The 57,290-nt window shown below is 66.1% G+C and carries 48 protein-coding genes and 1 riboswitch (2 of these 49 running past the window's edge); of the genes, 13 read left to right on the top strand and 35 right to left on the bottom strand.

From position 1 onward, the window contains the following. On the top strand, positions 1-1,451 hold the 3' portion of the coding sequence (locus ACNFBT_RS13330; RefSeq protein WP_416749999.1) for an EAL domain-containing protein. Its footprint begins 622 nt before the window's first position; only the last 1,451 of its 2,073 coding nucleotides appear in the window; its start codon lies beyond the left edge, outside the window; the stop codon is at positions 1,449-1,451. Between the two features lie 67 nt (positions 1,452-1,518). Here ACNFBT_RS13330 and serB read toward each other — a convergent pair whose 3' ends face one another. Continuing rightward, positions 1,519-2,739 carry a phosphoserine phosphatase SerB gene (gene serB / locus ACNFBT_RS13335; RefSeq protein WP_416750001.1) on the bottom strand — a complete coding sequence of 407 codons (1,221 nt, stop codon included), beginning with the start codon at positions 2,737-2,739 and terminating at the stop codon, positions 1,519-1,521. Positions 2,740-2,951: 212 nt separating this feature from the next. On the opposite strand from serB, the gene ACNFBT_RS13340 reads away from it, so the two are divergent. Together ACNFBT_RS13340 and ACNFBT_RS13345 are read left to right on the top strand one after the other, a co-directional pair. Further along, on the top strand, positions 2,952-4,514 hold the full coding sequence (locus ACNFBT_RS13340; protein ID WP_416750003.1) for an AhpA/YtjB family protein: 1,563 nt from the start codon (positions 2,952-2,954) through the stop codon (positions 4,512-4,514). 36 nt (positions 4,515-4,550) lie between these two features. After that, a complete protein-coding gene (locus ACNFBT_RS13345) occupies positions 4,551-5,087 on the top strand; it encodes a metal-dependent hydrolase (protein WP_416750004.1) in 537 nt (178 codons plus the stop codon). Here ACNFBT_RS13345 and ACNFBT_RS13350 read toward each other — a convergent pair. From ACNFBT_RS13350 to ACNFBT_RS13400, 11 genes are all read right to left on the bottom strand, one after another. After that, a complete protein-coding gene (locus ACNFBT_RS13350) occupies positions 5,001-6,320 on the bottom strand; it encodes a calcineurin (RefSeq protein WP_416750006.1) in 1,320 nt (439 codons plus the stop codon). The two genes, ACNFBT_RS13345 and ACNFBT_RS13350, sit on opposite strands and share 87 nt — an antisense overlap. Then, the gene (locus ACNFBT_RS13355) at positions 6,317-7,879 is read right to left on the bottom strand and encodes an ArnT family glycosyltransferase (RefSeq protein ID WP_416750008.1); all 1,563 of its coding nucleotides are present in this window, start codon (positions 7,877-7,879) and stop codon (positions 6,317-6,319) included. The genes ACNFBT_RS13350 and ACNFBT_RS13355 overlap by 4 nt, the downstream gene beginning before the upstream one ends. 261 nt (positions 7,880-8,140) lie before the next feature. Beyond that, positions 8,141-8,860, bottom strand: coding sequence for a PqiC family protein (locus tag ACNFBT_RS13360; protein WP_416750010.1), 720 nt, complete (start codon positions 8,858-8,860; stop codon positions 8,141-8,143). A 150-nt stretch (positions 8,861-9,010) separates the two neighbouring features. Then, on the bottom strand, positions 9,011-11,275 hold the full coding sequence (gene parC, locus ACNFBT_RS13365) for a DNA topoisomerase IV subunit A (RefSeq protein WP_416750012.1): 2,265 nt from the start codon (positions 11,273-11,275) through the stop codon (positions 9,011-9,013). 7 nt (positions 11,276-11,282) lie between these two features. Continuing rightward, the gene (locus tag ACNFBT_RS13370; RefSeq protein WP_416750013.1) at positions 11,283-11,807 is read right to left on the bottom strand and encodes a retropepsin-like aspartic protease family protein; all 525 of its coding nucleotides are present in this window, start codon (positions 11,805-11,807) and stop codon (positions 11,283-11,285) included. After that, on the bottom strand, positions 11,804-12,808 hold the full coding sequence (locus ACNFBT_RS13375; RefSeq protein WP_416750015.1) for an esterase-like activity of phytase family protein: 1,005 nt from the start codon (positions 12,806-12,808) through the stop codon (positions 11,804-11,806). Before ACNFBT_RS13375 ends, ACNFBT_RS13370 begins: the two co-directional genes overlap by 4 nt. Beyond that, complete coding sequence (gene parE / locus ACNFBT_RS13380; RefSeq protein WP_416750017.1) at positions 12,808-14,703, bottom strand: DNA topoisomerase IV subunit B; 1,896 nt, start codon at positions 14,701-14,703, stop codon at positions 12,808-12,810. Before parE ends, ACNFBT_RS13375 begins: the two co-directional genes overlap by 1 nt. Before the next feature lie 11 nt (positions 14,704-14,714). After that, complete coding sequence (locus ACNFBT_RS13385; protein ID WP_416750018.1) at positions 14,715-15,338, bottom strand: YqiA/YcfP family alpha/beta fold hydrolase; 624 nt, start codon at positions 15,336-15,338, stop codon at positions 14,715-14,717. 79 nt (positions 15,339-15,417) lie between these two features. Then, a complete protein-coding gene (gene cpdA / locus ACNFBT_RS13390; RefSeq protein WP_416750019.1) occupies positions 15,418-16,236 on the bottom strand; it encodes a 3',5'-cyclic-AMP phosphodiesterase in 819 nt (272 codons plus the stop codon). 158 nt (positions 16,237-16,394) lie between these two features. Beyond that, positions 16,395-16,853 carry a DUF1249 domain-containing protein gene (locus tag ACNFBT_RS13395; protein ID WP_331317751.1) on the bottom strand — a complete coding sequence of 153 codons (459 nt, stop codon included), beginning with the start codon at positions 16,851-16,853 and terminating at the stop codon, positions 16,395-16,397. After that, complete coding sequence (locus tag ACNFBT_RS13400) at positions 16,844-17,461, bottom strand: NUDIX domain-containing protein (RefSeq protein ID WP_416750021.1); 618 nt, start codon at positions 17,459-17,461, stop codon at positions 16,844-16,846. Before ACNFBT_RS13400 ends, ACNFBT_RS13395 begins: the two co-directional genes overlap by 10 nt. A 207-nt stretch (positions 17,462-17,668) precedes the next feature. Between ACNFBT_RS13400 and ACNFBT_RS13405 the strand changes: the two genes are divergently transcribed. Further along, a complete protein-coding gene (locus ACNFBT_RS13405; RefSeq protein WP_416750023.1) occupies positions 17,669-18,421 on the top strand; it encodes an RsiV family protein in 753 nt (250 codons plus the stop codon). A gap of 212 nt (positions 18,422-18,633) precedes the next feature. On the opposite strand, the gene cytX is transcribed toward ACNFBT_RS13405, so the two are convergent. Both cytX and thiC read right to left on the bottom strand, forming a co-directional pair. Continuing rightward, positions 18,634-19,920 carry a putative hydroxymethylpyrimidine transporter CytX gene (gene cytX / locus ACNFBT_RS13410; RefSeq protein WP_416750025.1) on the bottom strand — a complete coding sequence of 429 codons (1,287 nt, stop codon included), beginning with the start codon at positions 19,918-19,920 and terminating at the stop codon, positions 18,634-18,636. Positions 19,921-20,086: 166 nt separating this feature from the next. Continuing rightward, positions 20,087-21,967 (bottom strand): phosphomethylpyrimidine synthase ThiC, encoded by a 1,881-nt coding sequence (thiC, locus tag ACNFBT_RS13415; RefSeq protein WP_416750027.1) that lies wholly within the window; start codon positions 21,965-21,967, stop codon positions 20,087-20,089. Positions 21,968-22,079: 112 nt separating this feature from the next. Beyond that, positions 22,080-22,187, bottom strand: a riboswitch (TPP riboswitch). A 173-nt stretch (positions 22,188-22,360) separates the two neighbouring features. On the opposite strand from thiC, the gene ACNFBT_RS13420 reads away from it, so the two are divergent. Beyond that, on the top strand, positions 22,361-23,815 hold the full coding sequence (locus ACNFBT_RS13420; RefSeq protein ID WP_416750029.1) for a TolC family outer membrane protein: 1,455 nt from the start codon (positions 22,361-22,363) through the stop codon (positions 23,813-23,815). A gap of 189 nt (positions 23,816-24,004) precedes the next feature. Here ACNFBT_RS13420 and ACNFBT_RS13425 read toward each other — a convergent pair whose 3' ends face one another. Together ACNFBT_RS13425 and ACNFBT_RS13430 are read right to left on the bottom strand one after the other, a co-directional pair. Beyond that, positions 24,005-24,802, bottom strand: coding sequence for a class II aldolase/adducin family protein (locus tag ACNFBT_RS13425; RefSeq protein ID WP_416750030.1), 798 nt, complete (start codon positions 24,800-24,802; stop codon positions 24,005-24,007). Positions 24,803-24,858: 56 nt separating this feature from the next. Next, positions 24,859-25,902 (bottom strand): ABC transporter substrate-binding protein, encoded by a 1,044-nt coding sequence (locus ACNFBT_RS13430; protein WP_416750032.1) that lies wholly within the window; start codon positions 25,900-25,902, stop codon positions 24,859-24,861. Between the two features lie 319 nt (positions 25,903-26,221). Between ACNFBT_RS13430 and ACNFBT_RS13435 the strand changes: the two genes are divergently transcribed. The 3 genes from ACNFBT_RS13435 to ACNFBT_RS13445 all read left to right on the top strand — a co-directional run bounded on the left by ACNFBT_RS13435 (position 26,222) and on the right by ACNFBT_RS13445 (position 29,339). Next, positions 26,222-26,572: an ethanolamine utilization protein EutQ gene (locus ACNFBT_RS13435; RefSeq protein ID WP_416750034.1), complete on the top strand. Its 351-nt coding sequence runs from the start codon at positions 26,222-26,224 to the stop codon at positions 26,570-26,572. Positions 26,573-26,611: 39 nt separating this feature from the next. Beyond that, on the top strand, positions 26,612-28,561 hold the full coding sequence (locus ACNFBT_RS13440) for an FAD-dependent oxidoreductase (protein WP_416750036.1): 1,950 nt from the start codon (positions 26,612-26,614) through the stop codon (positions 28,559-28,561). A gap of 184 nt (positions 28,562-28,745) precedes the next feature. Further along, the gene (locus ACNFBT_RS13445; protein ID WP_416750038.1) at positions 28,746-29,339 is read left to right on the top strand and encodes a helix-turn-helix domain-containing protein; all 594 of its coding nucleotides are present in this window, start codon (positions 28,746-28,748) and stop codon (positions 29,337-29,339) included. Positions 29,340-29,636: 297 nt separating this feature from the next. Here ACNFBT_RS13445 and waaA read toward each other — a convergent pair whose 3' ends face one another. Beyond that, positions 29,637-30,908, bottom strand: a complete 1,272-nt coding sequence (waaA, locus tag ACNFBT_RS13450; protein ID WP_416750040.1) for a lipid IV(A) 3-deoxy-D-manno-octulosonic acid transferase — start codon at positions 30,906-30,908, stop codon at positions 29,637-29,639. Positions 30,909-31,241: 333 nt separating this feature from the next. Further along, the gene (locus ACNFBT_RS13455; RefSeq protein WP_416750042.1) at positions 31,242-32,126 is read right to left on the bottom strand and encodes a LysR family transcriptional regulator; all 885 of its coding nucleotides are present in this window, start codon (positions 32,124-32,126) and stop codon (positions 31,242-31,244) included. A 125-nt stretch (positions 32,127-32,251) separates the two neighbouring features. Here ACNFBT_RS13455 and ACNFBT_RS13460 point away from each other — a divergent pair, with 125 nt between their 5' ends. From ACNFBT_RS13460 to ACNFBT_RS13475, 4 genes are all read left to right on the top strand, one after another. Further along, the gene (locus ACNFBT_RS13460; protein WP_416750044.1) at positions 32,252-32,584 is read left to right on the top strand and encodes a DMT family transporter; all 333 of its coding nucleotides are present in this window, start codon (positions 32,252-32,254) and stop codon (positions 32,582-32,584) included. Between the two features lie 251 nt (positions 32,585-32,835). Then, on the top strand, positions 32,836-34,011 hold the full coding sequence (locus ACNFBT_RS13465; protein ID WP_416750046.1) for an NAD(P)/FAD-dependent oxidoreductase: 1,176 nt from the start codon (positions 32,836-32,838) through the stop codon (positions 34,009-34,011). Next, positions 34,008-34,811 (top strand): aldo/keto reductase, encoded by an 804-nt coding sequence (locus ACNFBT_RS13470; protein WP_416750047.1) that lies wholly within the window; start codon positions 34,008-34,010, stop codon positions 34,809-34,811. Before ACNFBT_RS13465 ends, ACNFBT_RS13470 begins: the two co-directional genes overlap by 4 nt. A 309-nt stretch (positions 34,812-35,120) precedes the next feature. Next, the gene (locus ACNFBT_RS13475) at positions 35,121-36,032 is read left to right on the top strand and encodes a metal ABC transporter ATPase (protein ID WP_416750049.1); all 912 of its coding nucleotides are present in this window, start codon (positions 35,121-35,123) and stop codon (positions 36,030-36,032) included. Between the two features lie 164 nt (positions 36,033-36,196). On the opposite strand, the gene ACNFBT_RS13480 is transcribed toward ACNFBT_RS13475, so the two are convergent. The 6 genes from ACNFBT_RS13480 to msbA form a co-directional block, all read right to left on the bottom strand. Then, positions 36,197-37,402 (bottom strand): acyl-CoA dehydrogenase family protein, encoded by a 1,206-nt coding sequence (locus ACNFBT_RS13480; RefSeq protein WP_416750051.1) that lies wholly within the window; start codon positions 37,400-37,402, stop codon positions 36,197-36,199. 10 nt (positions 37,403-37,412) lie between these two features. Beyond that, positions 37,413-38,696: an acyl-CoA dehydrogenase family protein gene (locus ACNFBT_RS13485; RefSeq protein ID WP_416750053.1), complete on the bottom strand. Its 1,284-nt coding sequence runs from the start codon at positions 38,694-38,696 to the stop codon at positions 37,413-37,415. 221 nt (positions 38,697-38,917) lie between these two features. Further along, on the bottom strand, positions 38,918-40,342 hold the full coding sequence (gene hldE, locus ACNFBT_RS13490) for a bifunctional D-glycero-beta-D-manno-heptose-7-phosphate kinase/D-glycero-beta-D-manno-heptose 1-phosphate adenylyltransferase HldE (protein WP_416750055.1): 1,425 nt from the start codon (positions 40,340-40,342) through the stop codon (positions 38,918-38,920). 87 nt (positions 40,343-40,429) lie between these two features. Next, the gene (locus tag ACNFBT_RS13495) at positions 40,430-41,842 is read right to left on the bottom strand and encodes a PIG-L deacetylase family protein (protein WP_416750057.1); all 1,413 of its coding nucleotides are present in this window, start codon (positions 41,840-41,842) and stop codon (positions 40,430-40,432) included. A 141-nt stretch (positions 41,843-41,983) separates the two neighbouring features. Next, positions 41,984-42,880 carry a GNAT family N-acetyltransferase gene (locus tag ACNFBT_RS13500; RefSeq protein ID WP_416750059.1) on the bottom strand — a complete coding sequence of 299 codons (897 nt, stop codon included), beginning with the start codon at positions 42,878-42,880 and terminating at the stop codon, positions 41,984-41,986. 9 nt (positions 42,881-42,889) lie between these two features. Beyond that, positions 42,890-44,716, bottom strand: coding sequence for a lipid A export permease/ATP-binding protein MsbA (msbA, locus tag ACNFBT_RS13505; protein WP_416750060.1), 1,827 nt, complete (start codon positions 44,714-44,716; stop codon positions 42,890-42,892). 99 nt (positions 44,717-44,815) lie between these two features. Here msbA and ACNFBT_RS13510 point away from each other — a divergent pair, with 99 nt between their 5' ends. Beyond that, positions 44,816-45,466 carry a lipopolysaccharide kinase InaA family protein gene (locus tag ACNFBT_RS13510; RefSeq protein WP_416750062.1) on the top strand — a complete coding sequence of 217 codons (651 nt, stop codon included), beginning with the start codon at positions 44,816-44,818 and terminating at the stop codon, positions 45,464-45,466. Here ACNFBT_RS13510 and ACNFBT_RS13515 read toward each other — a convergent pair. The 11 genes in view from ACNFBT_RS13515 to ACNFBT_RS13565 are tightly spaced (at most 33 nt apart) and all read right to left on the bottom strand, a layout consistent with a single transcriptional unit that may run on beyond the window. Next, positions 45,450-46,673 (bottom strand): O-antigen ligase family protein, encoded by a 1,224-nt coding sequence (locus ACNFBT_RS13515; RefSeq protein ID WP_416750064.1) that lies wholly within the window; start codon positions 46,671-46,673, stop codon positions 45,450-45,452. The two genes, ACNFBT_RS13510 and ACNFBT_RS13515, sit on opposite strands and share 17 nt — an antisense overlap. 14 nt (positions 46,674-46,687) lie before the next feature. Then, on the bottom strand, positions 46,688-47,587 hold the full coding sequence (locus ACNFBT_RS13520; protein ID WP_416750116.1) for a glycosyltransferase family 2 protein: 900 nt from the start codon (positions 47,585-47,587) through the stop codon (positions 46,688-46,690). Further along, positions 47,584-48,540, bottom strand: coding sequence for a glycosyltransferase family protein (locus tag ACNFBT_RS13525; protein ID WP_416750066.1), 957 nt, complete (start codon positions 48,538-48,540; stop codon positions 47,584-47,586). Before ACNFBT_RS13525 ends, ACNFBT_RS13520 begins: the two co-directional genes overlap by 4 nt. Further along, positions 48,537-49,439: a lipopolysaccharide core biosynthesis protein gene (locus ACNFBT_RS13530; protein WP_416750068.1), complete on the bottom strand. Its 903-nt coding sequence runs from the start codon at positions 49,437-49,439 to the stop codon at positions 48,537-48,539. Before ACNFBT_RS13530 ends, ACNFBT_RS13525 begins: the two co-directional genes overlap by 4 nt. Further along, complete coding sequence (locus tag ACNFBT_RS13535; RefSeq protein WP_416750070.1) at positions 49,436-50,107, bottom strand: HAD family hydrolase; 672 nt, start codon at positions 50,105-50,107, stop codon at positions 49,436-49,438. Before ACNFBT_RS13535 ends, ACNFBT_RS13530 begins: the two co-directional genes overlap by 4 nt. Next, positions 50,107-50,850, bottom strand: a complete 744-nt coding sequence (locus ACNFBT_RS13540; protein ID WP_416750072.1) for a 3-deoxy-manno-octulosonate cytidylyltransferase — start codon at positions 50,848-50,850, stop codon at positions 50,107-50,109. Before ACNFBT_RS13540 ends, ACNFBT_RS13535 begins: the two co-directional genes overlap by 1 nt. A 7-nt stretch (positions 50,851-50,857) precedes the next feature. After that, on the bottom strand, positions 50,858-52,456 hold the full coding sequence (locus ACNFBT_RS13545; protein ID WP_416750074.1) for an aldolase catalytic domain-containing protein: 1,599 nt from the start codon (positions 52,454-52,456) through the stop codon (positions 50,858-50,860). Positions 52,457-52,489: 33 nt separating this feature from the next. Continuing rightward, complete coding sequence (locus ACNFBT_RS13550) at positions 52,490-53,620, bottom strand: glycosyltransferase (RefSeq protein WP_416750076.1); 1,131 nt, start codon at positions 53,618-53,620, stop codon at positions 52,490-52,492. After that, positions 53,604-55,361, bottom strand: coding sequence for a carbamoyltransferase (locus tag ACNFBT_RS13555; protein ID WP_416750078.1), 1,758 nt, complete (start codon positions 55,359-55,361; stop codon positions 53,604-53,606). The genes ACNFBT_RS13550 and ACNFBT_RS13555 overlap by 17 nt, the downstream gene beginning before the upstream one ends. Positions 55,362-55,366: 5 nt before the next feature. Next, entirely contained in the window at positions 55,367-56,854 is a 1,488-nt protein-coding gene (locus ACNFBT_RS13560) for a lipopolysaccharide kinase InaA family protein (RefSeq protein ID WP_416750080.1), read from the bottom strand. Further along, a protein-coding gene (locus tag ACNFBT_RS13565; protein ID WP_416750082.1) for a lipopolysaccharide kinase InaA family protein crosses the window boundary here: on the bottom strand, positions 56,851-57,290 show its 3' portion. Its footprint extends 316 nt past the window's final position; only the last 440 of its 756 coding nucleotides appear in the window; its start codon lies off the right edge, out of view — the gene reads right to left on this strand; its stop codon occupies positions 56,851-56,853. The genes ACNFBT_RS13560 and ACNFBT_RS13565 overlap by 4 nt, the downstream gene beginning before the upstream one ends.

The following is a 57,290-nucleotide window of genomic DNA, read 5'->3' on the forward strand; positions in this document are numbered from 1 at the left end:
ACCAGACCACCGAGGACAACGCCGACCTGGCCTGCAGCGGCATCAGGGTGGACGGCCATGCCTTCGGTGCGCGCATGACCTTCTCGCCAGCCACCTACGACGGCGAGCCGTGCATCCAGGTGGTGATCCGCGCCGAGAGCGACAACACCCAGCTCGAAGAGAAACTGCGCGAGGTCAGCAGCCAGGACCTGGTCACCGGCCTGTACAACCGCGGCCACTTCCTCGACCTGATGGACAGCGCCGTGGAGCGCGCGGTAACCGCCAGCCAGCCGGCCACCTTCGCCTACATGCTGCTTGACCGTGCCCAGACACTGCAGCTCAACCTTGGCGTCGCCAGCATCGACCTGCTGCTCGCCGACCTCGGCAACCTGCTGCGTGCCCACTTCCCCCAGGAAGCCCAACTGGCCCGCTTCAGCGACGACGTGTTCGCCGTGCTGCTGCCGGGGCACGCCCCGGATCAGACCAAGCCGCTGTTCGCCAGCCTGCTGAAGAAGATCGAAGGCCACCTGTTCGACATCCATGGCCGCACGGCCCAGGTCACCTTGTCCATCGGCGTCGCCGGGCTGGACGAGAAGACCACCCGTACGCAGGACGTCATCGAGCGCGCCCACCGCAGCGCCGACGAGATCGCGCAAAGCGAAGGCAACGGCCTGAAGCTCTACGACCCGGCCGATGAACTGGCCGCCGCCGCCAACCGCGGCGACACCCTGGCGATCATCCGCCAGGCCCTGGAGCAGAACAGCTTCCGCCTGCTGTTCCAGCCAATCATCAGCCTGCGCGGCGATACCCACGAACACTACGAAGTGCTGCTGCGCCTGCTCAATCCGCAGGGCGAGGAAGTACCGCCAGCGGACTTCCTCGCCGCCGCCAAGTCGGGCGGCCTGGCCGAGAAGATCGATCGCTGGGTCCTGCTCAACTCGATCAAGCTGCTGTCCGAACACCGCGCCAAGGGCCACGACACCAAGCTGTTCGTACACCTCTCCAGCTCCAGCCTGCAGGATGCCGAGCTGCTGCCCTGGCTGAACGTGGCGCTGAAGGCCTCGCGCCTGCCCGCCGACGCCCTGATCATCCAGATCAGCGAAACGGACGCGATCAGCTACCTCAAGCAGGCGAAAGTACTCAGCCAGGGGCTCGCCGAGCTGCACTGCCAGATCGCCCTGTGTCAGTTCGGCTGCGCGCTCAACCCGTTCAATACGCTCAAGCACATGAACGTCGACTTCGTGAAGGTCGATGGCTCCTACGTGCAGGAGCTGGGCAAGGCGGAGAATCAGGAGAACCTCAAGACCCTGATGGCCAGCCTGCACGCCCAGGCCAAGCTGACCATAGTGCCGATGGTGGAAAGCGCCAGCGCCCTGGCCACGCTCTGGCAGGCCGGCGCCAACTACATCCAGGGCCACTACCTGCAAGGCCCGAGTCAGGCGATGGACTACGACTTCACCTCGGACGAGTGATTCAGCCGATACGAAAAAGCCGCCCAATGGGCGGCTTTTTCATGCCTTGCGTAAACAGCCGGATCGATCAGCGGCCGTCGGCCCCTTCGCGATCACGGAAACCGAGCAGGTAGAGGATGCCGTCCAGCCCGAGGGTGGAAATCGCCTGCTTGGCCGACTGCTTGACCAGCGGCTTGGCGCGGAAGGCCACGCCCAGGCCGGCCAGGCCGAGCATCGGCAGGTCGTTGGCGCCGTCGCCCACGGCAATCGTCTGTTCAAGCTGCAGACCTTCCTTCGTCGCCAGCTCACGCAGCAGGTCGGCCTTGCGCTGGGCGTCGACGATCGGCTCGATGGCCACGCCGGTCAGCTGGCCGTCGACGATCTGCAGTTCGTTGGCGAACACATAGTCGATGCCCAGCTTTGCCTGCAGTTGCTTGGCGAAGTAGGTGAAGCCACCGGAGAGGATCGCAGTCTTGTAACCCAGGCGCTTGAGCTCGGCGAACAGCGTTTCGGCGCCCTCGGTCAGGCGCAGCGAGGCACCGATCTCCTCCAGCACATCCTCGGACAGCCCCTTGAGCAGCGCCAGGCGCTCCTTGAAGCTGGCGCGGAAGTCCAGTTCACCGCGCATGGCGCGTTCGGTGATCTCGGAAACCTTGTCGCCCACGCCGGCCGCCTTGGCCAGCTCGTCGATAACCTCGGCCTCGATCAGCGTGGAGTCCATGTCGAACACCGCCAGGCGGCGGTTGCGACGGAACACCGAGTCCTGCTGGAAGGCGATGTCGACGTTCAGCTCCTGGGCCACGCTGAGGAATTCCGCGCGCAGCGCCGCCGGGTCGGCCGGCTCGCCGCGCACCGAGAACTCGACGCAACCCTTGCCCTGGTCCGCCGGCATATCCAGCGCCATGCGCCCGGACAGGCGATCGATCTGGTCGATGTTCAGGCCGTACTTGGCGGTAATCGAGCTGACCCGCTGCAGCTGCTCGGCGGTTACCCGGCGGGTGAGCAGCGTCACGATGTGGCGCGGCTTGCCCTGGCCACCGACCCACTGCCGGTAGTCGTCTTCCGAAACCGGCGTGAAACGCACCTGCTGGTCGAGCTTGTAGGCCGTGAACAGCACGTCCTTGAGCACCGAGGACGCCCGCTCGGTGTCCGGAATCTCAACCAGGATGCCGAACGACAGGGTGTCGTGGATCACCGCCTGGCCGATGTCGAGGATGTTCACCCCACCCTGGGCCAGCACGCCGGTGACGGCTGCGGTGAGACCGGGGCGATCTTCCCCGGTGATATTGATCAGGACGATTTCGCGCAAGGCGCTGTCTCCGCCGTGTAAAAAAGGCCGACATTCTACCTGCTTTCCGCCGCGCCCGCCCGGTTGGCGGGCAGCGCCGCCGATCGGATTGGCAGGCACTCCCCCCGCCCATCCCGGCCTCGGTCGTATCGACAAGGCCTGCGGCGCTTTGCCCCTCCGGAGGGGCTCGTTATACTGGCCCGTATCTGCCTCTACTGAAGACCGAGCCCGCTGTGACCCGGCCCACCTCCGTCAAGCCCGACAATTTCTTCCTGCTGCTCTTCCACGCCCTGCGCCAGCGCCGTGTGCCGATCGCCCTGCGAATCGCCATCCACACGCTGCTGCTGGTGGCCGCCGCCCTGGTGATCTACGCCTGGGTCATGGGCATGCAGTTCAAGCAGGCCATGCAGCAGCAGGCCGACGCCCTGGGCCAGAGCCTGACCACCCAGACGGCGCAGTCCGCCACCGAGCTGCTGGTGTCCAATGACATCCTCAGCCTCAACGTGCTGCTCAACAACCTGACGAAGAACCCGCTGGTCGCCCACGCGGCGATCTACAGCGTGGACAACCGCATCCTCGCCGAGTCCGGCACCCGGCCCAAGCAGGGCCTGCTGGGTGATGCCGAGGGCCTGTACTCCACGCCCATCACCTTCCAGGAAGTGATCGCCGGCCACCTGCGCATCAGCCTCGACATGCACCAGTTCGAGCAACCGATGACCGTCAGCCTCCAGAGCATGGGGCTGATCAGCCTGATCTTGCTGCTGCTCACGCTGACCTTCGGCCTGCGCCTGGGCCGGCAGATTTCCACACCCTTGTTACAGCTTCGCGTCTGGTTGCGCGATCCGGATGACCCCGCCCCGGGCGCCGGCCTGCAGAACGAGATCGGCGACCTGGCCCGCCAGCTGCAAGCGCGCCTGGTGCCGGAGAAACCGCCGGCGCCCGAACCGGTGGTCAGCGCGCCCGCGCCGCGCGCGAAAGCCCCGGCGAAGGCCGCCGCCAAGGAGCCGGTGCTGGAAGCTGTCGGCGCCAGCGACGAGCACGAATTCGACGAGAACATCTTCTCCGAGGATGAACTCCCTGCCCCGAAGGCTCGCCGCGCCACCGAATCCGCAGACGACGAAGACTTCCCCGAGGAAGAACTGGACGCACTGGCGGAAGACGAGACCGAGGTCGACACCGAAGTCGAGGAAGAGCCCGAAGCCGAGCCGGAACCGCTGTCCAGTGGCACCAGCGCCGTACTCGCCGTTCAGCTCGGCGCTCAGGAACAGCTGCGCCGCCTGCCGCGTGCACGCCTGGTCGACCTGCTGGAGCGCTACCGCGATTGCCTGGAGCAGGCCGCGCGCCTGTACAAGGGCACGCTGTACACCCTCAACGACGGCGGCAGCCTGATCCTCTTCCACAGCCGCGACCAGGACGAGGAATTCCTCACCAACGCGCTTTGCTGCGGCGAGCTGATGCGTGCCCTGGGCCATGCCCTGCAGATCGAGGTGGCCGACAGCGGCATCACCCTGCAACTGCAACTGGGCCTGGTCCTGGGCGAGGACGTCGCCGACCTCGAACAGGCCGAATTGCTGCAGGAATCGGCGGCGCAGAACGCCCTCGCCCTCAGCCAGCACAGTCGCAACCTGCTGCTGGTGGAGAAATCCATTGGCGATGACGAGAAAGTCCGCGAACGCGCACGCATCCGCCCCATCGCCAGCCCGGAAAACGCCTGCTGCGTGGAATGGCTGAAGGAACCCTACCCCTCGATGCTGGAGCGCCAGCTCTCGCGCATGCGCGCCCTGCGCACCAACTGATACCGGGGCCGCCAGGCCCCGCATGGAACGGACTCCATGACCACCCTGATCACCCATCCCCTGCCCGTACTGGCCGTGGGTCTTGCGCTCGGCTCGCGGGTGATCCCGCCCCGCCTGCTACTGGCCGGCATGCTCGCCGCCTGCCTGCCCGACCTCGACGTTGTCGCCTTCAAACTGGGAATCGCCTACCAGGATGCCCTGGGGCATCGCGGCTTCAGCCATTCGCTGCTGTTCGCCGCCCTGGTCGGTGCGCTCGGCGCCGTTGGTTGTCGCCTGTTCGGCTGCGGCCCGCTGAAAGCCTGCCTGTGGATCGGCCTGGCAACCGCCTCGCACAGCGTGCTCGACGCCATGACCGATGGCGGACTGGGGGTTGCCTGGTTCTGGCCCTGGAGCGATCAGCGCTACTTCCTTCCGCTGCACCCCATTGAGGTGTCGCCCATCGGCCTGTCGCGCTTCCTCAGCCCGCGCGGTGCGCAGGTGCTGCTGTCAGAGGCGCGCTGGGTCTGGATACCCTGCCTGACCGTTGCCCTTGGCGGCATCGCGCTGCGCCGCCTGCTGCACGTGCGCGGCTGACTCGAACTGCGCCCTGACCTGCTGCAGTAGCGAAGGACCGTCCTCGGCGCCTTCCGGCAGCTGCGCGGTGAAACCCTGGAAGGTGGCGAAACGCGCGCGGAAGTCGAGGTCGATGCGGAAGCGGTTGTCCCAGCCCGCCGATGGCGCCGGCAGTAGTTGATCGCAACCTTTCAGGGTCTGCTCCGAAGGACAGTCCTTGAAGGTCTGTGGATAGAATTGTCGCTTCCACAACACCCAGGGCGACAGCGACAGGGCATCGATACGGTTGCGCCGCAGGTCCAGCTCCAGCAACTGCAGCAACCCGTTGCCGCCCAGGTACTCGTCCTGATAGTCCACCATCACCATGTCCACGCTGTGGCCCTGGTCGTTGAGCATCCGCGCATGGGCTGAGCCTTCGACATGCCCGCTGACGGTCAGGAAGATCTGGTCGTTGCGGCGGATCAGTTGCTCCCAGAGCAGGGGACCGCTGTCGCTGCCCTCGCGGGACAGCTGCGGCGGCTCGCCGGCCTTGCGGTACAGGATGTTGTGCGACGCCAGGATCACCGGAATGTGCGGATGCGCGTCGATGACCTGCTGCGCCCAGGCCAGCGTCGCCTTCGACGGACGCCAGTCCAGCGCCAGCAGGAGGAAGGACTGGCCGTACTTGCGGAACAGGTGGTACTGGCTCAGGCCCAGTGGGTCGCTGCCGCCATAGGTGCTCTGCCAGGCCGCGCGCTGCGGGCCGAAGTGGTCCTTGAAGCGGTCGCGGAACGAGCGCTCGTCATCGGGCGTGACGGCGCCATGGATATCCCGGTCGCCGCTCATGATGCTGTAGGGTACGCCGCCCTCCTCCAACACCCGCATCGCGCCACTGGCGATCTGCCATTGGCTCAGGGTGCCGGCGTTCTGCACCACATCGCCCAGGTGCACCACCATCGGCACCTGCAACGCCTCGGCATTCTTCGCCAGCCACGAGGTCTGGGCGAAGAAGGCCAGCGCCGGCTCGTAGGGCAGCCCCTGGAAGCGCTCGTTGCTGCGGAACAGGCGCAGCTCGCGGTGGTTGTTCTCGGCGTAGAACTGCGTATCCGGCAGCAAAGGCAGAATGAAGCTCCCCGGAGGCGCGGTCAGCTGCAACGGCGGTATCGGATGCTGGCGGAAGAAAGCCTGATCGTGGGCGACATGCTCGTAGCTGTCGGAGCCCTGGCAGCCGCACAGCAGCACGCTGAGCCCGAGGGCGGAGAGCAGCGACCTCATCGCGCGACACCGAACAGGCTGGCGTCACTCACACGCAGCAGGCAGAAGGGGTTGTCGTCGAAGCGACCACGGAGCAGAGGCTCTCCCAAGGCCGGATAATCAGCCCTCAGTCGGTCGGCACTCTGCTCGTCCAGCATCAGGTAGTACGGCCCCGGCAGCGCGGCGAGCTGCTCCGGACTGTCGGCGAAGAGCGGCTGCGTGTCGCGATCGAGGTTGACCATGAACTTGATCGCCTGGGCATCGCGTCCGATGTCATACAGCACCAGCGGCGCCGGCTCCCCGAGCACCGCGGCATCCACCGCCAGAGAAAACGCTCGACTGTCGTACAGCTGCCGTTGTGCCGGCTCGATCACCAGCAGGTAACTGCCCCACAACGCCAGCACCGCGCTGAGCGCCAGCAACTCGGCGCGCCGCTCGCGGCGGAGCAGTCGGGACAGCGCGAACAGCTGCAGGACAACCAGCCCGCCCGCGCACAGCCAGAGGTGTCCGCCAACCGGCTGCAGCGCTTGCGGGAAGCGTTGCCAGCCCAGCCAGAGGCCCAGCAGCATGAGCATCGGCAGCACAAGCCAAAGCCCCTGGATCAGGCCCCGCAGCAACACGGCCAGGCGCCGATCGTTCACCTGGAACGGGTAGCTCGCGACAATGGCCACCAGCGGCGCCATCGCCACGACGTAGCGCGCCTTCTTCGCCTGCGGCAGCGACAGACCGACCATCACCACCAGCGCCGCCAGGGCGCAACCGATGACCAACCGCGCCGCCGGATCGCCCCGGCGGCGCCAGAGCAGCGCCAGCGCTGGCACCGCCAGCGGGAATGCCAGGGCGTAGTTGCCCAGCGAACTGTGGAAATAATACAGCGCGTCGCTGGCACCGGCGCTGCCGTCCAGGCGGCCAGTGACCTGCATGTGCAGGACATCCTGTGCGAACGCTTCGCCACCAATGCCGCGCGCAACGGACAGCAGCAGGCCCGTGCACGCCACCAGGAGCAGCAGCGCGCACAGGGAGAAGGCCAGCAGGCGCCGCCAGTGGCGGTCCAACAGCAACTGACTGCAGACCATGCCGGCCGGCACCACCAGCCCCAACGGACCGCGCAGAGCGAATCCAACCAGCAACGGCGGCAGCAGGCGCGCCATCAGGCCGGCGCTGGAGTAGCGCTCGGCACGCACCGCGAAGAAGAAGGCCAGCATCCCCACCGCCGCCACCTGCAGATCGAGCGATACCGCCCGGCTTTCACTGAGAAAGGTCAGGGTGAGCAGCAGCATCGACACGCTGAGGACGGCCCAGCGCCGGGAAAGCGGAGCCACCAGACGATAGGTCAGGCCGACGATGAGGGCGGCCGCCAAGGCAGTCGGCAGCCAGGCGGTGAAGAGGGTGACGCGCCCCTGCGGCAGCGACAGCAGGTAGATCAGAAAGGTCGAAGTCGCCGGGTAATCCGGATAGGGTTCGCCATAGGTGGTCGGGAACACACTGGGGCCGTGGCGCAGCATTTCCTTGGCGAAAAGCACGAACCGCGAGTCGAAGCCCACCACCGAGGCGCCATGCGCACCCAGCAGAAACAGCACGAGCGCCGCCAGGGCGACGCACAACGCCTGCCGGGTCAAGGCGGCAGCCGCCTGACCGGAATGAGAAAGTGGAAATGACGACGACAAGCCGAGCCCCTGGCAGGCGCGCTGCGGAAGGGTTTCCGCGCGATCGAAACCTGCAAACGGCGCCTTTGATACCACTTGGGGCGTCAAGAAGATGTCAAGCTGGGCGGGGCGTGCCGGGAAGCCGGCCGCAATGTGAAACGGCCCGAAAAACAAGGTTTTCCGGGCCGTTTCAAGTCAGAAGCGGTAGACCTCGACGTCGGTGCGGATCGGCACCACCAGCGGGATCTTCGGCCCCTCCTCCTTGGGCTTGGCCTTCTCGGTATTGGCGACCGCCGGCTTCTTTACCGGCGCGGCCTGCTGCTCGGCTATCGCCGCCGCCACCGGACGCACGTCCTTGGCCAACTGGACCGACAGCTTGCGCAGCAGGTCGCCCTGGGCCCGGACCTGGTCCTGGATACTGCCCGAATGCGCCTCTTCCTCATGGAACACGCGGCTGTCGCGCAGCTCACCCTTCTGGTCGAGCAGGCGCCAGCGCGCCTCCAGCACCGCCGGCTCCTTGGGGCCGGAATCCAGGCGGCTGATGGTCAGCATGACCTGCACCTGCGGGGTGAAGCCGGGCTTCTCCGGGAACAGGGCAAGGCGGGTGCTGTCGAGCTGGCTCGACAGCAGGCGCAGCAATTGCTGGCTGACGTTGGTTTCCAGATTGCCCGCCCAACGGGCTTCGGTGGACAGACTGAGAATACCGTCGGCCTGACGCTGGACCATGGTCTCACGTTTCAGATAGTCGGCCAGGGAAACCGGGCCGAGGAGCACAGCGACACCATTTTCGCGGGTCGGAACCGACGTGGCACCTGCATCCAGTTGATACAGCTGGGTCGGTCGATTCACTGTGCAGCCCGCCAGCCCGAGAAGGCTGACGAGGGAAAGACATGCCAGGACGCGCAGAGCGCTCATCGTGAATCACCGTCATTCGCCGAAAATCGGCGCTACTTCCAACATTTCAAATAACTTCAGGGCAACGCGCCAAGGCGTCGACTGCCAAAAGGGCCTATCATCCCTCAATCGACGCCTCAGCTCCAGCGGCAGAATGTTTCGAGCTGCGTTTCAATCCTGAGACAGCGATTCTACCAGCAGACTGTCCACTCGCTGGAAACCGCGTGGCAATTTATTGCCTCGACGGCCCCTTTCGCCCTTGTAGTGCTCCAGGTCGTCACCCTTGAGGGAGAGCGTCCGCTTGCCCGCCTGCAGCACCAGCGTCGCGCCCGTCGGAAGAACCGCCAGGTCGGTGAGGTACTCCTCGCGACTGGCCACGCGGTCGCCCGGCACGCTGATGATCTTGTTGCCCTTGCCCTTGGCCAGCTGCGGCAGGTCGGAGACCTTGAACAGCAACAGGCGGCCTTCGGTGGTGACGGCGGCGAGCCAGTCCTGCTCGACGTCCGCGACCGGTCGCGGCGCCATGACCTGCGCGCCATTGGGCAGGCTGAGCAGGGCCTTGCCGGCCTTGTTCTTGGCCTGCATGTCCTCGCCCTTGACCACGAAGCCGTAGCCAGCGTCGGAAGCCAACACGTACAGCGCACTGTCCTCGGGCAGCAGCACGCGGTCGAAGGTGGCGCCCGGCGGCGGGGTCAGGCGGCCGGTCAGCGGCTCACCCTGGCCACGGGCCGACGGCAGGCTGTGGGCGGCCAGCGAATAGCTGCGCCCCGTGGAGTCGATGAACACTGCATACTGGTTCGAACGGCCCGGCGCGGACACCTTGAAGCCGTCGCCAGCCTTGTAGGACAGGCCGGTGGCATCGATGTCGTGACCCTTGGCGCAACGCACCCAGCCCTTCTCGGACAGCACCACGGTCACCGGCTCGGTCGGCATCAGCTCGGTTTCCGACAGGGCGCGGGCTTCGGCGCGGGCGACAATGGGCGAACGGCGGTCGTCGCCATAGGTTTCGGCGTCGGCGATCAGCTCATCGCGCACCAGTTTGCGCAGCTTGGCGTTGGAACCCAGGATGGCCAGCAACTTGGCGCGCTCCTTGGCCAGCTCGTCCTGCTCGCCGCGGATCTTCATCTCTTCCAGGCGCGCCAGCTGACGCAGGCGGGTGTCGAGGATGTAGTCGGCCTGCAGTTCCGAGAGCTCGAAGCGCTGCATCAGGACCGGCTTGGGCTGGTCCTCGGTGCGGATGATGTGGATGACTTCGTCGAGGTTGAGGAAGGCGACCAGCAAGCCTTCCAACAGGTGCAGGCGCTTCTCGACCTTGTCCAGGCGGAACTGCAGGCGGCGGCGCACGGTGTCGGTGCGGTAGGTCAGCCACTCGCTGAGGACCTGGCGCAGGTCCTTGACCTGGGGTTTGCCGTCCAGGCCGATGACGTTCATGTTCACCCGGTACGAGCTTTCCAGGTCGGTGGTGGCGAACAGGTGGGTCATCAGTTCTTCGGCGTCCACGCGATTGGAACGCGGGATGATGACGATGCGTGTCGGGTTCTCGTGGTCCGACTCGTCGCGCAGGTCGGCCACCATCGGCAGCTTCTTGGCCTGCATCTGGCCGGCAATCTGCTCCAGCACCTTGGCCCCGGAGACCTGGTGCGGCAGCGCGGTGACCACGATGTCGCCGTCCTCGACGCGGTACACGGCGCGCATGCGCACCGAGCCGCGGCCGGTTTCGTAGATCTTCTGCAGGTCGGCGCGCGGGGTGATGATTTCCGCCTCGGTGGGGAAATCCGGGCCCGGCACGAAATCGATCAGGTCGGCGACGGTGGAGCCCGGGTTATCCAGCAGGTGCACACAGGCGGCAGCCACTTCGCGCAGGTTGTGCGGCGGAATGTCGGTGGCCATGCCCACGGCGATACCGGTGGTGCCGTTGAGCAGCAGGTTGGGCAGGCGTGCCGGCAGCACGGCCGGTTCGTCCAGGGTACCGTCGAAGTTCGGCACCCAGTCCGCGGTGCCCTGGCCCAGCTCGGACAGCAGGGTCTCGGCATAGCGCGACAGGCGTGCCTCGGTGTAACGCATAGCGGCGAAGGATTTGGGATCGTCCGGCGCACCCCAGTTGCCCTGGCCGTCCACCAGCGGGTAGCGGTAGGAGAAGGGCTGGGCCATCAGCACCATGGCTTCGTAGCAGGCCGAGTCGCCGTGCGGGTGGTACTTACCCAGCACGTCGCCGACGGTACGCGCCGACTTCTTGTGCTTGGCGTCCGCGTCCAGGCCCAGCTCGCTCATGGCATAGACGATGCGCCGCTGTACGGGCTTGAGGCCGTCGCCGATGTGCGGCAGGGCGCGATCCATGATCACGTACATGGAATAGTTCAGGTAAGCCTGTTCGGTGAAGTCGGCCAGTGACCGGCGCTCCACGCCCTCCAGACTCAGATCGAGGGTTTCGCTCATGCGTGCCTCACGGTGAAGATTGCTGGCGCAGCACCAGGGTGCCGTCCTGCTGGGTGAAATCGAGTTGCTTGAGGGCGCTCATGCCGAGCAGCACCTCGTCGCCTTCCATGCCCGGCGCAATCAGCGCGGACACTTCGTTCAATCGGATGTCGCCAAGCTGCAGCGAAGACAGACGCGTACGCCAGCCTTCGCTGCGGCCGTTGGCGGTGTTCAGGGTGATCGGCGCCCCCAGCGGCAACCCCAGGCGCCGGGCCAGCGGCTGCGGGATGGCCACCTGAGTGGCGCCGGTATCGAGCATGAAGGTCACAGGCGTGCCATTGATCTTGCCGTCGACCACATAATGGCCGGCGCGATTGCCGAGCAGGCGCACTTCCACGTAACCATTGCCCCGTACCGACTGCGGTTGCGGGTTCGGGTTGTGCTGACGATCTTCCCAGGCGCCGAAATAGCGGGTGGCAAGCAGGATGCCCGCGCCCCAGGCGAGGAACATCATGATCTTGCCGATCCGCCGACCCGGCACTGCGTCGCTCATTTGCCACCAAGCCAACCGCCGATGGGAGCGGCGAAACGCAGCACATAGGGCCGCGCATCGCCGTCGGCACGGGCATGCTCGCCGTTGTCCAGGCCGATCCAGGCGCCCTGGTCATCGATCAGCAGCGCCTCGGCCACGCCGTAGGGCAGATCATAGCGCCGCTCCGGCGCCAGAGCGCCCGCGGCGAACGACCAGCACTGTTCCTGCGCGCCGGTGTCGGCATTGCGTCGGCAGATCTGGTGCGCCAGGCGTTCGAGGGTGAACAGCTTGTCCTTGTACAGTGCAAGATCGGAGAAATCGATGGACAGCGGACGATCGCTGCCCAGCTCCGGCGGTGGCAGCATCGTGCCGCCTTCGCTGAGCAGCACGCAGTTGCCATCGCACTTCCAGGTGTCGTTGTCGTTGCGCACCCGCAGCAGGCCACGACGCTGACGCTCCGCTGCCAGCCACAGGCGCTTGCCGTCCGGGGAGATCGCCAGGCCTTCATAGAGGGCGTTGAAGCTCATCAGCAGACCGCTGGCCCGAGCCTGGCGCAGCAGGCTCTTGGGCAGCGGCAGCCAGGACGCCTCGCCGGCGACCGGCAACAGCAGCACGGCCGCGTAGCCTTCGCTGACCACATAGCGGTTGCCCGCCTGATCGCAGCTGATGGCCTCGAAGTCCATGGCGCCGCCGCGTACCAGGCTGCTGACGGCGACCCGCGCGCGCATGCCCCAGGACAGGCCGCTGTCCGGCACACCGGGCGACACGAATGCTTCGGCGCTGGCCTGCCAGGCCTTGCCGGGCTGCTCGTCGGGCAGCAGGCGGTAGATGCGGTCGTCGTCACGGTCGGACACCGCCCACAGCTCGCCGCCGCAGTTCGCAAGGCCCGACAGGTTGCCCTTGGGCATGCCCTCCACCGGATGCTCGGAGACGAACTGCAGGGTGTTCGAGACCACCGTGGGCGCGGTATCGGCCAAGGCAGCGCCGGCGCACAGGCCTAGGGCGGCCAGAAGCCAGCGCATCAGGCGAAGTCCGCCAGGTTGCCCTTGGTTTCCAGCCAGGACTTGCGGTCGCCGGCGCGCTTCTTGGCCAGCAGCATGTCCATGATTTCCACGGTGCCTTCGGCGTCGTCCAGGGTCAGCTGGACCAGACGGCGGGTGTTCGGGTCCATGGTGGTTTCGCGCAGCTGTGGCGGGTTCATCTCGCCCAGGCCCTTGAATCGGGTGACCTGCGGCTTGCCACGGCGCTTCTCGGCGGCCAGGCGGTCGAGAATGCCGTCGCGCTCGGCCTCGTCCAGGGCATAGAAGACTTCCTTGCCCAGGTCGATACGGAACAGCGGCGGCATCGCGACGTAGACGTGGCCGGCTTCCACCAGCGGGCGGAAGTGGCGAACGAACAGCGCGCACAGCAGGGTGGCGATGTGCAGGCCGTCGGAGTCGGCGTCGGCGAGGATGCAGATCTTGCCGTAGCGCAGCTGGCTCAGGTCGGCCGCGCCCGGGTCGACGCCGATGGCCACGGCGATGTCGTGGACTTCCTGGCTGGCAAGCACTTCGCCGCCGTCCACTTCCCAGGTGTTCAGGATCTTCCCGCGCAGCGGCATGATCGCCTGGAACTCCTTGTCCCGCGCCTGCTTGGCCGAACCGCCGGCGGAGTCGCCCTCCACCAGGAACAGCTCGGCGCGCATCGGGTCCTGCCCCGCGCAGTCGGCCAGCTTGCCGGGCAGCGCCGGGCCCTGGGTGATTTTCTTGCGCTCGACCTTCTTGCCCGCCTTGAGACGGCGGCCGGCGTTGCTGATGGCCAGTTCGGCCAGTTGCAGCCCCAGTTCGGGGTGAGCGTTGAGCCACAGGCTGAAGGCGTCTTTCACCACGCCGGAAACGAAGGCGGCCGCCTCGCGGGAAGACAGGCGCTCCTTGGTCTGGCCGGAGAACTGCGGCTCCTGCAGCTTCATCGAAAGGACGAAGGCGATGCGCTCCCATACGTCCTCAGGTGCCAGCTTCACACCTCGCGGCAGCAGGTTGCGGAATTCGCAGAACTCGCGCATGGCGTCCAGCAGGCCCTGGCGCAGGCCGTTGACGTGGGTGCCGCCCTGGGCGGTGGGAATCAGGTTGACGTAGCTTTCCTGCAGCGATTCGCCGCCCTCGGGCAGCCACAGCAGGGCCCAGTCCACCGCTTCCTTGTTGCCGGCCAGCGAGCCGCAGAACGGCTCGTCGGGCAGGCGCAGGTTCTCGGACACCGAGTCGACCAGGTAGGAACGCAGGCCGTCCTCGTAGTGCCACTCGACGCGCTCGCCGCTGGACTTGTCCTCGAAGCTGACCAGCAGGCCGGGGCACAGCACCGCCTTGGCCTTGAGCACGTGCTTGAGGCGGCTGACGGAGAACTTGTGCGAGTCGAAGTACTTGGCGTCGGGCCAGAAGCGCACGGTGGTGCCGGTGTTGCGCTTGCCGACGGTGCCGACGACCTCCAGGTCGCTGGACTTGAAGCCATCGGCGAAGGTCATGCGGTATTCGTTGCCGTCGCGCTTCACGCGCACTTCGACCAGGGTCGACAGCGCGTTCACCACCGAGATGCCCACGCCGTGCAGGCCGCCGGAGAACTGGTAGTTCTTGTTGGAGAACTTGCCGCCGGCGTGCAGCTTGGTGAGGATCAGTTCGACGCCCGGCACGCCCTCTTCGGGGTGGATGTCCACCGGCATGCCACGACCGTCGTCGATCACTTCCAGCGAGTTGTCCTCGTGGAGGATCACCTGCACGCTCTTGGCGTGGCCGGCGAGGGCTTCGTCGACGCTGTTGTCGATGACTTCCTGGGCCAGGTGGTTGGGACGAGTGGTGTCGGTGTACATGCCCGGGCGCTTGCGCACCGGATCGAGGCCGGAGAGGACTTCGATGGCGTCTGCGTTATAGGCGTTCTGCTGGGCCATGGGGTCCCTACTTAATCTGAGGAAATTCGTTCAAAGATCGAGAAGTCTACGTCGCGCCACAGGCCGGAGGGTATACCGGCGAACGCCAGCAGTGCCGGCAGGTGGCTGACGAAGCGCTGGAAGCCGTGGTCGCCGCCCGCTTCGATGCGCAGGGCACAGGCCCGGTAATAGCGCTCGGCAGCGCGGTAATCGAGGGTTTCGTCGGCGGTCTGCAGCCACACCTGGTAGCGCGCGCCGTCGACCGGTGCCGGAACCTCCAGCTCGGCCAGGGCCTGGACGTGATCCTGCGTCAGCTCCCAGGTCTCGCCGCTGTAATAGTTGGTCTGCGGGCCGAGCTGACCGTCGAACAGCCGGTGCGGCGCCACCGCCGGGTTGATCAGCACGGCCTTCAGGCCATGCCGCTCGGCCAGATGGGTCGCGTAGAAGCCGCCCAGCGAACTGCCGATCAGCAGCGGCTGGCCGAGCTCGGCGATCGCCGACTCCAGCTGCGCCATGGCCTGGCGCGGATGGTGGTGCAGCGCCGGAACGCGCACCTGCCCCGCCAGCCCCAGATGCTGCAGGGCGGCCACGAACTGGCGCGCCTTCTGCGAGGCGGGCGAACTGTTGAAGCCGTGGATATAGAGGAATGCAGTCATGGGCCGGGAGGCTACAAGCTGCAAGCGGCATGTCGCAAGTGCATCGAACCGAGGATGGCGACTGGTACGAGGCCGGGCCTCAATAGCCCTTGATGCTGTAGTCGACCTCGAAGTCGATGCCGGTCACCCGCGACACCCCCGTTTCCAACAAGCCGTCGGGATGCAGGCGCAGCCAGCGGTAGCCCGGCGCGGGACTGTCGACGCAGAAATCCTCGCTGCCCGGCGTGAACTGCACGCAGGTGGACGGCGAAGCCAGCAGGCGCATGTCACCGCGCATGCGGTCGATCTCCTGGTGCACGTGGCCCCAGAGCAGGCAGCGCACATTGGGGTAGCGGTCCAGCACGGCGAAGAGTTTTTCCGGGTTGTAGATGCCGATCCGGTCCATCCATTTGCTGCCGATTGGCACCGGATGGTGGTGGAAGCTGATCAGCAGGTGCTTGTCCGGTGCCGCCTGGATGGCGCGTTCCAGCAGGCCAACCTGCTCGTCGGTCACTTGCCCCGGCACGGCGCCCGGGATGGTGGAATCGAGCAGGATGACGCGCCAGGCGCCCAGGTCGATCACCGGCTCCAGCAGGTCGGTGCCCGCGGTCGCCTCGCGCATCGCTTCGAGTTCGTCATGGTTGCCGGGGAACCAGCGGATCGGCGCGGCAATCGGCGCAGTGATCTCGCGGAAGCGCTGGTAGGACTCCAGGCTGGCATCCTGCGACAGGTCGCCAGTGGCCAGCACCAGGTCGACGTCCGGCTGCTCGTCACGAACGAGACGGACCACCTGGTTCAGGCTGTCGGCGGTGTCCATGCCCAGCAGACGACCATCGGGTTCGGCGAACAGATGGCTGTCGGAGAGCTGGACCAGCAGGACCGATGCGGTAGCGGAGGGATGTGCGGGCACTGGAGGCAATGCGCCTTCTCCTGTGAGGCGGGCGTCCACGGATGAGGATGAGTATGGTGACAGTCACGCCCCCGGGCAAACCGGGAAAGCGTCACAGATCACATTTAGGGACACGCGGCGGACGACGGACGGGCAGCATATCATGGCCCAAGGCCATTATCGCGATATCAGCGCTGCAGCACCGGCTCCAGCTCATGGCCGCAGGACAGGCAATGGCTCAGCCACTCGCCGAGGAACAGGTTCAATTGGTTCTTCTCGTCCGGCTGGTGCATCGCCTGGTTCGGGTAGGGGTAGATCGCCAGCAGGCGGCGCGCCTGCTCCGCGCCGACCACTTCGGCCATGCGTGCGTCGTGGTACACCCGCACTTCCAGCTTGGGCGCCGGCAGCCACGGCAGACCCAGCTCCTGGCGCACCTGCAGCACGGTGGTGTAGGGGCAGGCCTCCACCACGTCCAGCGCCAGCACGCCGAGCAGCCGCTCGCCTTCGCTGAGCGCCACGCGGCGCGAGACCTGGGCTTCACGCATCTCGGGCAACAGGCGCATCAGGCGCAAGTAGTTCGCCTCGCAGGTCGCCTGCAATCCCGCCAGGTCGACGCGATAGCGCTCGCGCAGCAGATTCACACCCATAACCCCCTTACCTCGGCGCGGTTCAGCGCCAGCCATTGCAGGGCGAGCATGCTCGCCGCGTTGTTGATGCGTCCGTCGCGCACGGCCTGCAGCGCCTCTTCGAAGGGCAGCACGTGCACACGGATATCCTCGCCCTCTTCCGGCAAGCCGTAGATCCCCGCCGCGGCACCGCTGTCGCAACGGCCAACGAACAGATGCACCAGCTCGTTGCTGCCACCGGGCGACGGCAGGTACTGGGCGATCGGCCAGAGCGCGCCGAGGGTCAGCCCGGCCTCTTCCACCGCTTCGCGGCGGGCCACCTCTTCCGGCTCCTCGTCCTTGTCAATCAGGCCGGCGACCAACTCCAGCAGCCAGGGGTTGACCCCGGCGTCCATGGCGCCGACGCGGAACTGCTCGATCAGCACCACTTCATCGCGCCGCGGATCGTAGGGCAGCACGCAGACGGCATCGTGCCGCACGAACAATTCGCGGGTCAGCACGGGGCCCATGCCACCAGCGAACTGGCGATGCCGCAGGTGCAGCCGGTCGAGTTTGTAGAAGCCCTTGAAGCACTGTTCGCGCTTCTGGATCTCGACATCCTGGGGGCCTGGCTTGAACGTATCCGACATCCCGTTCCACTCACTGATCGATTGAACTTCGCGCCATCCTATCGCGCCGCTTGCGGCGGCGCAGCCTCTTTCTCGGACCGCCCGGCGGGCAGCGCGAACGTGCGCGCTTACCCTGCCGCCGTGCCCCGGACTGGTTCATACTGCCCGCCGAACCGGCGGCCGCGATGACGGTCCAAACCGCCCATGTCCGCGACGACAAGGAATCCCATGCGTCTTCTGAAACTCGCTGCCCTCGGCAGCCTCTGCCTGCTACTGGGCGCTTGCCAGGGCCTGTTCAAACCCGGCCTCGATGAGCCACTGGCCGCCCGCCCTACCAGCTTCGAACACCTCAAGCCCGGCTGCCAGGGCGAGCAATGCCCGCTGTTCAACCTGGATAGCGTCGACTTCGACGACGAACCGGCGCTCAACGCGGCGATCAACCAGCAACTGCTGGAGCTTGCACGCAGCCCTGACGGCGCCGTGCCGGCCAGCCTCGAGGTCTACGAGAAACGCTTCCTGGACGGCGCCCAGCCCGGCTGGAGCAGCTACCTGCAAGCCAAGGTCCGCGAACAGCATGACGGCCTGGTGATCATCGAACTGTCCAGCTATCGCTTTACCGGCGGCGAGTACGGTCAACCGGGACGCGCCTTCATCAATTATGACCGGCGTCTGCACAAGGTGCTGGCGTTGCAGGACATTCTTCTGCCCGGCCAGGAGGAAGCCTTCTGGAAGACCGCGCGCCTGGCGCACCAGGCGTGGATCCTGCAGAACAAGCTGGACGAGCAGGACCCGAACTTCTCGAAGAACTGGCCCTTCCAGACCACGCCGCACTTCGCCCTGACCTTCGGCGCGCTGACGCTCAAGTACGACATTGACCGCATCGCGCCGCACTCGGTCGGGCATCCGGAGCTGAAGATTCCCTATCCGCGCCTGAACGGCATCGTGAAGCCGTATTACTTCCCGGGACGCGGGGCGCAGTAGGCAGGCTTCACAGCGACCGGTGGCCAATCGCGGACGAAGTCCGCTCCTACACCACGTTTCAGCACGTGCGTAGGAGCGGATTCATCCGCGATCAGCCGGCAAGGCCGGCATTGGGCGAGTTCGCGAGCAATAACGATGGCGTCCCCCTCGCTCCTACAGGCCCGACGCCGGTGCAACTGCTCTTGTAGGAGCGAGCTTGCTCGCGAACCGCATTACGCCGAAGCCGGCACCTTCACACCGACACGTCCCAGCAGCAGTTGCAGCACGCCCGCCACCACCAGCGCCGGCAGGGTTGCGCCCAGGTCCGGCTGGTAGTTCGCCAGCAGGTGATAGACCACCACGCCACCGCCCCAGGCCAGCAGCGAACCCCAGCGCAGGCCGTGGGGAATGGCGGCCGGCGCGCGGCGGCGCAGCACGAAGTGGTCCACCAGCACCACGCCGAACAGCGGGGCGAACACCGATCCGATCAGCAGCAGGAAGTTCTGGTACTGCGCCAACGGCGCGAACCAGGCGATCAGGGTGCAGATCACGCCGATGGCCAGCGCCAGGTGCTCGACCTTCAGCGGCAGCAGGATGCCACTGGAAACCGCCGCCGAGTGGATGTCAGCGAAGGCCTTCTCCGACTCGTCCAGCAGGATCAGCAGCAGCGGGATGCCCATGCCGGCGCCGGCCAGGGCCAGCAGCAGCGCGTTGGCGTCGCTGCCCTCGGCGAACGCCAGGGTGTAGGCCACGCCCAGGCCCATCAGCCAGAAACAGCCAATGAAGAAGCCCAGCGCGGCGCCGCCGAAGGTGTGCCCGGCACGCTTGCCGAAGCGCGAGTAGTCGGCGATCAGCGGCAGCCAGGACAGCGGCATGGCGATGGCGATGTCGAAGCCCACGGCGAACGGCAGCGACCCATCGCCGGCCTTGGCCCAGAGCGCGGTCAGGTCGGCGCGCTTGAACAGGTCGAAGGTCAGCCAGATGCAGGCGGCGATCAGCAGCCAGATACCCCAGCGACGCAGCACGCGGCGGACGAAGGCGAGCGGCCCGCTGACCGCCAGCAGGGTCGCCAGTGCGCCGAACACCAGGGTCCAGAGCGCCGGGCTGGTCCAGGTGCTGCCTTCGCCGAACGCACGGCCCGCAAGCAGGCTGGCGGCGTCGCGCATGACGATGATCTCGAAGGCGCCCCAGCCCACCAGCTGCAGCAGGTTGAGCAGGGCCGGCAGCGCCGCGCCGTGGCTGCCCAGGCTCAGCTTGAGCGAAGCCATGGCGGCCAGGCCCGTGTCGGTGCCGATTACCCCGGCGCTGGCCAGCAGCAGCACGCCGACCAGGGTGCCGAGCAGGATGGCGCCCAGCGCGCCGGCCAGGCCCAGGCCGGGCGCCAGCAGCGCGCCGGTCTGCAGCACCATCAGGCCGATGCCGAGGGAGAACCAGAGGGAAAAAACGTCGCGCAGGCCGAGCACGCGCTGGGCGCTATCGACGGCGACGGTGGGGGAATAGTTGGTGGCGGTGGTGGTCACGATGGGTGCAGGGCTCGAATGTTGAGTTGGCTTCTTGTTGTTTGCTTTTCGTAGGAGCGAGCTTGCTCGCGAACCTTGCTCGCCGGCGACTCCGCTGCTGGGCGGTTCGCGAGCAAGCTCGCTCCTACAGAGTTGCCTGCCCTCGCGATGAGGGCAGGCACAGGCATCACACCTGCTTGTAGATCACCGAACCTTCTTCCTTGAAGCGCGCGGACTGTTGCTGGAAGCCGGCCTCGATGGCTTTCTGCTCATCGGTCAGGCCGTTCTCCTTGGCGTAGTCGCGGACTTCCTGGGTGATCTTCATGGAGCAGAACTTCGGCCCGCACATGGAGCAGAAGTGCGCGACCTTGGCCGAGTCCTTGGGCAGGGTCTCGTCGTGGAAGGCACGGGCGGTGTCCGGGTCCAGGCCGAGGTTGAACTGGTCCTCCCAGCGGAACTCGAAGCGCGCCTTGGACAGTGCATTGTCGCGGATCTGCGCGCCCGGGTGGCCCTTGGCGAGATCGGCGGCGTGCGCGGCGATCTTGTAGGTGATGATGCCGGTCTTCACGTCATCCTTGTTCGGCAGGCCCAGGTGCTCCTTGGGCGTGACGTAGCAGAGCATGGCGCAGCCGTACCAGCCGATCATCGCCGCGCCGATGCCCGAGGTGATGTGGTCGTAGCCCGGCGCGATGTCGGTGGTCAGCGGGCCGAGGGTGTAGAACGGCGCCTCGTCGCAGCACTCCAGCTGCTTCTCCATGTTCTCCTTGATCAGGTGCATGGGCACGTGGCCGGGGCCTTCGATCAGCACCTGGACGTCGTGCTTCCAGGCAATGCGGGTCAGCTCGCCGAGGGTTTCCAGCTCGCCGAACTGAGCGGCATCGTTGGCATCGGCCACCGAGCCCGGACGCAGGCCATCGCCCAGCGAGAAGCTGACGTCGTAGGCCTTCATGATTTCGCAGATTTCCTCGAAGTGGGTGTAGAGGAAATTCTCCTGGTGATGGGCCAGGCACCACTTGGCCATGATCGAGCCGCCACGGGAGACGATGCCGGTGACGCGCTTGGCGGTCAGCGGCACGTAGCGCAACAGCACGCCGGCATGGATGGTGAAGTAGTCCACGCCCTGCTCGGCCTGCTCGATCAGGGTGTCACGGAAGATTTCCCAGGTCAGGTCCTCGGCGATGCCGTTGACCTTCTCCAGCGCCTGGTAGATCGGCACGGTGCCGATGGGTACCGGGCTGTTGCGCAGGATCCACTCGCGGGTTTCGTGGATGTGCTTGCCGGTGGACAGGTCCATCACCGTGTCGGCGCCCCAGCGGATACCCCAGGTGAGCTTCTCCACTTCTTCCTCGATGGAGGAACCCAGGGCGCTGTTGCCGATGTTGCCGTTGATCTTCACCAGGAAGTTGCGGCCGATGATCATCGGTTCCAGTTCGGTGTGGTTGATGTTCGCCGGGATGATCGCGCGGCCGCGGGCCACTTCGTCACGGACGAACTCGGGGGTGATTTCCTTGGGAATGCTCGCACCGAAGCTCTGGCCCGGATGCTGGGCGTCCAGCAGGCCCGCGGCGCGGGCTTCCTGCAACTTCATGTTCTCGCGGATGGCGATGTATTCCATCTCGGGCGTGATGATGCCCTGGCGCGCGTAGTGCATCTGCGTGACGTTCTTGCCGGCCTTGGCGCGGCGCGGAGTGCGCACGTGGGCGAAGCGCAGGGCATCGAGGCTGGCATCGGCCAGGCGCGACTGGCCGAACTCGGAGGTCAGGCCGGGGAGGATTTCGGTGTCGCCGCGCTCGTCGATCCAGCGCGAACGCACGTCCGGCAGGCCCTTGCGCAGGTCGATGCGCACGTCCGGGTCGGTGTAGGGACCGGAGGTGTCGTAGACCATCACCGGCGCGTTCTTCTCGCCGCCGAAGGCGGTGGGGGTGTCGGCGAGAGAAATCTCCCGCACGGGGACGCGGATGTCCGGGCGCGAGCCGGTCAGGTAGACCTTTTTCGAATTCGGGAAGGGCTGGGTCGACTGGCGGTCCAGCTGTTCAAGGCGGGTGACGTTGTTTTTCTGGGTGCTCATCCTGGCTCTCCTGGGGTTGATTGCCGGGGAGAACCTGGGACGAGAGGAGCTGCTTGCCGCAGCGAAGGGACGCATCCCGGTAAGGGCGGGGGCCGGGGCGGAATGCGCCGCGGGATGCGTACTTCTTGTTCCCTACGCGGGTCTTAACCCGATCAGGTTCAACGGGATCCGGAACTATCCGATCTCAGCCCCTCGCAATGGGGCACCCCGACAAGAACGCCCGCAGTCTAATCAAGTGCACAAGGATTAGCCAATGCCGTCTGACCGAAAACCACGCAATTACCTACAGGTAGCTACACTCCTGCCTCGGAAGGCTCGTACGAAGGTGCCTTGACCGCTCCCGGCGGCAACCGTAGCCTTGCTCCACCTCGCATCACTTTCTAGGACGAACGAATGCTGCGCAGACTCTCCCTGGCTGTCGCCGTTGCAGCTACGACAGGCTTTGCCTGGGCTGCCCAGCCCGCTCCGGCCGCCTCTCCCCTGCCGACCAAGACGGACCTGATCCGCGTCTACAAGGACGCCGTCGACAACAACGCCGACCTCGCCGCAGCGCAGGCCGACTACCTGGCCCGTAAGGAAGCCGTGCCGCAGGCGCGTTCCGGCCTGCTGCCGCAGATCAACGCCGGCGCCAACGTAGGCAGCACCCGTACCTCGCTGGACGAACCCAACGCCACGCTGAACCGCAGCAGCCAGGTGCTCCAGGCGACCCTGAGCCAACCGCTGTTCCGCGCCGATCGCTGGTTCCAGCTCAAGGCGGCGAAAAACGTCAGCGAACAGGCCCAGCTGGAATTCTCCGCGACCCAGCAGGCGTTGATCCTGCAGAGCGCCGAGAATTACTTCGGCGTGCTCCGCGCCCAGGACAACCTGGCCGCCAGCAAGGCCGAGGAAGCGGCGTTCAAGCGCCAGCTCGACCAGTCCAACGAGCGCTTCGATGTCGGTCTGTCGGACAAGACCGACGTACTCGAATCCCAGGCCAGCTACGACACCTCGCGGGCCAACCGCCTGGTGGCCGAACAGCAGGTGGATGACGCCTTCCAGGCCCTGGTCACCCTGACCAACCATGAGTACAGCGCCCTCGAGGGCATCCTGCATTCCATGCCGGTGGTTGCGCCGATGCCCAACGACGCCAAGGCCTGGGTGGATACCTCGGTGCAGCAGAACCTGGCGCTGCAGGCCAGCAACTATGCGGTCGACGCCGCCGAAGAGACCCTGCGCCAGCGCAAGGCCGGCCACCTGCCGACCGTCGACGCCGTGGCGCAGTACCAGAAAGGCGACAACGACGCCCTGGGCTTCGCCAATACCGGCGTGCCTGGCGATCCGCACTACGGCAAATGGGTCGACGAGAGCAGCATCGGCCTGCAGCTGAACGTGCCGATCTACACCGGCGGCCTGACCAGTTCCCAGGTCCGCGAGGCCTACCAGCGCCTGAGCCAGAGCGAACAACTGCGTGAAAGCCAGCGCCGCCAGGTGGTGCAGAACGCCCGCAACCAGCACCGTGCGGTGAACACCGACGTGGAGCAGGTGAAGGCGCGGCGCCAGGCGATCATCTCCAACCAGAGCTCGCTGGAAGCCACCGAGATCGGCTACCAGGTCGGTACCCGCAACATCGTCGACGTACTGGACGCCCAGCGTTCGCTGTACAACTCGGTGCGCGACTACAACAACACCCGCTACGACTACATCCTCGACAACCTGCGCCTGAAGCAGACCGCCGGCACCCTGGCGCCGAGCGACCTGGAAGCGCTGAGCGGCTACCTCAAGCCGGATTACAACCCGGACAAGGACTTCCTGCCGCCGGACCTGGCCAAGGCCGCCGAGGCACAGCTCAAGTCCAGTCCCAAGTACTGATCGAGCCTCACGAAAAAGCCCCGCATCGCGGGGCTTTTTCTTTGCGCCGTCAAAGGCGAAATGACGGTGTCGACCTGTAGGAGCGGACTCTGTCCGCGACCGGGTCATCCACGCGCCTGGCCTATCGCCAGAGCGGCCGATCAGACATCGCGGACGGAGTCCGCTCCTGCGCAAGCTTCCGCCACGCACTCAGTCCCGATACCCCGGCGAAACCCGGTCGAGCATCCGCAGCAGCGCCCCCCAGGCCAGGTCGTTGCCATCCGGGTCACTCAGCTCGCCCTCGGCCAGCGGCCGCTGCGGCGCGTTGAACTGCTGCTCGGTATAGCGGCAGACCTCCTCCGGCGGAATCACCAGCTCGCCGCCAGCCTGCGCCGCCAGCTGGATGTCGCAGGCCTTCTCCAGGTAGTACATGCGCAGGAACGCCTGCTGCACGCTCTGGCCCACGGTCAGCAGGCCGTGGTTGCGCAGCATCAGGCCGATATGCTCCTCACCCAGGTCGCGCACCAGGCGCACCTGCTCGTCCATCGACAGGGCGATGCCTTCGTAGTCGTGGTAGCCGAGCCGGCCGTAGAACTCCATGGACATCTGGTTCAGCGGCAGCAGCCCGCAGGCCTGCGCCGCCACCGCGCAACCGGCGCGGGTGTGCGTATGCAGCACGCACTGCGCGTCCTCGCGGGCACCGTGGATGGCGCTGTGGATGACGAAGCCGGCCGGGTTGACCTTGTACGGCGTCGGCTCCACCGGATGGCCGGTGAGATCGATCTTCACCAGGCTCGACGCGGTAATCTCGTCGAACATCAACCCATAGGGGTTGATCAGGAAATGGTGCTCGGGGCCGGGGATACGCACCGAGATATGGGTGAAGATCAGGTCGCTCATGCGGAAATGCGCGATCAGCCGGTAGCAGGCCGCCAGCTCCTCGCGCAGTTTCCACTCCTCGGGCGGACAAGTGGCGCGGCTCGGTGCCTGCGCCGGCATCAACGTCATGGTGCTCTCCTCCTCAAACTGAAGGACGCCGGGGCCAGAAGGCCCCGGCGTCACGCTCACTGGGCGGCCCAGGCGTTGAAGCGCTCTTCCAGCTCCTCGCCATGGTCGACCCAGAATTCATCGTCCATCGCCAACCCCTGGGGCAGGTTCTGCGTCGAGGTGGGCACCCAACCGGCCAGGTCCGACGGCAGGCGTTCGGCGGCCTGCTTGTTGGTCGGACCATACGCAATGTGCTTCACGTAGTCGACCTGGGCATCAGGCTGGTTGGCGAAGGCGATGAAGCGCTTCGCTGCATCGACATGCTGCGAGCCCTTGATGATCGCCCAGTAGTCCATGCCATACAGGCTGCCCGGCCAGACCAGCTGCAGGTTACGCCCGCCCTTGTAGGCATCGGCGATACGCCCGGTGTAGGTCGAGGTCATGACCACATCACCGGCGGCCAGCCATTGCGGCGGTTGCGCTCCGGCTTCCCACCACTGGATGTTCGGCTTGAGCTGGTCGAGCTTGGCGAAGGCGCGGTCAACACCGGCCTTGGTGCCCAGCACCTTGTACACGTCGGCCGGCTTCACACCATCGGCCAGCAGGGCAAACTCCAGGTTGTAGATGGCGCGTTTGCGCAGGCCACGCTTGCCGGGGAATTTCTTCAGGTCCCAGAAATCCGCCCAGGAGGTCGGCGCCGGCTTGAGCTTGTCGGCGTCGTAGGCAATCGCCACGCCCCATACCAGCGCAGCGGAACCGCAATCCTTGGCAGCGTTGGGGATCAGCTGGTCCTTGCCGCCGATCTGCTGCCAGTTCAGCGGTACGAACAGTCCCTCGTCGCAGCCACGGGCCAGGTCCGGGCCCTCGATCTGCACCACGTCCCAGTCGGCGTGGCCGGTGTCGGCCATCACCTTGATGCGGGCCATTTCACCGTTGTACTCGCTCTGGGTCACCCCGACCCCGGATTGCTTGCTGAAAGGCTGGAAGAAGGCCGCATCCTGGGCCTTCTGGCCGGCGCCGCCGTAGCCGACCACCACCATGCTCTCGCTGGCGTGGGCAGCAGCGCAGCAGAATCCGAGGGCGAGCAGCAGCGGCTGCACAGCATTCTTGCGGAAAGTCATTGGGCATACCCCATGTCATAGGAGGTAACGGGCGCAGCGCAAAGCGCCACGCGCACGCTGGATGGGCGCGCCGGAACAACGGACAGAGGTCGAACGGTGGTCTGCGGGCAGGCCCGCAAAGCGAGTGGGGACCGTGCGGGACGGTTCATGCGCCTCTCCTCTTGTAGTTGTTGTGGAGCACGTCGCGGTTGAGCCCGAAGAACCGGGCCGGAGATGAAACTACCCAGTCAATTTTAAAAAAAACAAGTTGATTTTTTACTGGCGGTAAATTTCCATAGACCCAGCTTAGATGCCCCATCCCGACTTCAGGAGAACCCCCGTGTCCGAGGTCCGCCACTTCCAACAGTCCGCCCTGCAGTTCCAGTCCTACGCCGGCGAACCGGTCGACCGCGCCGCCATCTGCCGCCTGATCGGCCCGACCGACAGCCAGACCATGGGTGCCGGCCTGGCGCGCTTCGATGGCGTCTCCATCGAGTGGACGGTGCTCTACGACGAACTGATCGTGGTGCTGGACGGCCACTTCCGCCTGCGCCTGGCCGACCGCGTGATCGAGGCCGCGCCGGGCGACGTGATCTGGGTTCCCGAACGCACCCCGCTGGCCTACGAAGGCGAAAAGGCCACTGTCTTCTACGCCCTTTATCCCGTGGATTGGCAGGCGCGCAACGCCTGATCCGCCGACCACACAACAACAAGAATCCGGAGTTGCCCGATGAGCCAGTTTCCCCACCTGTTCAGCCCGCTGCAGATTCGCGGCAAGACGCTGAAGAACCGCATCATGTCCACCGGGCACGACACCTCGATGCCCACCGACAACCTGGTCAACGACCAACTGGTGGCTTACCACACCGCGCGCGCCAAGGGCGGCGTCGGCCTGATCGTGCTGCAGGTCGCCGGCGTGCATGACAGCGCGCGCTACACCTCCCACGTGCTGATGGCCACCGACGACGCCTGCATCCCCGGCTACCGGCGCATCGCCGAGGCGTGCCACGCCGAGGGCACCGTGGTGCTGTCCCAGGTGTTCCACCCGGGCCGCGAGATCATGGAGTCCAGCGACGGCCTGCTGGCCGTCGCCTACTCCGCCTCCGCCTCGCCGAACGAGCGCTTCCGCGTGATGCCCCGCGAACTGAGCCAGGCGATGATCGACGAGATCATCGAGGGCTATGCCGCCGCCGCGCGCCGCCTGCACGCCGCGGGCATCGACGGCGTGGAAGTGGTGGCCAGCCACGGCTACCTGCCGGCGCAATTCCTCAACCCGCGGGTGAACCGCCGCAGCGACGGCTACAACGGCGACCTCGACGCGCGCCTGCGCTTCACCCGCGAAGTGATCGCCGCGGTGCGCGCGGCCACCGACGAGAACTTCATCATCGGCCTGCGCATCTCCGCCGACGAGCGCGATCCGGAAGGCCTGACCGAGGACGAATCGCTGCAGGCGGTGAAGTCCCTGCAGAACGAGCTGGACTACGTGCATATCGTCGCCGGTACCTCGGCGTCGCTGGGCGGCGCCATCCATATCGTGCCGCCGATGGCCATCGAAGCGGCCTACCTGGCCAACGAGGCCGGCACCTTCAGGCGAAGCCTGGAGATTCCGCTGTTCGTCACCGGGCGCATCAACCAGCCGCAGGAAGCCGAGCTGATCGTCGCCCGCGGCCAGGCCGACGTGTGCGGCATGACCCGCGCACTGATCTGCGACCCGCAGATGCCGAGCAAGACCGAAAGCGGCCACGTCGAGGATGTGCGCGCCTGCATCGCCTGCAACCAGGCGTGCATCGGTCACTTCCACCGCGGCTACCCGATCTCCTGCATCCAGCACCCGGAAACCGGGCGCGAACTGATCTACGCCGAGCGCAAGCCGGCCGCCCAGCGCAAGCGCGTGCTGGTGGTCGGCGGCGGGCCGGCCGGCATGAAGGCCGCCGCCGTCGCGGCCCAGCGCGGCCATGAGGTGACCCTCTGCGAGGCCAGCGGGCAACTCGGCGGACAGGTCAACCTCGCCCAGCTGCTGCCGCGCCGCGCCGAATTCGGCGGCGCCTCCACCAACCTGCAGCGCGAGATGCAGCTGGCCGGCGTCGAAGTCCGCCGCAACACCCGTGTCGACCGCGCCCTGGTCGAGCAGGAGCGCCCCGACGTGGTGATCGTCGCCACCGGCGCCAAACCCTACCGGCCGCCCTACGAGGAAGCCGGCAACCTGCAGGTGGTGGACGCCTGGCAAGTGCTGCGCGGTGAAGTGAAGATCGGCCGCTCGGTGCTGGTCACCGACTGGCGCGCCGACTGGATCGCCCCCGGCATCGCCGAGCGCCTGGTGCACGATGGCCACCAGGTACAGCTGGCGGTGAACGGCACCCACGTCGGCGAAAACCTGCCGCTCTACGTGCGCGACCATCTGGCCGGCGAGCTGCACCGCCTGGGCATCAACGTCACGACCTACGCCCGCCTGTACGGCGTCGACGACAGCACCGTCTACCTGCAGCACAGCGCCAGCGGCGAGCCGATGCTGGTGGAGAACATCGACACCCTGGTGCTCTGCCAGGGCCACCAGCCGGTGGACGAGCTGGCCGACGAGATCGCCGACCTCGCGGACGTCCGCCGCATCGGCGACTGCCTGGCGCCGCGTACGGCGGAAGAAGCGATCTATGAAGGGTTGAAGGTGGGCTGGGCGATCTGATCTTCCCGTAGGATGGGTAGAGCGCAGCGAAACCCATGCTGTCTCGCGCGAAATCTGAATGAACTGTGCTGGGCACGATGGGTTTCGCGCTGCTCTACCCATCCTACGATCCGACTAGCAGGTCCACAGGCGCGACGCATTGTTTAGAATGCCCCACGACGAAACCCGCCAGGACCCTCTCCGCATGAGCCCGAAAGCCCCGCAGGAAGCACCCGCCAACGCCGAAGCGCAGTTCCTCGGCACCCGCATCCGCGGCCTGCGCAAACGGCTCGGCATGACCCTGGCGGAGCTGGCCGAGCAGAGCGGGCTGACCGCCGGCTACATCAGCCAGCTGGAACGCAACCTGGCCTACCCGTCGATCCCGGCGCTGTTCAACATCGCCCGCAGCCTGGGCGTGACCATCCAGTGGTTCTTCGCCAGCGAAGTGCAGGTCGATCCGGCCGACGCAGGCTACGTAGTGCGGCGCAACGCGCGTACCAGCGTGCATTACGAAGACGGCATCGTCGACGAACTGCTCAGCCCGCAGCCCAGCCGCCAGCTGGAAATCCTCCACTCGCGCTTCCCCCCGGGCGCCTACAGCCAGCAGAGCTACAGCCACGACGGCGAGGAGGCCGGCTACCTGCTCAGCGGCAGCTTCGAACTCTGGGTGGGCGAGCGCCATTTCCTGCTCAACGAAGGCGACAGCTTCAGCTATTCCAGCCAGGAGCCGCACCGTTATGGCAATCCGGGGGATGTGGATGCGGTGGTGCTCTGGGTGATTACGCCGCCGACGTTCTGAGGCGCGCCAAGGATCTTCGTAGGACCGAGGGGGACGCCCAGTCCTTGCTCGCGAACGCTCTTTCAACGGCATCGGTGCCAGGCAGGTTCGCGAGCAAGCTCGCTCCTACAAGGGATTGCCCCTGGCAGATCGGCGCGTGGGCTTGGCATCGCCACCCGCCTGTAGCTTCTTGAAAGGCGCAGTATCCAGCTGACTCGGTGGCACGCCTCACACCGAACGGTCCCCTCTCCCTCAGGAGCGGGGCGCGCAGCCAGGGTTAGGGTGAGGGTGAGGGAGATCCCTCGCGCTGGAGGCCGATCAGCCCTTGATCAGTCGCCCCAGCCCATCGAGCAGCCGCTCCAGCGCGCCCTGGTTAGCTTTCATCACGCCCAGCCCGGCCTCGGCCATGCGCTGGGCGCTCGTCGGTTCATCCCACAGGGCGGCCACCGCCACCGCCAGCGAAGGCGCATCCGCCACTTCACGCAGCGCACCGACCTCACGCAATTGCGCGGCGATCTCCAGGAAGTTGAACAGGTGCGGCCCGGACAGCACCGGCTTGCCCAGCGCCGCCGGCTCCAGCAGGTTGTGTCCGCCGTTGGGCACCAGGCTGCCGCCGACGAAGGCGACGTCGGCCAGAGCATAGAGGAACAGCAGCTCGCCCATGGTGTCGCCGAGCAGCACCTGGGTTTCGGCGGCGATCAGCTCCCCCGTGGAACGCCGCTGGGTGCTGAAGCCTTCGCGCCGGCACAGCTCGAACGTCGGGTTGAAGCGCTCCGGGTGGCGCGGCACCAGGATCAGCAGCGCGTCCGGGTGCTTCTCCAGCAATTGGCGATAGGCGGCCAGGGCAATCTCGTCCTCGCCGGCATGGGTGCTGGCGGCAATCCACACCGGGCGCTGCTGCGCCTGCCACTGGCCGCGCAGCGCATTGGCGCGAGCCAGCAACTCGGGATCGATGGTCAGGTCGAACTTGATCGAGCCGGTCACGCTCACGCAGTCCGGGCGCGCACCCAACTGGCGGAAGCGCTCGGCCTCGGCCTCGGTCTGCACGGCGATCCAGCTCATCTCTTCCAGCATTGGCCGGGTCAGCCCGCCGAAGCGCGCATAGCCCCGCGCCGAGCGCTCGGACAGCCGCGCATTGGCCAGCGCCACCGGAATGCCGCGCTTGGCGCACTGGTGGATGTGGTTCGGCCACAGCTCGGTTTCCATGATCACGCCCAACACCGGCCGCGCACGGTCAAGGAAGCGCGCCGCCGCCCAGGGCAGGTCGTACGGCAGATAGCAGTGCTGCACCTGGTCGCCGAACATCGCGCGGATGCGCTCGGAGCCGGTGGGGGTCATGCAGGTGACAGTGATCGGCAGATCGGGATGGCGCTGCATCAGCGCGCGGATCATCGGCGCGGCAGCGATGCTCTCGCCCACCGACACCGCGTGCACCCAGATGCCGCCGGGCTTGAGCGCCGGCAGGCCGAGGGCGAAGCGCTCGCCGACGCGCTGGGCATAGGCCGGCGCCTTGCGCGAACGCAGGAACAGGCGCAGCACGACCAGCGGCAGGCCCAGGTGGAACAGCAGGGTATAGAGGGTCCGGTTCATGGCGGCGGAGAGTAGCAAATTCCAGCGGCCTGCCGCTGCACAGGCGCCCCCATGGAAGCGGCTTTTGATTTTGTAGGAGCGGACTCCGTCCGCGATTGATCATCGCGCGCGGGAATCATCGCGGACGGAGTCCGCTCCTACGAGATACATCTGCACTCGGGGCGGCCCTCACCCTAACCCTCTCCCAGGGGGAGAGGGGACCGTTCGGCGCGGGATCAAACCGAGGTGTCAGCCGGCACGGACGGCTCCCTCTCCTTGGGGAGAGGGCTGGGGTGAGGGGGAGCGCAGGCACGGATTATCCAGAAGAAGACAGTTGCTCCTACGAAAAGCTCGTCATACGGGCGAAGCGAGGTGCTCCGCAAAGCACTCGCCCAACCAGTTCGCCGCAGGCCCCAGTGGCTCGTCGCGGCGCCAGACCAGCTCCACCACCAGCGGCGGCGGCGTCCAGTCGCTGGCCAGCTCCACCAGCAGCGGTTGGTACGCCGGGTACTGCGCCACGTGGGTCGGCAACCAGGCCCAGCCGAGGTCGCGCATCAGCAGTTCGGCCATGGCGTAGAAGCTGTCGGCGCGCCACACCAGCGGGCTGATCTGCTCGCCGCCGGGGTAATGGCTGTCCTGCGGCGCCATCAGCAGCTGGCGATGCCGCGCCAGCTCGCGGCGGTCGGCGTAATCCAGCTTCGCCAGCTCGTGCCCGGCGCCGCAGACGGTGACCATCTCGATGGTGCCCAGACGCTGCCGCTCCAGCTGCTCCGGCATGTCCTCGTGGTGGAACAACAGGCCAAGGTCCGCGCGCCGCTCCAGCAGCTTGCGCGCCACATCGCCCTGGGCACTGCTGGACAGCTGCACTTCCACAGTGGGGAACTCCTGCGCCAGCGCCTGCAGCCCGGAGAGCACCGGCTGGTACGGCATGGCCTCGTCCTGGGCCAACCGCAGCAGCGGCTCCGCGCCGCGCACCAGCGCCAACGCGCGGCTTTCCAGGCGCTCGCACTGGCGCAGTACTTCCCGCGCCTCATCCAGCAGCGCCCGGCCCTCGGCGGTCAGCACCGGCTGGCGGCCGCTGCTGCGGTCGAACAGGGTCACGCCCAGGTCGCTCTCCAGCAGCGCGATGGAGGAACTCACCGCCGATTGCACGCGCTTGAGCTGGCGCGCCGCCGCCGAGAAGGAGGATTGATCGGCGACGCTGACGAAGAGTCGCAACTGGTCCAGGTTCCACTGCATGACCTATCTCCCATAAAGATAGGTAATGACTTTATCCCATCATCCAGATGACTAGAATGCCCACCAGACCGAACGCAACCCACGCGCCGCAAAAGGCGGCGCGTCGCTTCCGGGGAGGACCTGTCATGCCCGGCTATCTCTACCTCGCCATCGCCATCGTCGCCGAAGTCATCGCCACCGCCTCGCTGAAGTCGGTGAAGGGCCTGTCCACGCCTCTGCCACTGGTACTGGTGATCGTCGGCTACGCCATCTCCTTCTGGATGCTGACGATCGTGGTGCGCAGCATCCCGGTGGGCATCGCCTACGCCATCTGGGCCGGTCTGGGCATCGTGCTGGTCAGCATCGCCGCGCTGGTGCTCTACCAGCAGAAGCTCGACACCCCGGCGCTGCTGGGCATGGGCCTGATCGTCAGCGGCGTCGTGGTGATCCAGCTGTTCTCCGGCAACGCCGGCCACTGAGCAGGTTTGACTGGCTGACCGTCAGCGCCCTCAAAAGCCCCTCACCCTGGCCCTGGCTGCGCGCGCCGCTCCTCAAACGGGAGAGGGAACCGTTCGGTCCAGGATGAAACCTCGGCGTCAGCCTGCACTGACTGCCCCCTCTCCCTCTGGGAGAGGGCTGGGGTGAGGGAGGCGGCGGCTCCGTAGCTTGCGGCGAGTCGCTACCTCCAAGGGTTATACTGCGCGCTTCGTTTTCCCCTCGAGGCGCTTTCATGTCCGAATCCCTGAGCACCGACATCCTCATCGTCGGCGGCGGCATCGCCGGTCTCTGGCTCAATGCCCGCCTGCGGCGCGCCGGCTTCTCCACCGTGCTGGTAGAGAACACCGCGCTGGGCGGCGTGCAGAGCATGCGCTCACAGGGGATCATCCATGGCGGCACCAAGTACGCCCTGCACGGCGCACTGACCGGCGCCTCGGAAGCCATCGCCGACATGCCGGCGCTGTGGCGCGACTGCCTGGCCGGCACCGGCGAGCTGGACCTGCGCGGCGTACGCGTGCTTTCCGACGCCCATTACCTGTGGTCGCCCGGCGGCCTGGCCGGCAACCTCACCAGCTTCTTCGCCAGCAAGGCGGTGCGCAGCCGCGTCGCCCAGGTGAAAGGCGCCGACCTGCCCCCCGCGCTGCAGGACAAGGCCTTCAAGGGCAAGGCCTACCGCCTTACCGAACTGGTGCTCGACGTGCCCAGCCTGATCGCCCGCCTCGCCGAACTGGCCGGCAACAGCCTGCTGGCCGGCGAGCGCATCGAGCCGCTGCGCGAGGGCGACAACCTGGCGGGCCTGCGTGTCGATGGCCGCGAGATCCGCGCCCAGCGCGTGGTGCTCAGCGCCGGCGCCGGCAACGAAGCCTTGCTCCGTGAGCTGGGCGTGGAACGCCCCGAAATGCAGCGCCGTCCGCTGCACATGGTGCTGGTCACCGCGCCGACCCTCAAACCCCTGTACGCCCATTGCGTGGGCGGCGGCCCCAAGCCGCGCGTCACCGTCACCACCCATCCGCTGAGCAATGGCGACTGGGTCTGGTACCTGGGCGGAGACATCGCCGAAGCCGCCGGCGTGGCCCGCAACGAGGCCGAGCAGATCGCCGAGGCGCAGCACGAACTGCACAAGCTGGTGCCCTGGATCGACCTCTCCGCCGCACGCTGGGCCACCCTGCGCGTGGACCGCGCCGAGCCCGCGCAGAACAACCTGCTGCGCCCGGACAGCGCCTTCCTCGCCGAAGACGGCGCGCTGCTGGTCGGCTGGCCGACCAAGCTGGCCCTTGCGCCGAACTTCGCCGATCGCGCGCTCGAATCCCTGGAAAAAAGCGGCATCCGCCCGCAAGCGAGCCCTGCGCTGCCCGAGCTGCCGCGCCCGGCCATGGCCCGTCCGGTCTGGGAGGAACTGCTCGGATGAAGACCCTGCATCACCTGCACCGCCCGCTGGGCAGCACCGGTCTCTCCGTCTCGCCGCTGGGCCTGGGCACCGTAAAGCTGGGCCGCGACCAGGGCGTGAAATACCCTGAAGGCTTCCGCATCCCCGATGACCGCGAGGCCGCCGACCTGATCGCGCTGGCCCGCGAGCTGGGCATCAACCTGATCGACACCGCCCCGGCCTATGGCCGCAGCGAGGAACGCCTCGGCCCGTTGCTGCGCGGCCAGCGCGATGCGTGGGTGATCGTCAGCAAGACCGGCGAGGAGTTCGTCGACGGCCAGTCGCGCTTCGACTTCAGCGCCGCCCACACCCGCCGCTCAGTGGAGCGCAGCCTCCGGCGCCTGGAGACCGACTACATCGACCTGGTGCTAGTGCACTCGGACGGAAACGACCTGGACATCCTGCAGGGCACCGAGGTCTACGCGACCCTGGAGCGTCTCAAGGAAGAAGGCCTGATCCGTGGCTTCGGCTTCTCCGGCAAGACCGTCGCCGGCGGCATGCTGGCCCTGGAGCGTGGCGACTGTGCAATGGTCACCTACAACCTCAAGGAGCAGGCGGAAAAGGCCGTGATCGACCATGCCCAGGCCCACGGCCGCGGCATCCTGATCAAGAAGGCCCTGGCCAGCGGCCATGCCGCCCTCGCCCCCGGCGTCGATCCGGTACGCGCCAGCTTCGAGCTGGTGCTGGGGCATCCGGGCGTGGCCGGCGCCATCGTCGGCACCATCAATCCGCTGCACCTCGCTCACAACGTGAACATCGCCGCCGAGGTCCTCGACCACTGATCGGCGGTCATGTGGATTACCTATTCCTGTGCCATGCTCAGATTCCCCGGCAAAAACCGCGGACACAGAAACTGTCGTCATCCAGTGATCCCCGCGCAATAACCTCGGAATCACCCAGCCTTTCAGGGAAAATCTCGGAAATCCTCTGGATTTTCGATGGCGCCAGGATCGGTGTCAGGCTGTCTGGACTATAGCGACCCCCGAAATCGATCGGCCGGACCGTCCCCGCAGACGGTCAGTGTTGCTGTCGGCGCAGCCCTGCCAGGCACGCCCGACGCAACCCGGCGCCCTGTACGAGAAGGAGCCCACATGCCCCGTACGCTCGCCCGCAAGGACCCGACCGCCTTCAAGACCCTGCCCCTGCTGGTGGAAGCCGGCACGGACAGCCTCACCTACCAGACCCTCGGCAAGCCCCTGAACTTCGCCCAGGTACTGGAACGCCGCCGCCCCATCCAGATCGGCGACAACGAACACTTCGTCACCGAGCTCGCCAACCTCGGCGTCTCGGTACGCCTGACCCTGAACTTCCAGGGCCGCGACCACTGGATCCTGGTGCGCCAGCGCCGCCTGGACCGTGGCGACACCGTGCTCAAGCTGATTTCCGGCTACGTGCCGGCCCACGAACTGAACCTGCCGTTGCTCACCGCGATCCAGGAGGTGGCCGAGGAATGCCTGGTGGAAACCGCCGACGGCTGGCTCGGTGGGCGCTTCGGCGACACCTGGCTGCCGACGCCCTATGAGGGCACCCTGCGCTACCGCGAAAGCAGCCATTTCACCCTGACCCCGCTGTCCGGCGCCTCGCGCCCGGTGCAGGCCGGCGCGCTGCGTCTGCTGGAGCGCCCGCAGGCCTATGTGCACCTGCCGACCGCCTCGCTGCAGCTGGTCTATGACCTGCGCATGGAGCTGCCCCAGGACGCCCGCGACGTCAGCCTGTTCCACGTCGACGAAAAACTCGAAAGCGGCCCGCTGGTGGCTCGCCTGGACCGTCGGCGCCCGGACCTCTACCTGCTGCCGCTGGAGCACGGCCAGCCTACCGGCGAGCTCTACACCCTGAGCAAGGGCGAACTGTGCAAGGCCGGCACCCGCGGTTTGTGGCTGTCGGAAAGCTTCGCCCCCCAGGACGGCTGGCTGGTACGCGAGGAGCGCATCCGTTTCCGCGACTGGATGGAGCAGTGGCCGCCCGCCGCCGGCAATGCCGGCAGCGGGCGGCGCACGGCCTGAGAGCCAACCGCTCCAGAGCCCTATTGAATAACACGCAGGCTCCAACGCGTGACCATACCTTGTAGGAGCGAGGGGAACGCCTAGTTCTTGCTCGCGAACCATCCCCGCTGCGGAGGTTGTTCGCGAGCAAGCTCGCTCCTACAGTCCGCCCAGCTCCTGCGTGATCACTTCAACTGACTGGAACTCTTGCCCAGCAACCGCCGCGCCACGATCAGCAGCTGGATCTGCTGAGTACCCTCGAAGATGTCGAGAATCTTCGAGTCCCGCGCCCACTTCTCCAGCAGCTCCTCTTCCCCGTAGCCCAGCGCCCCGGCCAACTCCACGCATTTCAGCGTCACCTCGTTGGCCACCCGCCCGGCCTTGGCCTTGGCGATGGAGGCTTCCTTGGAGTTGGGCAGGCGGTTGTCGGCCATCCACGCGGCCTTCAGGGTCAGCAGGCGCGCCGCTTCCCATTCGGCTTCCAGGCGATACAGCGTGGCTTCGGCATGGCTGGCGGTGAGCAGCGACTGGCGGTAATCGAAACGGCAACCGGCCTTCTTCAGCAGCTCGCGGGTGCGGTCCAGCGACGCCCTGGCCACACCGATGGCCATGGCAGCCACCAGCGGGCGGGTGTTGTCGAAGGTCTCCATCACGCCGGCGAAACCCTTCTGTACGTCGATCTCGGCGTTGCCCAGCAGGTTGGCCGCCGGCACGCGGCAGTCGCTGAAGCTGATGGACGCGGTGTCCGACGCCTTGATGCCGAGCTTCTTCTCCAGACGGGTGACGGTCATGCCCGGCGTGCCCTTCTCCACCACGAAGGACTTGATCGCCGCGCGACCCAGGCTCTTGTCCAGGGTCGCCCAGACCACCACGGCGTCGGCACGGGCGCCTGAGGTAACGAAGATCTTCTCGCCGTTGAGCACGTAGTGGTCGCCATCGCGGGTGGCGGTGGTGCGGATCGCCGCCGAGTCCGAGCCGCAGCCCGGTTCGGTGATGGCCATGGCCGCCCAGGTGCCGGAGAAGCGCTTGAGCTGTTCTTCGTTGGCCACCGCCGCGATGGCGGCGTTGCCCAGGCCCTGGCGCGGCATGGCCAGCAGCAGACCGGTATCGCCCCAGCACATTTCCATCACGCCCAGGCAGGCGGACAGGTTGCCGCCATTCTTCACGCCCTCCTCCGCGCCCGCCTTGCGCTTGCTGGCGGAGGTGGCGCCGACGGCGTCCGGCGAGCCGGCGTTCATGCCGTCGAGCAGCGCGGCCAGCAGGTCCAGCTCCTTGGGATAGGCGTGCTCGGCCTTGTCGTACTTGCGCGAGATCGGCCGCAGGTAGTTCTCCGCCACCTGGCGGGCCTGGTTCTGCAAGGTGCGGAATTTCTTGGGTGTCTCGAGGTACATGGATAGCTCCTTACAGATGCAGGCCGCCGGCGATCAGCGAGACCGCGCGCAGGTCGCGGTACCAGCGTTCGGCCGGGTGTTCCTGGGTGAAGCCATGGCCACCGAGCAGTTGCACGGCGTCGGTGCCGATCTTCATCCCCTTCTCCGCGCAGAGCAGCTTCGCCAGATAGGCTTCGCGGTGGAACGCCTGGCCGCGCTCGGCCAGTGCGCAGGCGCGCCAGACCATCAGGCGCATGGCGTCCAGCTCGATGGCGATGTCCGCGACCATGAAGGCCACGCCCTGGCGATGACTGATCGGCTCGCCGAACGCCTCGCGCTCGTTGCAGTAGGTGATGACGTAGTCCAGCGCGGCCTGCCCGGTGCCCACGGCCAGCGCGCACCAGGCCAGCGCGCTGTAGTCGAGGAAGGCCTGGTAGTCGAAGCGCTCCGCAGCCAGCCGCTGCCCGGCCGGCACCTTCACACTCTTGAAGCGAACCCGCGCGGTGCCGGCGGCCTTCAGGCCCATGGCCGGCTCGGCGCGCACCTCCACGCCCTTGGCGCGGGTGTCGACGAGGAACAACGCCGGGCCATCGCCTGCATCTGCGGCGACGATCATTTTCTGCGCATCCACGCCGCGCAGCACCAGGCACTTCTCACCGGACAGCGTGTAACTCGAACCGCGCTTGCGCGCCTTGGTGGACAGTCGCTGCGGGTCGGCCAGCAGCTGCGGCTCGCTCACCGCGATGGCGATCAGCGGCGCCGCCTCCTCGGCAACGAAGGCCGGAAGCCAGCGTGCCTGCTGTTCGGACGACGCCCAGCGGCGGATGCAATTGGCCGCCGACAGCGGTACCAGCAGCGCGGCGGCCAGGCTCAGGTCGCCACGGGCAAGGGATTCGGCGATCAGCGCGTTGGTCACCACGGTGCGCTCGCCGGCCATGCCACCCTGCACTTCGCCAACGCCATAGTGGGTCAAGCCCAGCTCCTGTGCCTGGGCCAGCAGTTCCAGGCTGAGGTTGGCCCCGGCGTCCGCGTCGTGGGCGGCGGGGCGCAGCACCTCGGCGGCGAAGCCTTCGAGCATCTCCACCAGCATCTGCTGCTCGTCGGACAGGGACAGGTCGAACAGCCCGTCCGGATCGATCTTGCGCGGCGTCTTGGCCTGCTTGGCGGCGCGCTCGCTGACCATGCGGAAGCCCGTGCGGCTGCCACTGTAGAGCAGTTTCTCGAAGGGTTTGCGCAGCTTCAGGCGATCCGGCCAGTCGGCCTGGGCAACGCGGTTCAGCACGGCCAGGGCGCGGCCCTGCACATCGGTGGTCATGGCATCTCGCTCCGCGGAGGGTGGATGCCATCGATCATGCGCCGGGAAATGGCGAGGGGACCATGACCGCTTTGCCGTCGGTCGCTGGCAGAGCGGTCAGTGACGAGCAGGAGCGGATGCGAGCGATGAGGGGAGTCTGTAGGAGCGAGCTTGCTCGCGAACCCGGCCCCGGCAGCGGGAGTTGTTCGCGAGCAAGCTCGCTCCTACGAAGAACAGAAAAATCAGCTCTGGTGGCGGATCTTCTCGACGATGGCGGTGGTGGAGCTGTTTTCCACCAGGCCCAGCACGCGGACTTCGCCGCCGTAGGCCTTGACGATCTCGGCGCCGACGACCTGGTCGACACCGTAATCGCCGCCCTTCACCAGCACGTCCGGACGGACTTCGCTGAGCAGGCGCTCGGGGGTGTCTTCGGCGAAGCTGACGACCCAGTCCACCGCGCCGAGGCCGGCCAGTACGGCCATGCGCCGGTCGACGCTGTTGATCGGGCGACCCGGACCTTTCAGGCGGGTCACCGAGCCGTCGTCATTGACCGCGACGATCAGGCGGTCGCCCTGGGCGCGCGCCTGCTCCAGGTAGGTCACGTGGCCGGCATGGAGGATGTCGAAGCAGCCGTTGGTGAAGACTATCTTCTCACCGTGGGCGCGGGCGTCCTCGATAGCCAGCAACAGCTGTTCGAGGCCCAGTACGCCACGCTCGGACCCCTGCTCGCGCTGGACCGCGCGGCGCAGCTCCGGGGCGCTGATGGCGGCGGTGCCGAGCTTGCCGACCACGATGCCGGCGGCCAGGTTGGCCAGGGCAACGGCTTGCGGCAGGTCTTCACCGGCAGCGAGAGCACCCGCCAGGGTGGAAATCACGGTGTCGCCGGCGCCGGTGACGTCGAACACTTCGCGGGCGCGGGCCGGCAGGTGCAGGGCGTTGTGGCCGGGACGCAGCAGGGTCATGCCGTGCTCGCCACGGGTCACCAGCAGGGCGCCGAGTTCCAGCTCGGTCATCAGCTGCTGGCCCTTGGCGACCAGTTCGGCCTCGTCGGCGCAGCGGCCGACGATGGCTTCGAATTCGGAGAGGTTCGGGGTGATCAGGCTGGCGCCACGGTAGATGGCGAAGTCCTTGCCCTTGGGGTCGGCCAGCACCGGAATGCCGCGCTGGCGGGCCGCCTGGATCAGCTGCTGGTGGTTCTTCAGCGCGCCCTTGCCGTAATCGGAGAGCACCAGCACGCGGACCTTGTCCAGCAGCGCCTCGACGTCGGTGGAGAGGGCCACGGCGTCGGTGCGGAAGGCCTCCTCGAAGTCCACGCGCAGCAGTTGCTGGTGACGACTCATGACCCGCAGCTTGACGATGGTCGGCTGGCCGGCGATGCGCTGGAAACGGGTGGTCACGCCCACCGCCTGCAGGCTGTCGCTCAGGCTGTCGGCGGCTTCGTCGACGCCAGTGACGCCGACCAGGAAGGCCGGGGCGCCGAGGGCGGCGAGGTTCAGCGCGACGTTGGCGGCGCCACCGGGGCGGTCCTCATGCTGCTCGACCCGCACCACGGGCACCGGCGCCTCGGGCGAGATGCGCGAGGTCGCACCGTGCCAGTAGCGGTCGAGCATAACGTCGCCAACCACCAGCACGGGGGCCTGATCGAATCGGGGCATGGTCAGTTTCATGGGAACTCCGCAGGTCAAAATCGCCGCGGATAATACCATAGCCGCCCGGTGCGACTTGCGTCGGGCACCGGGCGGTCATCGCGCTACCTACGGGAGTCTGCGCACCCAGAACAGCTCGTGCCGGCGTACGGCCTTGCGGAAGAATTCATCCTCGCCGGTGACCGGCCATTGGCGTCCGGCCAGTAGACGCTGGATCAGCCGGCGCAGGCGCTTCTTGCCGGTGAGCGGGGTCTGCAGGTCGTGCTGCAGGGCCAGGGCCTGGGCCTTGTCGACGCGGGCTTCCGCATCCAGTACCGGGCTCCACAGCGGGTCGGCCGGCAATGCCTCGATACAAGGTGGCAGGGCGATGCCGCCATCGGCCGGGCCCATGGGCCAGCGGTCGTTGTCGTGCAGGTGATTGGCGTAGAGCAGCAGGGTCTGCGGCTTCCAGCTGCTGCGGCCGATGGCCTCCAGCACGGCGCGAGTGGCCTGGACGTGGTCGGCGTGGGGGTCCAGCTCCGGATGGGCGGTGAGGATCACCTCCGGACGGGCGTGCTCGATCAGCGCCGTCAGGTCGGCCACCAGATTCAGCCAGGTTGGCGCACCATCGCGGTCGCCGGGCAACGGCAGCGGGTTGAAGCCGCGCGCGCTGCGAATGTCGCTTTCGCCGGACTCGCGCGAGCCGAAGGCCTGGCTCGGCTCGGCGGCCATCGCCGGCAGTTGCAGGCAGTAGTAGCCCAGTTGCACGCAGCGTTCAGCCGGTACCCCGCCCCAGAGCGGAGCGGCAATGCTGTCCCAGGTGCGCAGGCGACCTTTCAGGCGAGCGGCGGCGGCCTTGTCCAGCCCCAGGCGCCGGTAGTGTTCGGCTTCGATCTCGCCCTGGGTCAGGGTGACGATCCAGGCGTCCGGGCAACGGCGGTACTGACCGAAGGCGGCGAGCTCGGCGTCGTCGGCATGGGGCGCGACGATCAGCAGGCGCTGGCGGGCGTAATCGGGGTTATGGAAGGCGTGCAGCACGCCCTGCGGCTCCAGGCGGCAGTAACGCGTGCGGATACGCAGATGGCCGTTGCGCAGGGCGTCTCCCTGGCCGGAGAGATTGATGTAGCGCCTGCCGCTGACGCCGCGCTCGAAGTCCTGGCGGTCGCTTTCGACACCTTCGACCAGCACCTGGGGATCGAGCCAACGGCCGAGCAGCGAAGCCTTGACCTCGACTTCCAGCACCAGGGTCTCGGCATCCGCCGGCAGCACACCTTCGGCAAGGTGCAGGCCGTGCGAGCCAACGGACACCGCCAAGGCGACAGTGCCCTGCGGGAAGTCATAGCGATAGTCGTCGCGCGGCGAGTAGAACAGGTGGTCGGCGAACCAGGCTTCGTGGGCGACCCAGCCCAGGATCACGGCCAGCGGCACACTCCACCAGGGCGCGAAGATGCCGAGCAGGATCAGCGCCAGCAAGGCGATGAGCAGGACCACGCGCTTCTTGCGACGGTGCTGTTTGAGCAGTTGCTGCTTGCGGGCGCTCATCGATGATATTCCCCAAGAGATGCGTATTGATTTAGCGAGCTAGAGCCAGGCAAGGCGGAATCACCCGAGGACGCGGAGTTTACAAGCGTAAATGAGCAGTCCGAGGGTGATTCCAACGCAGCCTGGCCGACGCGCAGCAAATCAAATCTGGAACACTGGCACGCGGTGGCACCAGCGGTCCTTGTATTCACGGTCGGCGCGGCCGAAGGAATAGCGCAGCGGCTTGCCCAACGCCTCGGCCTCGGCCCAGGCCTCCTGCGTGTTGACGAAACTGAGTACGCTGCCGGGGCTGAAGTCGCGATTCTCCGGGGCGACGCCGCCGTTGATGTATTCCACGCTGACCCATTTCGGCGCTTCGACCCGGTAGAGAATCTGGATCGCCACCGGCTCGCCGTCCAGGCGCACCAGGGAGCCGCGCATGAATTCGCGCATCAGGCTGAAGACTTCCGCCAGCCGCGCCTTGCCCGGCACCTCGAACTCCCAGCGGCGCTGGAACAGGTCGGCATAGATGCGAGCCTGCTCCTCGGGGCTCAGCTCGCTCATGGGCTGCAGCACGCCGCCCGCCTCTTCCAGCAGGCGCTGTTCGCGGCGCTGGTTGTAGCGGAATTTCTTCGAGAAATCCGCCGGCGCACGGTTCATCGCCAGTTGTTCGGGCTGCTCGCGGGCATCGCTGACCTGCTCGCGGTTCAGCTCGGAGAGGTAGCGAACCCGGTGCCGCAGCTCGATTCGAGCACCTTCGGCGATGGGCAGGATGATTTCGGCATTGCCCAGGTCGAACAGGGCCTTCTTGCCCTCGCGCTTGAGCACGTCCTTGGACAGCGCCAGGTTGCGCCCCCAGGTCGGCACGGCGGCGCGCAGTTCGTCGCCCTCGAACCAGCCGAGGTAGCGCACCGGGATACCGGCAAGACCCGCGAGGCGCTGGACCACGTCGGGATGGGTGGCGACGCTGCCGCCGAAGGTCTGCCAGGCGGCGGCATAGTCGGCCGCCGCGATGGGCGTCCAGCCGCGTTCGCGGAAAAGGCGCAGTCGGTTCAGCATGTCAGGACGTCAAACCGACTGCTCGGCGCTGGAACCTGCCTCGACCGGCTCGTCGGCGAACTGCCGCGCATGCAGACGGGCGTAGTAGCCGTTCTGCGCGATCAGCTGGTCGTGACTGCCGCGTTCGACGATGTGACCCTGGTCCATCACCAGGATCAGGTCCGCCGCCTCGATGGTGCTCAGGCGGTGGGCGATCACCAGGGTGGTGCGGCCTTCCATCACCTTCTCCAGGGCAGCCTGGATGTGCCGCTCGGACTCGGTGTCCAGCGCCGAGGTGGCCTCGTCGAGGATCAGCACCGGGGCGTCCTTGAGCAGCGCACGGGCAATCGCCAGACGCTGGCGCTGGCCGCCGGAGAGCATCACGCCGTTCTCGCCGACCTCGGTCTCGAAGCCTTCAGGCAGACGGTCGATGAATTCGCGGGCGAAGGCGTCGTCGGCGGCCTTCTCCACCGCTTCGCGCGGCTTGCTGGCCAGGTCGCCGTAGGCGATGTTGTTCAGCACGCTGTCGTTGAACAGGTTGACCTGCTGGGTCACCAGCGAGATGTGCTTGCGCAGGTTGGTCAGCTTGTAGTCTTCGACGTCCACGCCATCGAGCAGGATCTGCCCATCGCTGTGGTCGTAGAAGCGAGGAATCAGGTTGGCCAGGGTCGACTTGCCGCTGCCGGAGCGGCCGACCAGCGCCACCATCTGGCCGGGTTCGACGCTGAAGTTCAGGTCCTTGAGCACCTGCTTCTGGGTTCCCGGGTAGGTGAAGCTGAGGTTCTTCACGTCCAGGCGACCGTTCACGCGCTCGCGCTCGACGGTGCCGTGGTCCACTTCGGGCTTCTCGTCGAGCTGCTCGAAGATGCTCTCGGCGCCGGCCACGCCCTTCTGGATGGTCGAGCTGACTTCGGAGAGCTGGCGGATCGGCTTGGGCAGCAGGCCGGCCATGGAGATGTAGGCCACCAGGTCGCCGACGGTAGCGTCGCCGCGCAGCAGCAGCACCAGGTACAGCAGCACGGCCATGGCACTGTAGATCACCAGCTGCAGCATCGGCGTGTAGATCGCCGAGGTCTTGTTCATGCGCAGGTTCTTGCTGGTGTTCTCGCTGCTGACGTGATGGAAACGCGCGCGCTCGTAGGGCTCGCCGCCGAAGCTGCGGACCACGCGATAGCCCTGGATGGTCTCGGAGGACACGTGGGTCACGTCGCCCATGGCCACCTGGATCTTCTTGCTCTGCTTGCGGAACTTGCGGCTGGCACTGGTCACCATCAGCGCGATGACCGGCAGGATGGCCAGCATCACCAGGGTCAGCTTCCAGTTCATGTAGAGCAACGCGAGGAACAGGAAGACCACGGTCATGCCTTCGCGGATCACCACCTTGATGGCATCGGTGGCGGCGCCAGTCACCATGGTCACGTTGAAGGTGATGCGCGAGATCAGGTGCCCTGAGTTGTGGCTGTCGAAATAGCGATTGGGCAGGGTCAGCAGGTTGTTGAACAGCGCGATGCGCAGGTCATGTACCAGCCCCAGGGAGACCTTGGCGATAAAATAGTTGCCCAGGAACGAGCCGACACCCTGCCAGACCGCGATCAGCACCACCAGCAGCGGCACCGCATACAGCAGTTGCAGGTCACGCAACCAGGCCACCGGCGCATTGGGGAAGAGCTTGGCGTCCGGATGGGCCAGGCCGTCGACGAAATACTTGAGGATGCCGGCCAGCAGCGGCTGGGTGGCGGCGAAGATCAGGAAGCCGACGATGCTGAGCAGGAACATCCCCACGTACGGGCGCACATAGGAGAGCAGTCGGAAGTAGATCTTCAGGCTGGAAGGCGCCTGGGGTTCGTTACCGGCCATGGAGAGATCGCACGCTTAAAAGGGCGGCGATTATAACACAGCGCTCTCGTTTGCCCGGCGGCTGGGCTACTATAGCCGGCTCTTGAACAGGACCTCGTTATGCAAGACCTTGCCCTCCCCGCCTACGAATCGCTGCGCGCCGGCGCCCAGGTGCTGGAAGCCGACAAGCATGGCGACAAGGTCCTGCGGCTGGCGGACGGCAATTTCCTCAAGCTGTTCCGGCGCAAGCGCCTGATTTCCTCGGCAGCGTTCTACCCCTACGCCCAGCGCTTCGCCGACAACACCCGAACGCTGCAACGCCTGGCGGTGCCCTGCCCCGAGATCATCGCGGTCTACCGCATTACCGATATCGCCCGCGATGCCGTGCATTACCGGCCGCTACCGGGCGACACGCTGCGCCAGGTCATCGCCGCTGGCGAGGCTGATACGCAACTGGCGGCACAGCTGGGCACGCTGATCGCCGAACTGCACGACCAGGGCGTGTACTTCCGCTCACTGCACCTGGGTAACGTGGTGAAGACGCCCGAAGGCACGCTGGGCCTGATCGACCTCGCCGACATGAAGAAGCAGCGCCGGGCACTCTCTCGCCTGCAGCGCAAACGCAACTTCGCCCATATGCTGCGCTACGCCAACGACCGCCAGTGGCTGCTGGCGGGCAATACCGACAGCCTGTCGAAGGCCTACCTTGCGCGCAGCCAGGTGCGCTGGAGCCTGTCGGAGCTCCAGCAGATCCTCAGCTCGGCTCCATGACCGCCGGCCGCACCTGCGGCCAGCGCTCCAGGCACAACCCCAGCAGAATCACCACCCATGGCATCAGCCACATGGCGCGCGTGCGCTCCCATAGGCTGAAGACGTCGAACTGCATGGCTACGCTGGAGAATACCCAGAGCAGCATCACCGACAGCCCCAGTGCACGCGTCCGGCAACGCCAGGCGTGGAGGCCGATCATTCCCCACAGCAGCAGGAACGCCAGCAGCGCCGGGATACCGAATTGGAGGGCAGTATGCACCAGGAAGTTGTGCGCCCCGTTGCGGTAGATGCTTTTGCCACTGGACACCGAATAGTCGGCCCCCAGCCCCACCCCCGTCCAGAGGTGATCCTGGATCTGCGGCCAGGCATTGCGCAGCAGATCGAAGCGCTGGGCATCGCCGCGCGCCAGTAGACCTGGCTCGACCACGAAGAGGATCGCGCCCCCCAGCAACAGCAGGAAGGGCAGCAGTTTGGCAATCCGGCCGGGCACCAGGCTCAGACTGAAGATCGCGGTGACCATCAGGGCCAGAAGTGCCCCCCGGCTCCCGCACAGCGCCACATAGATCAGCGAGACGGCCAGCAGCATCGCCCAGGGCAACTGCTGCCAGCCTCGGCGCGGCAGCAACGGCACGCACATGACTGTGACGAAGGCGATGGAATAAGCCGCCGAATTGGGGTTATCGAGGAAGCCACCGAATCCGTTCAGGCGCCCACCTCCAAAGTCCGGTTTCAGAATCAGCGCGGCAATGCTGTAGAAGCCGATCACCAGCGCCAACGAGAGCATGGCCAGTCGCAATCGACGCTCATCCGCGCGCCCCCAGAGCACCCAGCCCTGGATGAGCAGCATGAACAGCGCCGCCTCCTTGAAAGAGCCCAGCGGATTGTCGTCGCCCTTCGCCCAGGACAAAGACAGGACCGCCCAGCCGAACAGCACCAGAAGCACCCACATTTCCTTGTGAGCCCTGAGCAGATGCCCGAGCTCCTGCCGGCGAGCAATGCACAGCCACAACGACGGCAGGTAGACGAACAGTACGACCATCTGAGAATAGAACTTCATGGTCGGCGTCAGCATCACGCCACCGATGCTCCAGAGCACCCCGACTCCCAGCATCGCCTCGGCGATTCGGCTCCCCCGCCGCTGGCTTGCCCCCATCGGCGTCAGCCGCGGACACCAGGCCCTCCAGGCGTGCGCAATCACATCCTTCATCGAAAAACTTCTTCCTACCCGAACTTGAACAACAAATGGCGAATCCGTCGCAAGGTGACGCGATTCCAGCGCCAAGGCGGCAATCGGAGCAACAGCGACCAGGCATAAGCCTTATCGCCAACGACGGACTGCTTGAGCGCCTTGTTGACGATGCAGGTCATGCCTGCGGCATAGGCCGGATGATCACGGTAAGGGGCAACGGCCATGCGGTCGTAATCGAGCTGGCGCTTGTAGGCCGTCTTCGACAGGTTGCCTTCATGACGGCGGTAGCCGCTGACCACCTCCGGCAGCACCTCGACCCGATAGCCCTGATACGCGATTTTCAGGGTCATCTGGAAATCCTGGATGCGAATCTCCGGTTCATAGCGACCAACCCGCTCGATGGCCTCGCGTCGGTACATGGCCACGGTCGCGCCGATGGCGATGGCTCGCCCCAGCAACTCGTCGAAGCTGTAGCGACGCACACTATCGCCTTGCTCGCTCTTAAGGCGCTTGCCATCCGCATCGATGTAGACGACACGCCCGCCAAGGCAACCGACCTCAGGGTGCTCCTTCATATACTTGGCCTGAAGGCTCAAGCGCCCCGGCATCATGATGTCGTCGGAGTCCGGTGTTGCCACCAGTTCACCGCGGGCATGACTCAAGGCCGTATTGAGTGCGGCGCTGACGCCCTGATTGACCTGGCGGTAGAGCTGGAAGCCATAGCGCTGCTGCAGCGCCTGAATCTTCTCGACGCTGGCATCCTGCGAACCGTCGTCCACCACGATCAATTCGAAGTTCGGATAGTCCTGTTCGAGAATGCTCAGCAGCGTCTCTTCGATGTAACGCTCGCGGTTGTAACAAGGCACCAGTACGGAAATCAGAGGGTATTCCACAACCCCCGCGGCAACGGCCGTTGGACTGGACACGGTCAGATTCCCAGTGCCAGACGCAGGCGTTCCAGCGCGCCAGCCTGCGGCCGCTCACGCAGTGGAGGCGTCATGGCCTGGACGATCCGCGCGCCAATCTGCCCGAATCCGAAGCCTTCCTGTGCCAGCTTCCGCCCCGCCTCGGCAATCCGCACCACCTGTTGCGGATCAGACCGCAATTGATGCAGTTTGCTACGCAACTGGGCCACATCGCGATACAGCACCACGTTGTGCATATCCTGCAACCCGAGCGCACGGTTCTCCGCCTCGCCCTGGTCGTACGCCAGCAGCACGCAGCCGCAGGCCATGGCCTCGAAATTCTTGATCATATACTCCCCCATGCCGACATCCGCGCTGACGAAGAAGCGAATGCGATTGAGGGTGTTCAGGTAGTCCTCGCCCGAATTGGTCTTGGTGACCAGCAGGTTTTCCACCTTGCCCAGCTCGTCCAGCAGCGCCTTGCGCCCACTGTACGCAACACTGCCGGTGCTGCCCACGAAAGCCAGGTCGATATCGCGCTCGCGCCCAAGATCATGAAGCAGATCCTGGTCGTAACCCTTGGGCACGAAAACCGCGTCGAAGCCTTCCTGACGCAGCCGCTCGCTGACCATGAAGCCTGAGCTGATCACGCGCGCCCATGGCAGGCGACGATAGTGCGCGCTGAACTTCCCGGTGTACTTGCAAGGGATGTAGTTCTGGTAGGCGTCGTGTTCGAGGATGACCAGATTGGGCACGCTGCGGATGAAGGCGGCCTGGCGCATTTCCTTCTTGAAACGCAGGAAGAACAGGATGCGATCGTACTTCGCGACATCCACGTGCTCACGGAAGTAACGGCGCAGGTTGGCCTGCTCGTCGCTGGTCAGCCAGCGCAGGTCGCACTCGCAATGCTCGGCGATACCGTCATACAGACGATCGAGGATGGCGCGTTGTTCTTTCTGGACCAGGAACAGAACCTTCATACCAACTTGCCCACCTCTGGAGCCAATGGCTGCGACGCAGTTGACGCTATAAGGTCATCCACCTGAGCAAGGCTGACCTTCGGGATCAACTCGCCGGGCAGCCGGCTGTCGCGGGAAAGATTGAACACCTGGAAATCCGCACCGATGACTCGCTGCGCCAGAATGTTGAAATGCGGCAGGATATGCCCATCGAAATCGCCGTCAAGGCGGCTTTTGACCTGGGTACCAGCTGGGTCGTAAAACTGGCCCAGTGATGAGTCCATGTCCACACCGACCAGAAATACCTTGGCAAAGCCCAGGTAATACGCCAGTTGAATGGCCGCGTAAGCGATGGTGCGAGCATTGAAGTAGCCGCGCGCATAATTGCGGCTGAAACCAATGCGGTTGGCCGTTTGGCTGAACAACGACCAGCGCATGACGAAGTCAGGATCCCGTCTGGCTGACCAGGCAAACGCCCGATCCGAGCACCGCTTTACGCCAATCCAGCGATTGACGCGCTCCATCAGCAAGAGGCTGTCCGCCTCGAGCGACTGCGGCTCCCTTTCATATAGGCGCTGCATCGACTCCAGGCTCAGCGCGGACCAGCGGGACAGGCGAATGCCACTGGCCAGTGCCGTGCTTTTCTTTTCCGCAACCCCAGCGTCATCGCATAGATAAAAGAGCGGCCGTAGACCGGCGGGCTCGAAGCAAGCGATTGAGCCGTTCATAGCAATCATCGGCACGTCGGCATAACGCTGAATCGGAAACTCGGCCGCCGAAGGCCCCGAGGCGATGATGAATACGCAACCAGTGCAACTGTTATGCAGCGGCTCCCACGAAGGCAGTGGCCGGCACCGCCCATCAGGCAGCCGCAAGCCGCGCGCCCCTGAACGGGCAACTTCCAGAGCCACGGCGCTCATCGTTCTGTTTCAGCCTCGAGCAGTGCCTGGATATCGCGACACCAAGTCACAGGCTTGTCGGCGAAATAGGAGGGGGCGTCATGGAATTCGCTCCAGCCATCGAGGAAGACAAAGTCGAGCCCTGCCGCCTCAGCGCACTGATGATCGAAGCGGCTGTCGCCCAGGAACAGTGAAAGCCCCGTGATATTACCCGCGGCCTGCTCGCGGGCAAGAATGCGGTCCTTCGGCGTCGGACTGCCGAAAATGCCGCCATCGAAAAGCGCGTCCAGCCCCCGGACAGCGAACACCTCGCGCAACTCGGCTTCATCGCCGCCAGACACTATCAGCCAGCGACTCTGCGGCAGATGCTCGCGCATCTCACGCAAGCCGGGAGCAACCGCGCACTCCAGCAGCCCCTCACGCACGGCGCTGGCATAACGGTCGAGGAGGTCTGGCAGATGATCCTGCACGTCGCTTGTCCTGACAATCTCCCGCAGGAAGTACTCGAACTTGCGATAACGGGAAATGCCGCCATTGGCCTGGTGATAATCGACGAACGCTTGCGCAGCGGCGGCTCCAAAGGGCAGCGCGACCTGATGGAAGGCCCGCGTCTTCACGGCATTGGAATCGAGTACGACACCGTCGCAATCGAACACCAGGCAGCGATAGTCGGCAAGAGGGCGCAGCATCAGAGCCCCCGCGCCCGGACGGCCGCCTCGGCCGTCGCCACATCCTCGGGGTTGTCCACAGCGATGGAGTCCTGGGACAACTCGAGCATGCGCACTTCCCAACCCAGTTCCAGGAATCGCAGGATCTCGATGTCCTCCAGGCTCTCCAGCGGCGTTTTGCTCTGGCAAGCCGCAAAGGCCGCCAGCGCCTCACGGGGGAACGCATAGAGGCAGACCTGCCGCCAGCCGCGAACGAATTCATTGCTCTTGGTGCCCGGGATGGTCGTGCGGGACATGTAGAGCAAACGCCCGTCGGGACGCAGGACGACCTTGGGCGTACTGGTGCTGCGGAACTGCGCTTCTTCCTCGATGGCGCAGTAGCCATTGAGCACTTCACCCGGCCACGTGCTGCAGGCGTCGATCATGCGACGCAGGTCCTCGGGGTTGAATACCGGCTCATCACCCTGAACGTTGATGAAAACTTCTGCGGGAAGTTGCCGCGCGCACTCCGCCAGCCGGTCGGTGCCGGTCAGGCACTGCGACGACGTCATCAGCACCGAGATACCGTGCTGCTCACATACATCGCGGATGCGCTGGTCGTCGGTAGCGACGTGAATTCGCTCTGCAGGACAGACCTTCAGACACTGCCGGTACGTTCGCACTATCATCGGCACGCCCTCGAGAAGCACCAGCGGTTTGCCTGGCAAGCGGCTGGACTGGTAACGAGCGGGAATGATGACGGCGTAATCAGGCTGAACGACCATGGGAGACTCAAAGGGCATAAATGGAAGAGCAGGGAATCTGGTACCGGGTAGGCGTCACGGCAAGCAATTCAGGCGTAGCATCGTGAGCCAGAAAGGCCTCGAGCACATCGTTGACTTCGACATTACGCGGGTCTTCACCCGGATAACCGTCAAAGCCCGCCAGCAACACCCGCCGCGCATTACCACTGGCCGCCACCGCCAAGGCATAGGCCGCCACCAGGGACGTCGGCAATGTACAGTGCCGGGCATGGAAACCAAAGCCCTGCTTATCGATCGACAGGCCGAAGTCCAGTAGTGTCTTGCCCTGGAGCGAAACGCGTACATCTTCGGGCAACATACCGGCCGGCGTAATGAGCGGCTGCGGCAATTGCAGGTGCTCGGCGCCGTCCGCCATCAGGCGCAACGGATGACAGGCCGCTCGCAGATCGATCAACTCTGGCGCGATGTCCGTCTGCGTGTTCAAAGCCAGGACAACAGGCCGCGCCCTGCGGATGTACTGCTCGATAGCCTCCCGATGCCTCGCCACACCTTCGCCGCTCGCCAGAAGCAGTACTTCCCGACCGTCCAGCTGTTCCTGCGGCGCCCACTTGCCATGGGGCGCGCCGTGGTAGAAGTGGCGCGAAGCTTCCAGCGTTTCGGGGTTGAACTTCTTGCCGCCGCTGGCACGCAACGCTTGAATCGCCACCAGCAGATCCGAATTGCTGTAGCGTGAGTCGGCAAGCATCTCCTGGATGTAGGTCGGGTGGATGCCGTGCATTCCGGCCAGATAGTAGAAGGGGTTGGTCCCCCAGCCATAGCGCTGCTGCATCGGCTGGAAACGCCGGGAGACCAGTTGCAGCAAGGGCGACAGGTTGCCAGTGCCACGCTGCATGGCCAGGTATTCGATACGGGCATTGCCAGGGCCTCGCCCCATGCCGAGCACTGTTCCATCGACCCAGGTTGCTCCGGCCGCGATGGCCTCCAGCGTATTGGCGTGTGCCAGCGCGCGATTGTCATGAGCATGAATGCCCAGCGGCCCATTCCACCCCTGACGCAGCAGGCCGATGATCGAACGCACGTCCGTGGGCGACAGGCTGCCCATGCTGTCGGCGAAATAGAGGACATCCACCCCGCTGCCTTGAGCTGCCCCGGCCAGTCGAACGACGGTGTCGTCGGACTGCTCGGCAATCTGCATTAGGTTGATGCCCACCTTGTACCCCTGCTCCTTGAGCCATTGGCAGGCTGGCAAAACCGCCTCGAACTCATGAGCATGGCTGGCGATACGCACCAGGCCTACAGGAGATTCAGCCGCAGGGCAGAACAGCTGGGAAACCGCCACAAGCGCGCCATCGGCGTGCTGCAACAACTCACTCGCATTGACCATCACCCCATAGCAGACGCCGGGGATGAGCGGCAGGCTGACCAGGAACGCGTCGCTGCTATACGCATAGCCGCCACGGAAACCATTCCGGGGAAAACCGCGCAGGCCCAGTTCCACGCAATCGACACCAGCGGCAGCCATGGCCTGCAGGTAGTCCCGGACCAACTCGGCGTCGAAGTCCCAATTGTTGTAGTAGCCGCCGTCGCGCAGCGTGCAATCCAGCAGGAAAGCCTTGGAATCGCTCACGTATTCATCCCTCGGGCGCGGAAAGGAAGCGTATCAGTGGTCGCTGACGAGCGCCTTCACCTGCGGCAAGCTCCAGAATTCCCGACGCACAGCAGCGTCGGAGAAACGCGTCTGCAGGCGTTGCTCCATCTGTTGCGCGCAGGCCTCGCGCTGGCCTCGGTCGAGTGCCGCCATGTGCCCGAGGCCTTCTGCCAGTGCCTTTTCGTCGCGCTGCGGGAACAGGATGCCGACGCCTTCGACCACTTCACCAGCGCCACCGCCAGCGGTCGCGATCACCGGCACGCCCGCAGCCATCGCCTCCAGCAGGACCATGCCGAACGGCTCGTGGTCGGAGCTCAGGGCAAAGACGTCGAAGGCCTTGAAGTAGCGCTTGGCATCCGGCACCTGGCCGAGGAACAGCACGCGCTCGGCGATGCCCAGCTCACGGGCCAGGTCCTTGAGTTCTTCTTCCAGGCGGCCCTTGCCGAGGATCGCCAGCAGGCTGTTGTGCGGCAGGCGCGGCAGTGCCTGGGCGAAGCCTCGCAGCAGGGTTGCCTGATCCTTGTCAGGATGCAGGCGACCGACGTTGCCGACCACCCAGGCGTTGTCCGCCAGTCCCAGGTGCTGGCGCGCCGGATAGCGGTCGACCTGAGCGGCCTGCAGCGCATCGACATCGACACGGTTGTACAGCGTCTCGATGCGCTCCTTCGGCCAGGCTGGCAAACAGGCGCGAATCTCGTCGCGTACGGCGTTGGACACCCCGAGCAGACTCAGGCGCTTGGCGAAGATGCGGGCGAACAGCTTACGACCCAGGCGCTGGAAGTCACCGAAACCGTGGTGCACGCCAATGATCGGCAGCCTGGTGCCGAGCATGGCGATCCAGGTCGGCTTGAAGCGGTGCGCGATGCAGAAGCGGAAGTCGCGGGAGCGGGCGATCTCGCGCAGGTCGCGGATCGCCTTGAGCTTCAGCCCGCGGATGTCCCGCGAGCTGTAGTCGAGGAACAGCACCTCGTCGCTGGCACAGCCGGCGGCGACTTCGGGATCGGGCACTCCGGTGAGGAACACCGTGGTGACCCGGTAGCCGGTGCCGGCGAACAGGCTGGCGTACTGACGGGCGCAATCCAGGAAGGGCCCGTCATAGCCGTGGCAGAACTGCAGGACGCGCGGTTCAGCCGAGCGAGTCATAGGCCGCCGCGCCGTCCTTGACCACCAGGATGTCCTGCATGATCAGGTATTGCAGGTCCGAGCCGTAGAACATGTTCAGGGCGTCGGTGGGCGAGCAGATCATCGGCTCGCCACGGCGGTTCAGCGAGGTGTTGAGCGCCACGCCATTGCCGGTGAGCTTCTCCAGCTCCTTCATCATGTCGTAGTAGCGCGGGTTGAACTCGCGCTTGAGCACCTGGGCGCGGGAGGTGCCGTCCTCGTGGACGACTTCCGGCACGCGGGTCTTCCACTCTTCGTTGACTTCGAAGGTGAAGGTCATGAACGGAGCCGGGTGGTCGATCTTGAACATCTGCGGGCCGACGGTATCGAGCATCGACGGGCAGAAGGGTCTCCAGCGCTCGCGGAACTTGATCTGCGCGTTGATACGGTCAGCCACGCCAGGCACGCTCGGGCAGCCGATGATCGAGCGACCGCCCAGGGCGCGCGGGCCGAACTCCATGCGGCCCTGGAACCAGGCCACCGGGTTGCCGTCCACCAGCACCTTGGCGATCAGCTCGGATACGTTGTCGATCTTGCGCCAGACCGGCTTGGCCTCGTGGCGGGCACAGGCGGCGATGACGTCTTCGTTGCTGTATTCCGGGCCGAGGTAGACGTGTTCCATCTTCTCGACCGGCACGCCGCGCTCCCAGGACACGTAGGCGGCCGCGCCAACGGCGGTGCCGGCATCACTGGCCGCGGGCTGCACGTACAGCTCCTTGACCTCGGGACGGGCGATGATCTTCTGGTTGAGCTTGACGTTCAGCGCGCAGCCGCCGGCGAAGGCGATCTTGCCGGTCTCGCGGATGATGTCGCCCAGGTAGTAATCCATCATCTCCAGCGCCAGCTTCTCGAACAGCGCCTGGATGCTGGCGGCGTAATGGATATACGGATCGTCGGCGATGTCGCCTTCACGCTTCGGGCCGAGCCACTCGATCAGCTTGGGCGAGAAGTAGTAGCCCTTGCCTTTTTCCTTGTAGCGGCGGAAGCCGATGACGTTGGCGTAGTCGGTGTTGATGATCAGCTCGCCGTTCTCGAACTTGGCGAGGCGGGAGAAATCGTACTTGCTGGCGTCGCCGTAGGGCGCCATGCCCATGACCTTGAACTCGCCGTCGAGCATGTCGAAGCCGAGGTATTCGGTCAGCGCGCCGTACAGGCCGCCCAGGGAGTCCGGATCGTAGAACTCCTTGATCTTGTGGATCTTGCCGTTCTCGCCGTAGCCGAAGAAGGTGGTGGCGTATTCGCCCTTGCCGTCGATCCCGAGGATCGCGGTCTTCTCCTTGAAGCCAGAGCAGTGGTAGGCGCTGGAAGCGTGGGCCAGGTGGTGCTCGACCGGCTGGATCTTGGTCTTCTTCAGGTCGAAGCCCAGCTGCTGCAAGCACCACTGGATGCGTTTGTAGTAGCGGTGGTAGCGGCGGTTGCCGAGCAGGATGGCGTCCAGCGCGCGGTCCGGCGCGTAGGCGTAGCGCTTGGCGTAGTGCCAGCGGGCCTTGTCGAAGATGCTGATGGGGGCGAAGGGAATGGCCACCACGTCAACGTCCGACGGCTTGATCCCGGCCTGTTCCAGGCAGAACTTGGCGGACTCGTAGGGCATGCGGTTCTTCGCGTGCTTGTCGCGGACGAAGCGCTCTTCTTCGACGGCCGCGACCAGCTTGCCGTCGATGTACAGGGCGGCGGAAGGGTCATGGCTTACGGCGCCGGACAGGCCGAGGATGGTCAATGCCACAGGGTCTAGCCTCTTTCATCTGGGCGGGTGCCGGGCACCCGCGGTAAACGTTCTTCGAGCAGCTGGTGCAGTGCGCTGCCCTCTGGCCAGTTGCGCAGGAAGCGCGCACGGTCACGGGCATAGGCGCGGGCGAAGCTCGCTTCTCGCGAGTGGCGCTGCATGGCATCGAGGTCGATCAACGACCACTGCCCGCCTTCGCCCTGCTCCTGCCAGAACAGGTTGTGCCCCTTCAGGTCGCCATGGCTGATGCGCTCGCGCACCAGCGCCGCGAACAGTCTGTCCAGGGCCGCAAGATCCGATTCTGGCGGCAGGCCGCCCCCCTCCGGTTGGTCCAGGTAGGGTTTGAAACGGGCGATTATATCCTGACCCGCCAGGTAATCGGTAATAAGGAAGGCCGGGCCGCGCAGCCAGAACCAACGACGTTCGAGTACCGCCAGTGGGCGCGGAGTGGCGATGCCGAGGAAGTCCAGGCGGTTGCCTTCGCGCCACGAAGCCCAGGCGCGACTAGGGCGCCAGAAGCGCTTGAACCAGTGCAGCAGGTTCTTGATGTTGTAACGCTTGATGACCAGCGGACGGCCATCCAGCTCGACCCGCGCCACAGTCGCCGCGCCGCCGGTTTTGTAGATGTGTCCGCGATTGATGTAGGCATCCGGATCGGCCAGCAGCGGCTGCAGGTCGGACTCTTCCTCGCGACGCACCGCGCGCAGGCCGAACGGCCCCTTGAACACGCTGAACAGGCTGCAGTCGCGGGCGATCTTCTTCATCAGGTCGCCGACGCGCCAGCGCCGCACCCTGGCGATTTCCTTCTGCAGGGCTTCCAGCGGCAGCGCGTGCTCGCCGTTGGCCAGCAGATAGTGGATCAGCAGCTCTTCCAGATACGGATCGAGGCTGGCCGGCAGCTGGGCGAAGAACACCCCGAGGTTTTCCAGCACCTGCTTGCGCGACAGCGGCTGGCCGGGCGTTTCCGCGCGGATGCCGGCGCCGTCGATCAGGTACAGCTGGCCGCCGTGGCGCAGCAGGTTGTCCAGGTGCAGGTCTTCCTGCCACAGGCCTTTGGCATGCATCCGGGCGATGGCGGTCAGGGCTTCGGCGATGATCGCGGTCTGTTCATCGGACAAAACCGGCTGGCCTTCCACGGCGCGCCAGGCATCCCAGAGACTCTGGGCGCTATCCAGGAATTCGAAGAGCAGCCAGCCGCCCTCACCATCCTTCAGGCCGTCAGCCAGAAGCTGCGGCGTGGTCAGGCCCTGCTCGGCGAGCAGGCGCACGCCTTCGCGCTCGCGCTGGAAGTGCCGCGCGGCCTTGCCGCCGACCAGCAACTTGGCCAGCACCGGACGGCCACGCCAGTTGGCCGCACCGACATAGCGCTGCCCGGGCAGTACGCGCAGCAGGCTGTCCAGGCGCAGTTCGGCGGTGCCGGCACCATCCTCCAGCTCGACGCGCAGCGGCAGCGCGGGAGTACGGCCGGCGTCGCGCAGGGCGGACAACCTCATGCGCGGCCTTCCTTCTTCTTGCGGCGGGCGCCGAGGCGGCGGTACCAGTCATCGACCTCCCGACCGCTGGCCGAGGTGCCGAGATAGGCCGCCAGCAGGTTGCGCACGTCGGTCTCGTTCCAGTCCGGCGCACGGCGCAGCAGCGGTTCGAGGTCGCGCACGCGGTCGCGCTGGCCGAACCACAGCGGACGGGTCTTCTCCAGGTCGATCAGGGTCGCTTCGAAGGCGTCGTCCGTCTCGCGCAGGAAAATGTGCTTGGGGTAGAAGCAGCCGTGCATCTGCCCGGCCTCGTGCAGGCGGCGGGCAAGCATGCCGCAGGCCCACAGGATGGCCTGGCGCCGCTCGGCGGAGAGGTTCGACCAGCCCTGCAGCAGGCTGTCCAGGTCGCGCCAGCCGTCCAGGGCTCGGGTCATCAGGATCGCCCGGCGTTCGCCGC

This window comes from Pseudomonas sp. NY15181 (assembly GCF_048068055.1).
In the GTDB taxonomy this organism is placed as follows: Bacteria; Pseudomonadota; Gammaproteobacteria; order Pseudomonadales; family Pseudomonadaceae; genus Pseudomonas.

Excerpts from the sequence above, each read along its gene's own strand:
- ACNFBT_RS13345 (WP_416750004.1), top strand. The coding sequence starts at position 4,551 with ATGACCACCCTGATCACCCATCCCCTGCCCGTACTGGCCGTGGGTCTT.
- ACNFBT_RS13350 (WP_416750006.1), bottom strand. The coding sequence starts at position 6,320 with ATGAGGTCGCTGCTCTCCGCCCTCGGGCTCAGCGTGCTGCTGTGCGGC.
- ACNFBT_RS13360 (WP_416750010.1), bottom strand. The coding sequence starts at position 8,860 with ATGAGCGCTCTGCGCGTCCTGGCATGTCTTTCCCTCGTCAGCCTTCTC.
- parC (WP_416750012.1), bottom strand. The coding sequence starts at position 11,275 with ATGAGCGAAACCCTCGATCTGAGTCTGGAGGGCGTGGAGCGCCGGTCA.
- ACNFBT_RS13370 (WP_416750013.1), bottom strand. The coding sequence starts at position 11,807 with ATGAGCGACGCAGTGCCGGGTCGGCGGATCGGCAAGATCATGATGTTC.
- ACNFBT_RS13375 (WP_416750015.1), bottom strand. The coding sequence starts at position 12,808 with ATGCGCTGGCTTCTGGCCGCCCTAGGCCTGTGCGCCGGCGCTGCCTTG.
- parE (WP_416750017.1), bottom strand. The coding sequence starts at position 14,703 with ATGGCCCAGCAGAACGCCTATAACGCAGACGCCATCGAAGTCCTCTCC.
- ACNFBT_RS13385 (WP_416750018.1), bottom strand. The coding sequence starts at position 15,338 with ATGACTGCATTCCTCTATATCCACGGCTTCAACAGTTCGCCCGCCTCG.
- ACNFBT_RS13395 (WP_331317751.1), bottom strand. The coding sequence starts at position 16,853 with ATGGGTGTGAATCTGCTGCGCGAGCGCTATCGCGTCGACCTGGCGGGA.
- ACNFBT_RS13400 (WP_416750021.1), bottom strand. The coding sequence starts at position 17,461 with ATGTCGGATACGTTCAAGCCAGGCCCCCAGGATGTCGAGATCCAGAAG.
- ACNFBT_RS13405 (WP_416750023.1), top strand. The coding sequence starts at position 17,669 with ATGCGTCTTCTGAAACTCGCTGCCCTCGGCAGCCTCTGCCTGCTACTG.
- thiC (WP_416750027.1), bottom strand. The coding sequence starts at position 21,967 with ATGAGCACCCAGAAAAACAACGTCACCCGCCTTGAACAGCTGGACCGC.
- ACNFBT_RS13420 (WP_416750029.1), top strand. The coding sequence starts at position 22,361 with ATGCTGCGCAGACTCTCCCTGGCTGTCGCCGTTGCAGCTACGACAGGC.
- ACNFBT_RS13425 (WP_416750030.1), bottom strand. The coding sequence starts at position 24,802 with ATGACGTTGATGCCGGCGCAGGCACCGAGCCGCGCCACTTGTCCGCCC.
- ACNFBT_RS13430 (WP_416750032.1), bottom strand. The coding sequence starts at position 25,902 with ATGACTTTCCGCAAGAATGCTGTGCAGCCGCTGCTGCTCGCCCTCGGA.
- ACNFBT_RS13440 (WP_416750036.1), top strand. The coding sequence starts at position 26,612 with ATGAGCCAGTTTCCCCACCTGTTCAGCCCGCTGCAGATTCGCGGCAAG.
- ACNFBT_RS13445 (WP_416750038.1), top strand. The coding sequence starts at position 28,746 with ATGAGCCCGAAAGCCCCGCAGGAAGCACCCGCCAACGCCGAAGCGCAG.
- waaA (WP_416750040.1), bottom strand. The coding sequence starts at position 30,908 with ATGAACCGGACCCTCTATACCCTGCTGTTCCACCTGGGCCTGCCGCTG.
- ACNFBT_RS13455 (WP_416750042.1), bottom strand. The coding sequence starts at position 32,126 with ATGCAGTGGAACCTGGACCAGTTGCGACTCTTCGTCAGCGTCGCCGAT.
- ACNFBT_RS13460 (WP_416750044.1), top strand. The coding sequence starts at position 32,252 with ATGCCCGGCTATCTCTACCTCGCCATCGCCATCGTCGCCGAAGTCATC.
- ACNFBT_RS13465 (WP_416750046.1), top strand. The coding sequence starts at position 32,836 with ATGTCCGAATCCCTGAGCACCGACATCCTCATCGTCGGCGGCGGCATC.
- ACNFBT_RS13470 (WP_416750047.1), top strand. The coding sequence starts at position 34,008 with ATGAAGACCCTGCATCACCTGCACCGCCCGCTGGGCAGCACCGGTCTC.
- ACNFBT_RS13475 (WP_416750049.1), top strand. The coding sequence starts at position 35,121 with ATGCCCCGTACGCTCGCCCGCAAGGACCCGACCGCCTTCAAGACCCTG.
- ACNFBT_RS13480 (WP_416750051.1), bottom strand. The coding sequence starts at position 37,402 with ATGTACCTCGAGACACCCAAGAAATTCCGCACCTTGCAGAACCAGGCC.
- ACNFBT_RS13485 (WP_416750053.1), bottom strand. The coding sequence starts at position 38,696 with ATGACCACCGATGTGCAGGGCCGCGCCCTGGCCGTGCTGAACCGCGTT.
- hldE (WP_416750055.1), bottom strand. The coding sequence starts at position 40,342 with ATGAAACTGACCATGCCCCGATTCGATCAGGCCCCCGTGCTGGTGGTT.
- ACNFBT_RS13495 (WP_416750057.1), bottom strand. The coding sequence starts at position 41,842 with ATGAGCGCCCGCAAGCAGCAACTGCTCAAACAGCACCGTCGCAAGAAG.
- ACNFBT_RS13500 (WP_416750059.1), bottom strand. The coding sequence starts at position 42,880 with ATGCTGAACCGACTGCGCCTTTTCCGCGAACGCGGCTGGACGCCCATC.
- msbA (WP_416750060.1), bottom strand. The coding sequence starts at position 44,716 with ATGGCCGGTAACGAACCCCAGGCGCCTTCCAGCCTGAAGATCTACTTC.
- ACNFBT_RS13510 (WP_416750062.1), top strand. The coding sequence starts at position 44,816 with ATGCAAGACCTTGCCCTCCCCGCCTACGAATCGCTGCGCGCCGGCGCC.
- ACNFBT_RS13515 (WP_416750064.1), bottom strand. The coding sequence starts at position 46,673 with ATGAAGGATGTGATTGCGCACGCCTGGAGGGCCTGGTGTCCGCGGCTG.
- ACNFBT_RS13525 (WP_416750066.1), bottom strand. The coding sequence starts at position 48,540 with ATGAAGGTTCTGTTCCTGGTCCAGAAAGAACAACGCGCCATCCTCGAT.
- ACNFBT_RS13530 (WP_416750068.1), bottom strand. The coding sequence starts at position 49,439 with ATGAGCGCCGTGGCTCTGGAAGTTGCCCGTTCAGGGGCGCGCGGCTTG.
- ACNFBT_RS13535 (WP_416750070.1), bottom strand. The coding sequence starts at position 50,107 with ATGCTGCGCCCTCTTGCCGACTATCGCTGCCTGGTGTTCGATTGCGAC.
- ACNFBT_RS13540 (WP_416750072.1), bottom strand. The coding sequence starts at position 50,850 with ATGGTCGTTCAGCCTGATTACGCCGTCATCATTCCCGCTCGTTACCAG.
- ACNFBT_RS13550 (WP_416750076.1), bottom strand. The coding sequence starts at position 53,620 with ATGACTCGCTCGGCTGAACCGCGCGTCCTGCAGTTCTGCCACGGCTAT.
- ACNFBT_RS13560 (WP_416750080.1), bottom strand. The coding sequence starts at position 56,854 with ATGAGGTTGTCCGCCCTGCGCGACGCCGGCCGTACTCCCGCGCTGCCG.